The 55,758-nt window shown below is 59.8% G+C and carries 47 protein-coding genes, 2 tRNA genes and 2 pseudogenes; 33 read left to right on the forward strand and 18 right to left on the reverse strand.

Going from position 1 to position 55,758, the window contains the following annotated elements:
- Positions 1–117: 117 nt before the first annotated feature.
- Positions 118–1,448 (forward strand): annotated as a pseudogene (locus tag CP49_RS07950) (IS1182 family transposase).
- 386 nt (positions 1,449–1,834) lie between these two features.
- Here CP49_RS07950 and CP49_RS44400 read toward each other — a convergent pair.
- From CP49_RS44400 to nifT, 5 genes and pseudogenes are all read right to left on the reverse strand, one after another.
- Positions 1,835–2,098, reverse strand: a complete 264-nt coding sequence (locus CP49_RS44400) for a DDE-type integrase/transposase/recombinase (RefSeq protein WP_082645905.1) — start codon at positions 2,096–2,098, stop codon at positions 1,835–1,837.
- A gap of 285 nt (positions 2,099–2,383) precedes the next feature.
- On the reverse strand, positions 2,384–2,968 hold the full coding sequence (locus CP49_RS07955) for a hypothetical protein (protein ID WP_057849737.1): 585 nt from the start codon (positions 2,966–2,968) through the stop codon (positions 2,384–2,386).
- A gap of 773 nt (positions 2,969–3,741) precedes the next feature.
- Complete coding sequence (locus CP49_RS07960; RefSeq protein WP_057849738.1) at positions 3,742–3,969, reverse strand: hypothetical protein; 228 nt, start codon at positions 3,967–3,969, stop codon at positions 3,742–3,744.
- Complete coding sequence (locus tag CP49_RS48575) at positions 3,966–4,100, reverse strand: hypothetical protein (RefSeq protein ID WP_276326488.1); 135 nt, start codon at positions 4,098–4,100, stop codon at positions 3,966–3,968. Before CP49_RS48575 ends, CP49_RS07960 begins: the two co-directional genes overlap by 4 nt.
- Positions 4,097–4,318: pseudogene (nifT, locus tag CP49_RS42370) on the reverse strand (putative nitrogen fixation protein NifT). The gene CP49_RS48575 and the pseudogene nifT overlap by 4 nt, the downstream one beginning before the upstream one ends.
- A 386-nt stretch (positions 4,319–4,704) precedes the next feature.
- Between nifT and CP49_RS44405 the strand changes: the two are divergent.
- Positions 4,705–5,154 carry a hypothetical protein gene (locus tag CP49_RS44405; protein ID WP_156438155.1) on the forward strand — a complete coding sequence of 150 codons (450 nt, stop codon included), beginning with the start codon at positions 4,705–4,707 and terminating at the stop codon, positions 5,152–5,154.
- A 501-nt stretch (positions 5,155–5,655) separates the two neighbouring features.
- Here the strand turns inward: CP49_RS44405 and CP49_RS44410 are convergent.
- Positions 5,656–5,729, reverse strand: a tRNA-Pro gene (locus CP49_RS44410).
- A 435-nt stretch (positions 5,730–6,164) separates the two neighbouring features.
- The gene (locus tag CP49_RS07970; RefSeq protein WP_057849739.1) at positions 6,165–7,859 is read right to left on the reverse strand and encodes an outer membrane beta-barrel protein; all 1,695 of its coding nucleotides are present in this window, start codon (positions 7,857–7,859) and stop codon (positions 6,165–6,167) included.
- A gap of 1,202 nt (positions 7,860–9,061) precedes the next feature.
- Between CP49_RS07970 and CP49_RS07975 the strand changes: the two genes are divergently transcribed.
- Together CP49_RS07975 and CP49_RS07985 are read left to right on the forward strand one after the other, a co-directional pair.
- Positions 9,062–10,045: an alpha/beta fold hydrolase gene (locus CP49_RS07975; protein ID WP_057901101.1), complete on the forward strand. Its 984-nt coding sequence runs from the start codon at positions 9,062–9,064 to the stop codon at positions 10,043–10,045.
- Entirely contained in the window at positions 10,042–11,928 is a 1,887-nt protein-coding gene (locus CP49_RS07985) for an MFS transporter (protein ID WP_245310587.1), read from the forward strand. The genes CP49_RS07975 and CP49_RS07985 overlap by 4 nt, the downstream gene beginning before the upstream one ends.
- A 153-nt stretch (positions 11,929–12,081) precedes the next feature.
- On the opposite strand, the gene CP49_RS07990 is transcribed toward CP49_RS07985, so the two are convergent.
- On the reverse strand, positions 12,082–12,960 hold the full coding sequence (locus tag CP49_RS07990) for a LysR substrate-binding domain-containing protein (RefSeq protein ID WP_057849743.1): 879 nt from the start codon (positions 12,958–12,960) through the stop codon (positions 12,082–12,084).
- 446 nt (positions 12,961–13,406) lie between these two features.
- On the opposite strand from CP49_RS07990, the gene CP49_RS07995 reads away from it, so the two are divergent.
- From CP49_RS07995 to CP49_RS08005, 3 genes are all read left to right on the forward strand, one after another.
- Entirely contained in the window at positions 13,407–14,135 is a 729-nt protein-coding gene (locus tag CP49_RS07995) for an autoinducer binding domain-containing protein (protein WP_057849744.1), read from the forward strand.
- A gap of 191 nt (positions 14,136–14,326) precedes the next feature.
- Positions 14,327–14,965 carry an acyl-homoserine-lactone synthase gene (locus CP49_RS08000; protein WP_057849745.1) on the forward strand — a complete coding sequence of 213 codons (639 nt, stop codon included), beginning with the start codon at positions 14,327–14,329 and terminating at the stop codon, positions 14,963–14,965.
- A gap of 69 nt (positions 14,966–15,034) precedes the next feature.
- Positions 15,035–15,541, forward strand: coding sequence for a cysteine hydrolase family protein (locus CP49_RS08005; RefSeq protein ID WP_057901290.1), 507 nt, complete (start codon positions 15,035–15,037; stop codon positions 15,539–15,541).
- A gap of 574 nt (positions 15,542–16,115) precedes the next feature.
- On the opposite strand, the gene CP49_RS08010 is transcribed toward CP49_RS08005, so the two are convergent.
- Complete coding sequence (locus CP49_RS08010) at positions 16,116–16,580, reverse strand: hypothetical protein (RefSeq protein ID WP_245310589.1); 465 nt, start codon at positions 16,578–16,580, stop codon at positions 16,116–16,118.
- A 1,357-nt stretch (positions 16,581–17,937) separates the two neighbouring features.
- Here CP49_RS08010 and glmS point away from each other — a divergent pair.
- Entirely contained in the window at positions 17,938–19,764 is a 1,827-nt protein-coding gene (gene glmS, locus CP49_RS08015; RefSeq protein ID WP_057849774.1) for a glutamine--fructose-6-phosphate transaminase (isomerizing), read from the forward strand.
- Positions 19,765–20,549: 785 nt separating this feature from the next.
- On the forward strand, positions 20,550–20,747 hold the full coding sequence (locus CP49_RS08020; RefSeq protein WP_057849747.1) for a hypothetical protein: 198 nt from the start codon (positions 20,550–20,552) through the stop codon (positions 20,745–20,747).
- A gap of 1,540 nt (positions 20,748–22,287) precedes the next feature.
- Here CP49_RS08020 and CP49_RS47005 read toward each other — a convergent pair.
- The 4 genes from CP49_RS47005 to CP49_RS08040 form a co-directional block, all read right to left on the reverse strand.
- On the reverse strand, positions 22,288–23,007 hold the full coding sequence (locus CP49_RS47005) for an MFS transporter (RefSeq protein ID WP_245310590.1): 720 nt from the start codon (positions 23,005–23,007) through the stop codon (positions 22,288–22,290).
- 145 nt (positions 23,008–23,152) lie between these two features.
- Positions 23,153–23,500 carry a sulfotransferase gene (locus CP49_RS47010; protein WP_245310592.1) on the reverse strand — a complete coding sequence of 116 codons (348 nt, stop codon included), beginning with the start codon at positions 23,498–23,500 and terminating at the stop codon, positions 23,153–23,155.
- Entirely contained in the window at positions 23,431–24,795 is a 1,365-nt protein-coding gene (locus CP49_RS47015; RefSeq protein ID WP_057849749.1) for an aminotransferase class III-fold pyridoxal phosphate-dependent enzyme, read from the reverse strand. Before CP49_RS47015 ends, CP49_RS47010 begins: the two co-directional genes overlap by 70 nt.
- A gap of 34 nt (positions 24,796–24,829) precedes the next feature.
- Positions 24,830–26,326: a GMC oxidoreductase gene (locus CP49_RS08040; protein WP_063791647.1), complete on the reverse strand. Its 1,497-nt coding sequence runs from the start codon at positions 26,324–26,326 to the stop codon at positions 24,830–24,832.
- 919 nt (positions 26,327–27,245) lie between these two features.
- On the opposite strand from CP49_RS08040, the gene CP49_RS08045 reads away from it, so the two are divergent.
- From CP49_RS08045 to rlxS, 9 genes are all read left to right on the forward strand, one after another.
- Positions 27,246–28,202, forward strand: a complete 957-nt coding sequence (locus CP49_RS08045) for an ArdC family protein (protein ID WP_057849751.1) — start codon at positions 27,246–27,248, stop codon at positions 28,200–28,202.
- Positions 28,202–29,257: a DUF7146 domain-containing protein gene (locus tag CP49_RS08050; RefSeq protein ID WP_057849752.1), complete on the forward strand. Its 1,056-nt coding sequence runs from the start codon at positions 28,202–28,204 to the stop codon at positions 29,255–29,257. Before CP49_RS08045 ends, CP49_RS08050 begins: the two co-directional genes overlap by 1 nt.
- 348 nt (positions 29,258–29,605) lie before the next feature.
- Positions 29,606–30,544: a DUF2493 domain-containing protein gene (locus tag CP49_RS08055; RefSeq protein WP_057849753.1), complete on the forward strand. Its 939-nt coding sequence runs from the start codon at positions 29,606–29,608 to the stop codon at positions 30,542–30,544.
- A gap of 1,176 nt (positions 30,545–31,720) precedes the next feature.
- The gene (locus tag CP49_RS08060) at positions 31,721–32,038 is read left to right on the forward strand and encodes a DUF736 domain-containing protein (protein ID WP_057849754.1); all 318 of its coding nucleotides are present in this window, start codon (positions 31,721–31,723) and stop codon (positions 32,036–32,038) included.
- 258 nt (positions 32,039–32,296) lie between these two features.
- Positions 32,297–32,446, forward strand: a complete 150-nt coding sequence (locus CP49_RS44415) for a hypothetical protein (RefSeq protein WP_156438159.1) — start codon at positions 32,297–32,299, stop codon at positions 32,444–32,446.
- A gap of 824 nt (positions 32,447–33,270) precedes the next feature.
- On the forward strand, positions 33,271–33,900 hold the full coding sequence (locus CP49_RS08065; protein WP_057849755.1) for a DUF2285 domain-containing protein: 630 nt from the start codon (positions 33,271–33,273) through the stop codon (positions 33,898–33,900).
- A gap of 153 nt (positions 33,901–34,053) precedes the next feature.
- Complete coding sequence (locus CP49_RS08070; RefSeq protein ID WP_057849756.1) at positions 34,054–34,272, forward strand: helix-turn-helix domain-containing protein; 219 nt, start codon at positions 34,054–34,056, stop codon at positions 34,270–34,272.
- Positions 34,262–34,801: a S26 family signal peptidase gene (locus tag CP49_RS08075; RefSeq protein WP_057849757.1), complete on the forward strand. Its 540-nt coding sequence runs from the start codon at positions 34,262–34,264 to the stop codon at positions 34,799–34,801. Before CP49_RS08070 ends, CP49_RS08075 begins: the two co-directional genes overlap by 11 nt.
- A gap of 335 nt (positions 34,802–35,136) precedes the next feature.
- The gene (gene rlxS, locus CP49_RS08080; RefSeq protein ID WP_057849758.1) at positions 35,137–37,104 is read left to right on the forward strand and encodes a relaxase/mobilization nuclease RlxS; all 1,968 of its coding nucleotides are present in this window, start codon (positions 35,137–35,139) and stop codon (positions 37,102–37,104) included.
- A gap of 59 nt (positions 37,105–37,163) precedes the next feature.
- Here the strand turns inward: rlxS and CP49_RS08085 are convergent, their stop codons facing one another.
- Complete coding sequence (locus tag CP49_RS08085; protein WP_057849759.1) at positions 37,164–38,570, reverse strand: GSU2403 family nucleotidyltransferase fold protein; 1,407 nt, start codon at positions 38,568–38,570, stop codon at positions 37,164–37,166.
- Between the two features lie 444 nt (positions 38,571–39,014).
- Between CP49_RS08085 and CP49_RS08090 the strand changes: the two genes are divergently transcribed.
- From CP49_RS08090 to CP49_RS44420, 12 genes are read left to right on the forward strand one after another with little or no spacing between them, the layout of a single operon-like run.
- Positions 39,015–41,042, forward strand: coding sequence for a conjugal transfer protein TraG (locus tag CP49_RS08090; protein ID WP_057849760.1), 2,028 nt, complete (start codon positions 39,015–39,017; stop codon positions 41,040–41,042).
- Between the two features lie 11 nt (positions 41,043–41,053).
- Positions 41,054–41,608, forward strand: coding sequence for a hypothetical protein (locus CP49_RS08095; RefSeq protein ID WP_057849761.1), 555 nt, complete (start codon positions 41,054–41,056; stop codon positions 41,606–41,608).
- On the forward strand, positions 41,601–42,584 hold the full coding sequence (trbB, locus tag CP49_RS08100; RefSeq protein ID WP_057849762.1) for a P-type conjugative transfer ATPase TrbB: 984 nt from the start codon (positions 41,601–41,603) through the stop codon (positions 42,582–42,584). Before CP49_RS08095 ends, trbB begins: the two co-directional genes overlap by 8 nt.
- A 20-nt stretch (positions 42,585–42,604) precedes the next feature.
- The gene (locus CP49_RS08105; RefSeq protein ID WP_197423038.1) at positions 42,605–42,976 is read left to right on the forward strand and encodes a TrbC/VirB2 family type IV secretion system protein; all 372 of its coding nucleotides are present in this window, start codon (positions 42,605–42,607) and stop codon (positions 42,974–42,976) included.
- Positions 42,976–43,233, forward strand: coding sequence for a VirB3 family type IV secretion system protein (locus CP49_RS08110; protein WP_057849763.1), 258 nt, complete (start codon positions 42,976–42,978; stop codon positions 43,231–43,233). The genes CP49_RS08105 and CP49_RS08110 overlap by 1 nt, the downstream gene beginning before the upstream one ends.
- Entirely contained in the window at positions 43,227–45,815 is a 2,589-nt protein-coding gene (trbE, locus tag CP49_RS08115) for a conjugal transfer protein TrbE (protein WP_057849764.1), read from the forward strand. Before CP49_RS08110 ends, trbE begins: the two co-directional genes overlap by 7 nt.
- 49 nt (positions 45,816–45,864) lie before the next feature.
- Positions 45,865–46,620, forward strand: coding sequence for a P-type conjugative transfer protein TrbJ (trbJ, locus tag CP49_RS08120; RefSeq protein ID WP_057849765.1), 756 nt, complete (start codon positions 45,865–45,867; stop codon positions 46,618–46,620).
- Between the two features lie 11 nt (positions 46,621–46,631).
- Positions 46,632–47,813, forward strand: coding sequence for a P-type conjugative transfer protein TrbL (gene trbL / locus CP49_RS08125; RefSeq protein ID WP_057849766.1), 1,182 nt, complete (start codon positions 46,632–46,634; stop codon positions 47,811–47,813).
- A gap of 4 nt (positions 47,814–47,817) precedes the next feature.
- Positions 47,818–48,522, forward strand: coding sequence for a conjugal transfer protein TrbF (gene trbF / locus CP49_RS08130; RefSeq protein ID WP_057849767.1), 705 nt, complete (start codon positions 47,818–47,820; stop codon positions 48,520–48,522).
- Positions 48,519–49,544 carry a P-type conjugative transfer protein TrbG gene (gene trbG / locus CP49_RS08135; RefSeq protein WP_057849768.1) on the forward strand — a complete coding sequence of 342 codons (1,026 nt, stop codon included), beginning with the start codon at positions 48,519–48,521 and terminating at the stop codon, positions 49,542–49,544. The genes trbF and trbG overlap by 4 nt, the downstream gene beginning before the upstream one ends.
- Positions 49,541–50,818 (forward strand): TraB/TrbI/VirB10 family type IV secretion system protein, encoded by a 1,278-nt coding sequence (locus CP49_RS47020; protein ID WP_245310594.1) that lies wholly within the window; start codon positions 49,541–49,543, stop codon positions 50,816–50,818. Before trbG ends, CP49_RS47020 begins: the two co-directional genes overlap by 4 nt.
- A 5-nt stretch (positions 50,819–50,823) precedes the next feature.
- A complete protein-coding gene (locus CP49_RS44420; protein ID WP_156438163.1) occupies positions 50,824–51,135 on the forward strand; it encodes a DUF2274 domain-containing protein in 312 nt (103 codons plus the stop codon).
- Positions 51,136–51,215: 80 nt separating this feature from the next.
- Here CP49_RS44420 and CP49_RS08150 read toward each other — a convergent pair whose 3' ends face one another.
- On the reverse strand, positions 51,216–51,638 hold the full coding sequence (locus tag CP49_RS08150; RefSeq protein WP_057849770.1) for a hypothetical protein: 423 nt from the start codon (positions 51,636–51,638) through the stop codon (positions 51,216–51,218).
- Positions 51,639–51,725: 87 nt separating this feature from the next.
- On the opposite strand from CP49_RS08150, the gene CP49_RS08155 reads away from it, so the two are divergent.
- Together CP49_RS08155 and CP49_RS08160 are read left to right on the forward strand one after the other, a co-directional pair.
- Entirely contained in the window at positions 51,726–51,926 is a 201-nt protein-coding gene (locus CP49_RS08155) for a helix-turn-helix domain-containing protein (RefSeq protein WP_338060334.1), read from the forward strand.
- A gap of 175 nt (positions 51,927–52,101) precedes the next feature.
- A tRNA-Lys gene (locus CP49_RS08160) sits at positions 52,102–52,200 on the forward strand.
- Between the two features lie 141 nt (positions 52,201–52,341).
- Here the strand turns inward: CP49_RS08160 and CP49_RS08165 are convergent.
- Positions 52,342–52,812, reverse strand: a complete 471-nt coding sequence (locus CP49_RS08165; protein ID WP_156438165.1) for a hypothetical protein — start codon at positions 52,810–52,812, stop codon at positions 52,342–52,344.
- Positions 52,813–53,403: 591 nt separating this feature from the next.
- On the opposite strand from CP49_RS08165, the gene CP49_RS08170 reads away from it, so the two are divergent.
- Positions 53,404–54,018 (forward strand): hypothetical protein, encoded by a 615-nt coding sequence (locus CP49_RS08170; RefSeq protein WP_057849772.1) that lies wholly within the window; start codon positions 53,404–53,406, stop codon positions 54,016–54,018.
- On the opposite strand, the gene CP49_RS08175 is transcribed toward CP49_RS08170, so the two are convergent.
- The gene (locus CP49_RS08175; RefSeq protein WP_057849773.1) at positions 54,003–54,737 is read right to left on the reverse strand and encodes a hypothetical protein; all 735 of its coding nucleotides are present in this window, start codon (positions 54,735–54,737) and stop codon (positions 54,003–54,005) included. The genes CP49_RS08170 and CP49_RS08175 overlap by 16 nt on opposite strands.
- 194 nt (positions 54,738–54,931) lie before the next feature.
- A complete protein-coding gene (locus CP49_RS08180) occupies positions 54,932–55,582 on the reverse strand; it encodes a tyrosine-type recombinase/integrase (protein WP_082645909.1) in 651 nt (216 codons plus the stop codon).
- Between the last annotated feature and the right edge of the window lie 176 nt (positions 55,583–55,758).

Consider the following 55,758-nt stretch of genomic DNA (forward strand, 5'->3'; position numbering starts at 1 on the left):
GTCCTTGTTGCACCCGGCAGACGAAGCGCCTTCTTTTGTGACACAGTAAGACTAGGAGCCTGTCCGAGTAATCGGATTTTTCTCGACGAAGAACAAGCGTCGTGATTCAAACGGTGGATGAGCAAGACATTTCGTCCTTGGGACGTTGATCAGGTTTGGCTGCTGCCGCCATCGATCCAGGATTTGGTGCCTTCCGGGCACACGGCCCACTTTGTGCGCGACACGGTTCGCACCGGCTTGGACCTGTCGCGGATCATGGATGTCTACGACGAGGAGCGCGGCTTTCCGCCCTATCATCCTGGCATGATGGTAGCGCTGCTGCTTTATGCGTACAGCCAGGGGATCTACTCGTCGCGCAAGATCGCACGGGGCTGCGAGGAGCGGCTGGATTTTGCGGCTGTAACGGGGATGCAGCGTCCGGACTTCCGCACGATCAGCGAGTTCCGCAAGCGGCATTTGGCTGCGCTCTCTGGATTGTTTCGGCAGGTTCTTGCGCTGTGTCGCGCGGCGGGGCTCGTGAAGCTTGGCCACGTGGCGCTCGACGGCACCAAGATCAAGGCCAATGCCGGGATCAACAAGGCGATGAGCTATGGCCGGATGAAAGAGGCCGAGCCGAGGCTTGCGGCGGAGGTCGAGGGCTGGCTGGCCCAGGCCGCCCAAGCCGACAAGGCTGAGGATCGTCAGCTCGGAGCCTCGAAGCGTGGCGACGAAATGCCCGAGTGGATGGCCAACAAAGAGAAGCGGCTGGAGAAGATCCGGACCGCCAAGGCTGCGCTGGAAGCTGAAGCCAAAGCCAAAGCGGCCTCGAAGCCGGGCGACGACCGCTCCGGCGACGGCGGCAAGGGCCGGCCGGGACGCAAGTCCAAGCCCGTCACGGCAGAGCCGAGCGACAAGGCGCAGCGCAACTTCACCGATCCCGACAGCCGCGTGATGCCGACCAAAAACGGCTTCATCCAGGGCTACAACGCACAGGCCGCCGTCGATGGCGCCCATCAGATCATCGTGGCGCACACGCTGACCAACTCGCCAAGCGATCAGGCGCAGCTTGCGCCATTGCTCGATGCCATCAAAGCCAATCTCGGGAAGAACCCGGATGAAGCGTCGGCCGATGCAGGCTATTGCTCGCAAGCCAATCTTCGCACGCTCATTCGACGCCGGATCGAGGGCTACCTCGCCACCGGACGGCAAAAGCACGGCACCAAGGCGGCCACGACAAAAAGAAAGCTCAAATCCGGCACGCTCGTCGCCAGAATGAGCACAAAGCTCAAGCGCGCAGGCTATCGAAGCCGATATGATTGCGAAAACAGATCGTCGAGCCCGTCTTCGGTCAGATCAAGCAGGCAAGAGGCTTCCGCCAGTTCCTCCTGCGCAGCATCGACAAGGTCAAAGCCGAATGGGCCATGATCTGCATCGCCCACAACCTCGCAAAACTCGCCGCCGCACGCTGAGGAGAACCTGTCTCCCCAAAAAAAGCTTCAGAACCCGCTTCGCTTAATCCTAAGTCCATTATAGGGACAGGCTCCTAGCATAGGGATCCGGCGCCGATTGGGACGGCATGCCCGCAAGCGTTTCCGTAAAGCTGTCGCTATCCACCGACTGGTTCGGTTCGTCAGCTTGGCTAGCGCGTGTGGATGAGCCACTAATTCGATTATACATGGCGATTCGCGTTTTCCTTCGGCGAAGTCTCTTCGCAAGCGCGTCGGGCTGCATGATACTCAGACAAGCTGATGACAAGCTGACGGGCGCAGGTGTTACCCGGCTTAGAGAGCATGAGGAAGGGCATCGTCACGTTAACGGGCATCCGACGGATCTTGGGCGGGGAAGAGCATAGTTTTCAGGCAGCGAGCGCGACCGAGGTGATGTCCGCCCATGTCTCGAAGGCGACCCCATGGGCTTCGCGATAGGTGCTAGCAGTCAAGCGATGGGGCCTTAGGTGAAACAGGTTTGCGATGGGATCGTGGATAGAAAGAAAGCGCTGCGCCTGTCGTGCCGATTTGAAGCGCTTCATCTGCCGCTCTCTTCGGCGAGCGGGCTGGTGGGAATTCTCTGCTCGATTGTTTAATCCTCTATGCTGCCGATGCTTGATGCTTAGCCCCATCTCCCTGCGAGTAGCGCCATATGGCAGGAGCGCGATCGCGAGCGCTACCGCAGCATCGCTATTGGCCGGTACTGCATTCAGGAAATCCGCCGGACCGCCATCAGCTTGCGCAGCCACTCAACTGCCACAGCGTTCATGCTCGCCAGCTGCCAGCGGGTTCGACAAAATGCGCACCCGCTGGCGATGCGGACAGTCCAGTGGGAACGGTGAATTGTCTACGTAGTAGAAGCCGGCTGGGCCGGAGGGTTCCCGCCCAGCCAAGTTGGCTCAGCCACCGCATAGATTTCAGGTCTGGCGCGTAAGCCTAACGAACCCTCCTTCTTTTAGCTCGGCGTTATAAAGCTTGCTGTCGAGCGAAATGGTTGTTGGGTGGTCTGCGGTAGGCATGAGCCCATGTTCGCGCAGCTTTTCAATAAGCGCCAGCGGGGCCCATTGCTCCGGTGGGGGGGCACGACGACCACGCCGGGTCTCAACGAAGAACGCTCCGAAATCTGGCGCCCCGGTCGACCCGAGTCGCGGCATTTGAGCTTCCGGTGGGTTATGAATGAGGCGTACGCTCTGAGACGGATCCAATGCGGCCGTGTAGAGGTGACCCCGGATCTCGTAGCTCATCGTCGGCTGCTCCGAGTCGGGCAGGAGACCGTGGTGGGTCAGTTTCTCGATCATTCGGAGCGGGGCGACTTGGGAGCCGTGCGAAAACTTTTCGGGAACGGCCCATGAGACATCATATACCGTCTTGTCTGGCTCGGCAGACGAGGACGGCCCGGCTTCATTGATCACTCGACTAAATAGGTCATGATCTTCTTGAGTCCACTCGTAGGCACTTGGGGACCCTGGAGACCCAGCACCGTCGATTCGGTTGAAATCCATACAGCTCTCCTATTGGTTTGAGAACGTGGGCTCAAATCCGCCAGAGCTTTCCCTGGGCTTGTCACCAGTTGACCCATCGGCGGCATCCGTCGTCAAGAGACCACGTTCTCATGTTAGGGAGCTTAGCTGTCAGGAAGCTGACGAGTTTCGGGCCACAGCTGTACCCGCGCCCGCGTTCCCAACTCGAATGCGATGCCTCGAAGGCCTCCCTCGTTGAAGGGCTCTTTCCTTTATCGCTCCCTTGTAACTCGACACCGCGCCTGTTACGGTCGGGCTGCGTTGAATAAAGATTTCGTTTTGGCGGGCCATCCCGTTTCTGCATATTGACGCGGAGGAATTCTAAAGCTCCTCGGCGGATTTCCTGTCTATCTTCTGGACTCCGGGAATGAGATCCTGTGCCATTAGCCCAGCAATAGAGCAGCTCGATTGTTTTCGGCGATCTTGCCAAGACGGGTGTTTCTCGCCGACCTTCATTGGCGTTATTGTCTCACCACGTCTCTTCTTCCTTTGTGTGGCAGGTCGTGCGCCACATCTTCGCTTCGAACCCGGCTACCCCGATCATCTCGAGTGTTACCCCTCTGATGTTCGCGCCATTGTTCGTCTAGTTTCTTCCGAGCCTGCTGCTGCTTGAGCGCGTTCTCGGCAGCTTCGGGGAATTGCTCTGCTCGCCGGTTGGCAGAGATGGTTCGGGACAGGCCGAGCCCACGCCCGCTTCAGGCCAATGGCGCGGATGGTGGCCCGGACTGATGCATAGACGATTAGATGGAATTGCCCTAATCATCATTCCAGACGGTCGCATTTAACAGAAACAGCGCCGCGAGATAATGATAAAGTGCCGTCAGCTCGACCGGTGGGGCAAAAGCCTGCGCCATCAGTGCCGTCAAGGCTGAGCGATGTTTGTTGGTCTCGATGTACTGCGCCGATGCGCAGACATTGCCCTTGGTCCGGCGGGGCAGCGCGACGTTTCCGGCGAAGAAGGTAGCCAAGGCCTCCGGCGTCATCGGCACATCGCTTTGGACAACTCGGTGAGGCAAGGGCCGAGATAGGGAATAATGCTGCGGGCACGCTGCCTGAGGCCGAGGCCAATGAGGATCATCTCCGAGTCGCTCGCATTGAGCGGGGTCGTCTTCATCGGTCATCCCCGTCCTCACCACGTTCCTGGCATTTACGTGATCGGCAACGGCGGGTCACTCGCCATCTCAGGCAGATCGAGCACCCAACCATTGGCTATTCATATCCACCCGCCCCACAGAGTGTCGTGCTCCGATCCAACGACCGACTCTTCGAGGTCCTTCTTCGGCACGTAAATCGACAGGCCTGCCTCGGGCGAGCGGCAATCATGACTTTCATAAGATCAACTCTGGTTGGAAGGACATTGCCCGCAGGACTGCGAGCGTCCAGCGCGCAAGCGCGCCACGATGCCGGAGAGCGCGCGCAAGAGCTGATCGATCTCTCCGATCGTGGTTTCACGCGAAAGCGGAAGTCGGACTGCGCCCCGCAGGCTCGTCGCCGGCACATTCATCGCGCAGCACATGCGATGCTTCCATTGAGCCGGAGCTGCAAGCTGACCCTTCTCGTCGCGTAAACACTTCCTCTCAGAACAGATCGCCCGCGCGAAACGCCTCGGCCCAAGGGAGTTCGAACCCATGGTTGCACGGTTACCGGAATTAACAGTCTCTTAGCAAATCGTGCCGGACTGTCTCGAGGCTGGTGAAACGCCGAGGAGCGGGTTGCTCATGCTCAGGGATGGAACTTATGCCGCCTGGTTTAAGACCCCGCTAGGCCAGGGCACCGGCATCGCGCATGTCGCGGAGGATAGAATCAGGGGCCGCGACAGCATCATGATCTACAGTGGCACCTGCGAGGTTGACGGGGACCGGTTCACGGCGGTCGTAACGATCAAACGGCATACCGAAGGGCATGCAACCGTCTTTGGCACCGATGACCTCACGCTGAAGCTTGAGGGAGCCTGCCCCGGCAATGGCGAGAAATTCTACGCGACCGGTGCCCTGTTTGCCGATTACGTCCCAATTGCTGCGACTGACAGCTACGGAAAGGCGCATATCGCCATAGCACCTCGGGATGCGGATGGATTGACCATCATTGATAACTGGTCGAGCTTCGGCCAGAGAACGACGGCGAGCGGCAGCGTGCTGGTTCGGACCACCGCGCCACGCTTGGAATAGCGGACAAGCCATGAAGGTCGCAGAAATTAGAGGAACTGAAGAAGTTTCCCGGCATTTGCGGGTCGTGAAGGGCTGCGGGGCCGGGCGGGTATGTCCGACCAACTGGGCGTCGATCCCATAAGGCGGGGTCGATTGGAATCGAACCGACGAAGTAACCGCTTTCCGTCGGCGTCATCCTCACGATGCCGAAAAGGTCGCCCTATTGCAGGACCGGGCAACTATTGAACCGGAACGGTAGGCGCTCTAACGCTGAGCTATCGGGATTTCTGCCAAGTTTGGAATTGAACTAACGACCTCTCGCTCCCAAAGCGTGTAACAGGTTTCTTCAGCACCGATCCCGCAATTGGGCCGTAGTCGCCTGGCAAGTGTCCAGTTCGGACGACGCGGCGCCAGCCGCATCAATGGTATGGTGGCTGAAGTATCCAAACCAGTCAGTGCAGGCGATTGAATCACACCGCTGATCGCTTCGACAATGACGCTCGAACTTGTCAACGCACGTTTTGGTCAAGGCGGTCGGATTCGAACCCACGATATCCGGTACCTAACCGGCGGGATAGCCGCTACCCAGCGCCCTGAAAACTGGCCATCCCGGCAGGACCCGAGCCTGCATACCTTCGCGTTCGTAAAGCGCTACTGATCCGGTTGAGCTACGAGAACATGTTGGTACTGCCAGCCGGACTCGAACCGGCGTCGACCGGCTGATCCCCTATGCTAAGTGATACAGTCGCTGACCAATCCCCGGCGGACAGTCCCTTTTTAATGGTTAGGAGTTGCTGGCGGTGGCGGAGGGACCCCCCAGACGTCCATTTCCGCAGTTACAAACGCTTCAAGCCTGGCGGGCGCTGACATGGAAGATCGAACGGTTAGATCGATGCAAGCTTTCGGGCTTGAACGGCCCAAAAGTTTGCAGCTTTATTCCCCGTCCTTCGCCTGGCTCTAGCCACGGGATCCCGTGCTGTCGTCATTTTGTAGTCTCGGCTTCCGAAGCTTAGAGCGACAAGCGAGCAGTTTCAGTCAAACTTGTAGGAGGCCTGGAAGAACGTGCCCCATCGCTCCATGCGATAGTTCGCAGGAAAGCGCCCCTCGGTGACAGGAAAGCTGCCCGCCTCGTTGGCTTCGGTGGCGAGTAGCTTACGCTGGTTTGGAGTCCACATGGCCCAATAACGGCCACCGACGCCAACGCTGAAGTTCTTAGTGATGAAGTAGGATAGGACTGCTTCGACCTGCACACCACTGCCACCGCTCCCGCGTTGATCGTCGAAGGTCGTGAAATTACGCAGCAGATGGTTGTCCCGCCCTTGGAAATCCGTCCACGGCAGATAAGCAACATCGGCACTGACGCGCCAACGATCGAGCAACATGGTCTCAGCGCTGAGGCCGATGCGCAGCGCATTCCAATCAGTGTCTTGGCTGCCGACAACCCTTCTATCGCCTGGCACAAGGCATGGAGCAAAGTCGGGGGAGGCGGTCTGCACGCATCCTATTGTGTCAGACTTCTGGCCGTAGTAGCTCCAGCCCATAAACCCACCGACCTTGTAGGTGCTGCCGCGCAGGAAATCGTATCCGGCATCGGCGGTGTAGTACGTGAACCTTCCGTTGGCCTGACCCGATATTGTGTTGCGATAAGCGAGCGGGTCCACGCCCCAATCTTCATCATTCATATTTCCGTTGTTGAAGCGCCCGAACCCGATATTGCCCTTCAGGAAGATCCCCCAGGGGCTGTCCAGCCGTTCGAACAACTCACCGGAAATCCCATCCAGCCTATGATAGGTGAGCCTTGATACGAGATCACTACTCCCGAAGTCCCATTGAAACCTTCCTCGGCTTAACCAGAGCCGTGTGCCGCTTTCTAGCGACCACCCATCAGCGAGGGCAATCGGCGACGCGCTGACAGTCGGCTTTGTCGCGTATAGCGGCGCATCGGACCATCCCGGCGTCCGTGGGTCGGCGTCAAAATGGTAGTTCAGACCAAGCTTTCCGATGTGATAGCTGCTGGACAGGCTAGTGATGTTGGCTGGGACCGTCGCCAACGGAAGCTGCATGGTCGGAGGGGTTGCTACACTTGGTCCGCCGAACCTCAGATAGTCGTACTCAAGTTTGACGGACCATGCAGGCGTGAGCGCTTGCTCGACGCCCACGCCGATTGTGCCACCGACACCACCATAGTCGAAATGAGTGGCATTCTGTGGCGCCAAGCCAAAGAATTCGTTGTTATTGGCGACATCGCCGCGATTATGCTGCCAAGCCACGCCCCCCTTGAGATAAACTAGCGTATGGCCCTGCGGCCCAAACCCATACCCCAGGCGACCCGTCCCGGTGACAAAGACCCTTGGACTCGCGTTGCAGTTTGCGCTCACGACAAAGCCGGAGACGGCAAGACAGGTGTTTGTACCGTCCGCGACAACCCCACTGGCATCCAATTCGAGGCCGAAAACCCAACGCTCCCTCTGCCAGTTGTAGCCGATCTGACCTCCGGCCAGGAACACAGGGGTCTCGACAACGTCCCCATAGAGTGACGGACCATAGGGATCACTGAACGATGTCCGGCCATAGCCCCCGCCGACGTGCCCGCCGATATATCCTCCGGTCCAGCTCCAGAGGGCCGGTGGGGCCTTTACTGCCGGCTTAAGATCGGCCGAATTGACGGCACCGCTTGCAACGAGCGCAGCTGTTGTGACACCGCAAAAAAGAAGTTCAGATCGCATTTCACCTCACGAACACATGACGCGCGCCAACTTGCAACGAAGGCCGAATGCCCGACGTTGTTGGCGCCGCTTCCACGACGCTTGTGGTGTGCAGGATCTAGGCCAGCGGACGCGATGTGCATTCCCTGCGGTTTTTCGATCGCGATGTTGTCTTCTCAACAAGACCGGTGGATTTTGAAACAAGCCGCGCGTCTGAGGTCGGACACAAGGGGCATGCTGCACGCCTGGCATTTCTGGCGGATTGAATAGTTGAACGCTCCTGCGAAGAGTTCGTCTCTTGCTCCAGCCTCCTCGCAACTGTGCAATAAACAACTGTGTTGAGCTGTTAGCTGTAGCACCTGTGACTTCGGGAGAGTGGTTCAATGGGCCGAAATCTGCTAGCCTGCTGATGGGCTGATGGCCCAGCAGATGACGATGGTCCAGCTTCTTGTACGGCCGGCAATGTCGCGCACCTCGGGAGGCAAGAAGCTCGGAAGCCCGCGGCGTTCATTCGGATATACAAGCAGCGGATGTACTTTTTTTAATCGTGCTAGAATGTGTAGTCCGAGTCGGCCCGGACAGCTCATGTAAGGCGATGTGGGACTCCCATATTTGACTGACATCGATCACGGTCGCCCACACTGACACAGGTCGATGTCGTTCTCGGCGCTATGGTCGAAGGCGATCAGTCTGGTCGTGAGTGAAGTGATGTCTTCAGGCCGCGCGCTAATATGGTCCGGAATGGGGCGCACCGAGCCAGCCCTCGCTCCGCGAGCCGACGCGAGCGATTCCGCGCTGTTCATCAGCGAGAGCAAAACATGTCGGGTCGGGGATCTCAGGGCGAAAGGCCAACCCCACCCTGGAGACAGCCCCTAAGAATCTCGCCCATTCCTCCCCGCATAACAGGACGCGATCGCAAGAATCAACTGCCCTCGTGATGCGGGAATCGTGCTTGGGTCGGCGGCACGGCTAAGGCGCCAAGCGCGACGCGTCTAAGCCCCCTTTCGGCGGGCTTATTCAACAGACACACGCACTCATTCTCGAGGAACAGCGTGAAGCTCGCCTATCGCTCAAATAGTTGAACGCCTTGGCCACATCGTGCTCTCAGGAAAGCTTAGGAGTTGCTCCCGCATATAAACTTGAAGGGCCTGGCCCAAGCGCGTCAGACAAGAGATGTGTGTCGAAATCCGATCCGCCGGTAATCGACACCTCCATTCTTATCCATGCTCATCCACAACGCGCCACTCGATGCGCGGCAACGTCTTGCCGGCGCTCCAAGAAAAGGGGTGGCGATGCCTTATATCGATTCAGGTGGAATAAGGCTGTATTTCGAGGAATATGGGCGGGGCTATCCAATCATTTTCGTTCATGAATTCGAATCCGACCTGCACAGCTGGGAAGCGCAGATCCGTTTTTTCTCGCGTGGCTATAGGTGCATCGCCTACAACGCGCGTGGATATCCACCGAGCGACGTTCCTGATGATCCCGCCATATACGGCTGGGAGGTCGCCGTGGAAGACATCGGCATCGTCATGCGCGACCTCTCGATCGGGCGCGCCCACATGGTTGGATCTAGCATGGGCGCCTATGCTGCTCTGCTGTTTGGGTTGCGGTACCGCGAAATGAGCAGCGCGATCGTCGCAGCCGGAGCAGGGGCGGGATCTCCGGCCTCGGATCGTGAAAGGTGGTTGAAGAACACGTCTGTTCTCGCGCGCGCATTGGCGGCGCGAGGTATGGATGCCATGGCAGAGAAAATGGCACGCCACTCCACGCGAATTCAACTGAAACACAAGGATCCGAAGGGCTGGCAGGAGTTCGTAGATCGGCTCAAGCAGCATTCGGCGCAGGGGATGGCCAATACTTTGCTTCAGTGCCAAGCTGTGCGACCGGCTTTGTACAACTTCCGCGACGAATTTTCACGGATGATGGTCCCGGTACTGCTCGCGGTGGGTGACGAGGACATGCCATGTTTAGAAACCGGCCTAATGCTCAAATCCACAATTCCCGCCGCCGGCATTTGGGTGTGCCCCAATACGGGCCATGCCATCAATCTCGAAGAACCTGCGGCCTTCAACGCGCAAATTGAAGCCTTCTTCAGCGCCGTCGAGCGAGGAAGCTGGGGTCATATCGACCGGCGGAAACAGTCCCTCTCGGGACATGAGAAGTCAGCGGCCGCTCGATTGCATTTCGACGGAGCGCTTCCATGAAGCCATGGATCGGTGTCTACCTTTCAGAGCCTGTCGCCGCGCGGCTCGAAGTCGCAGCGCAACGTCCCGGGGCCACCAAATCGGCGGTCATTGAGGCTGCCCTCGCTCATTTCTTCAAGCCAGATCATGACGCCATCGAAGAGACCTCGGTTGATCGCCGGCTGAACGCCATCAATCGGAACCTCGAACGGCTTCATCAAGAGTTGCGGATTGTGAGTGAGGCTGTTGCACTTCAGGCTCGATTTCTTCTCGCCGTCACGCCCCCGCTCGCAGCTGCCGACCAAGCTGCCGCCTGTACCCTGGGACTCGCGCGCTTCGACGAATTTGCTGCTCAGGTGACAAGGCGAGTCGATCTAGGAACGTCGCTCATAAAGGAAACAATCGAGCGGGTGAATTCGACTGATCCGGCGCATCTTGCAACACAACCGGTGAGGCAAGAAGGGTCGACCCGCTCCACACACCAGGAACCAAACGGCGTTGCGGCGACTGTCGCCGGCAACAAACCACAATCTCCGCCTGTTGCTCGAGGGGCAGCCTTCGAGCGCGAACCCGATACAACAGCAGAGCAAACAATGCCTGGCGCGATATTGCGGCCACTTCTGGCGCCACGGCATGCTAGGGGGCCGCAGCGGTCACGAGCCTTCTCCACAGATTGGCATTTAGTTTTGCGCGTCTTCTTACCCTTCGTCGCAGCTTACTACCTTTCTTTTCTCTTTCGCACCATCAACGCGACCATAGCTGCACCACTGACCAATGAGTTTGGTCTGGGTGCCGATGACCTCGGTCTCCTGACGTCCATCTACTTCCTGACCTTCGCGGCCGCCCAGATTCCTATCGGGGTGTTAGTGGACCGATACGGTCCAGGGAAAATCCAGAGTGTCGTGCTGATGGCCGCAGCCGCCGGGGCAGCGCTATTTGCCGTAGCCGACAACTTTTGGCTTCTTCTTCTCGGCCGGGCGTTAATCGGCCTTGGCGCTTCTGCAGCATTGACGGCCGGATTGAAAGCCGTCGTTCTCTGGTTTCCTGCCGAGCAGGTGCCACTGCTCAATGGCCTGATGATTATGCTAGGGTCCTTTGGCGCTGTGACGGCAACATTGCCGGCCGAATACCTGCTCGCGTCGATCGGCTGGCGGGGATTGTTTGAGCTCCTGGCCATTGCATCGGTTGGATGCGCCCTTGCAATTTTCGTTCTCGTGCCAAAGGGCAGGTGGTCATTGGCAAAGGGCACTAGCCTTGGACTACGAATAATTTATACAGATCCTCGCTTCTGGCGTTTGGCTCCGCTCTCTGCGACCTGCATTGGTACGGCCTGGGCGTTACAGGGGTTGTGGGCTGCCCAGTGGTTCTCCGATGTCGAGGGCCTGGACCGATCCGAATTGCTTCGCAATCTCTTTGTCATGGCAATCGCCTCGAGTGCGGGCGCCCTGGTTCTAGGCGTTGCGGCTCAAAAGCTTCGTCGATACGGGATAGGTCCACGACCGCTCTTGGGCTTGGTCGCAGTTCCGTTCTTCGTAGCCCAATTGGCAGTGATCCTGCGAGTACCTTTGCCATCATCTGTTCCGTGGATGATCGTCGCTGCCGGCGGAGCGGCGACCGTCCTTAGCTACGCGATTCTGGCCGACTTTTTCCCAAAAGAGCTTGCTGGACGTGCCACCGCGGCGCTCAACGTCTTTCACATCGGTTGCGCGTTTCTTGTCCAGTATCTGGTGGGCTTCGTGATTCAGTACTGGACGCCTCAGCAGGGCCACTACCCGGAAGTTGCTTACCAGACAGCCTTTGCAATCAACCTTGCAGTTCAGCTCGGAGCATGGTTCTGGTTTATTATCCGCGTGCCTCTATCGGCGGGACGAGGCAGTGGTGCGGGGAGCAAGGGATCGCTCTAGCTGCTCTAGAAGATGTGGACGAAAGCGGCACCACCGAGATCCAGGTCCATGTGGGAGCTCTTCAACCTGACGTGCCCGGCTTTGCCGCGAAGTGTTTAATTGCGGGGGGCGACAGGCAGAGCCACTCAACCCAGTCGACGTCTTCACGTGGAGTTAGTCTTCTTGAGTCAGCCATGTGATAAACTGTTCAACACTTCTTGCTTTGCGCGCTGAGGGGTTGAATAGGCCGTAGAACCCAGAGCCTATGATGCGTGATTGAGGAAAAAGAATTCCAAGGCGCCGTTCTGCAATGTCCAGCGAAACGAGAGCCTCCGGCACAAGAGCAATACCATAGCCGTTGATTGCTGCCTCTATGCAGAGAAAGAAATGGTCAAAGACTTGGCCACGTGGCGTCTGACTGATATCTATACCAGCCTTGCGGAACCAGTCTGGCCAAGCCGAGATACGGCTTTTCATGTGCAGTAGCGGGCACCGCGTCAAATCCTTAGCATGGCGTACTTTCAATTCCGACAGCAGCACTGGCGAGACGACCGCCACGGCTTCGTCATCGAGAAGATGACGGCAAGCTAGTCCGGCCTTTTTCATAGGATAGCGGCGGATGACAAGATCACTTTGCTCGACGCTCGACTCGAACTCATCGGTGTTAGAGGTTTCAAGTCGAATTTCGATACGCGGATTCAGTCGCTGAAAGGCCGCGATATGGGGGATGAGCCATCGCATCGCAAACGACGGCGTCGCGTTGATGCGGATGCAGTGTGCGGAGCCGGAGCTGGCAAAGTCCTCCGAAGCAACGGCCAACAGATCGAGGCTCTTGCGTACATCATGAGCGTAAGAACGTGCTGCAGGCGTCAATTCAATGCGGTTGCCAGCCTTCCGCACCAATTTGCGGGAGAAATATCCTTCCAGCAGGCGCAACTGTTGGCTGACAGCGCTGTGGCTGACATTCAGTTCAGCGGCAGCTTGCGTGACGCTTTCATGGCGTGACACCGCCTCAAAGGCACGAAGAGCGGTGAAAGGTGGAATTTTGCGCATGCCTAGATGTTAGATTCTCTAACATGGATCTCAAGAAATGATACTTTCAAGATGACGGAAACCCTGTTAATTCGGGCGATTGAAAGTCTTCAAGGGAAACGACAAACAAGGTTGATTGTAAGAGATTCTCTAGCTCTTGTAAGGCTGCGTTGCAGGTTTTCACTTTGAAAAAGGATAAGATGGCAATTTAGTCTCTTGGCGGGGCTCACCGTTCGCACGGCTTTTCCGAGTTTGCCGAAATCCTGTCCGAATGGGTTGCATAGAATGATGCCGCTACATCGACGGGCAGGGTGTTCATGTGCGCCTCCAGCTCGGCCATCAGGTCTCGAGCGCGTGGCTGTTCTGGCGGGAGCTCGCGCGACCTGGTAGGCCGAGCAGCTTCTTCGCCAAAGGCGAGGGTGAGTCATTAGGAAGCACGTCGATTATGTTCAAATGGTAGAGCCGGAATGAGCCCGGTCGAAAGCATCTTCCAGGAATTTATTGATGCCATCCAAACCGCAACCAACGCGGATGAATTCGAGCGCGTCGCAACGCGGCTAACACAGAGGCTTGGCTTCCAGCGATTTGCCTATCTGCGCCTGACTGGCGAGACGCCGATGTTGATCTCGTCCTATCCCAAATCCTGGACCAGCCGGTACTTCCAACTTGGATATCAGCAGCTCGATCCTGTGGTGCGCCGCGCGCGTGCCGAGCACGCGCTGTTCAGCTGGGGAGGCGAGGCATCAGCCCTGGCCGGAAATCGCGAGCAGCGCCGGTTCTTCGATGAAGCGACGACCTTCGGGATTAGATCAGGCATCACTGTGCCAATCAGGAGTGGATTTGGACGGATGGCTGCATTTACGCTGGCGACGGGCGACCGCGATCTTCACCCCGAGCTGCTCGTGGCCGACGGGAAGGATCTGGTACACCTCGTCGGGTTGCACTTTCATTGTTATGTCGCCGCCAGACTTGACGTACTCTCTGCCAGTAAACTCGCCGTAAGTGAACTCACTCAGCGCGAGCGCCAATGCCTTGCCTGGACCGCGCGCGGAAAAGCTGTCGTCGATATCGCGGTGCTGGTCCAGATTGCACCACGAACTGTCGTGTTTCATCTTGAGAACGCGCGCCGCAAACTAGGTGCAGCATCTATTGCCCAATGCGTCGCCGAGGCGCTGCGGCGCGGTTTGTTGTCCTAATCATCCACACCCTCCCATTTCGCGAGATGCACAAGAGACCTGGCGCTCGTCGCGCCGGGCATGTTGTATTGTGTTCTGTCCAAAAAGGTCTAGCGTAATCAAACTGAATAAGTGTTACCTGTAAAATTTGACAGGCGATTAGCAACTCTCTTTCTGGTTTTGAGGCCTCCCGATAATTTCAGGAGGTCGCTATGCATGCCATCGCACTTCACACCTCTCAATTTGGTCGTCATCTGGAGTTGCTCGCGGCGATGTATCGGCTGCGGCGCCGTGTCTTCAAGGACCGGCTCGACTGGTCAGTGTCGGTCTCGGGTGAATTCGAGCTCGATGTGTATGACACTCTCGGGCCGACTTATCTCATTCTCATGGCAGACGCCGGAGAGCCGGTTGGTTCGGTTCGTCTGCTTCCGACGACCGGACCAACCATGTTGGCCGACACCTTTCCTGTTCTGCTCGGCGGGTCGCCAGCGCCGCATGACGAAAGAATTCTCGAAAGCTCACGCTTTTGCGTTGACACCAGTCTTGTCGCGGAGCAGGCGCCCAATAGTCTCAACCGCGCAACGTTTATCCTCTTCGCCGCCATGATGGAGGCAGTACGCGGCGCGCGCGCAGACAGCATCGTGACAGTCACTGATACACGTATGGAGCGCATTCTTCGGCGAGCGGGCTGGCCATTGAGGCGGATCGCTGCACCGCGGCAGGTCGGATCGACCATGGCGGTCGCCGGCTTTCTCGACATGTCCGAACAAACGCTTCACAGGATGTACGAACAAGCCGACGTCAACGGCCCCGTGCTTGTGTCATCGGATCTTGTTAACGCGGCCGCCTGATGCCCCGTGAGCAGCATCCAGCCAAGGTCATTTGACACGTAGATGCTTGCAGACCCACGACATAGTCGGGTGGTTTTGATCAATATGACGCGCGGCGAGACGCCGGCTTCGGCCGGTCTTGCCCCGCGGCACGTCAGTTTCTCGTTGCTGCAGACGGGCTTGGAGATGTTCGCCGTCGCGTCAACCCTCATCGGCGAATGCCAGCCGTTCGGGATTAAGGGTCAGCAACTCGTGCACTCGATGACGCAGCTGGACGTTGACGCTCTTTCCATTTGGCACGATCGGCGGTTTACGGACAATCTGGCTTCACGCGAGACCGGTATCATTTTCTTTGGAGGAGGTTGGCTCGAAGAAGATATCTTCATTGCCGCTCTGCAGGCCGCCGAGCGTGGATATGACGTACGCCTCCTCTCGGACCTGATCGCGACGCGTGTCGATGCGGATCGTTCACTTGCTCTGGATCGGATGGCGCTTCATGGCATCTTGGCGACCACGGTGCGCCAGATGCTGCTGGAATGGGCGGTATGTCTGCATGATCCGCTTTTGACGCAAAAAGTTCAGCAGCTTCTATCGTGATCTGGGTTGTTGCCATCGGCAAGTCCGCCCACGAAAGATCGTCCGAACGACCCGGGTCTCTTTGATCGCCTGTTCGTCTACAGTCAGCAGATCCCGGCCGATCAGCCCCATATCGGTCCGCTATCAGCACGAGCCACGGGTGTAGGCATAGAGCATGGTCGACTGCGGCATGCGCTAGAGGCCAACGGTCGCTGATCCGAGGTCTGGCGGAATTTTAGGTCTAGAAAATTCAGCGACGTGGAAGGCTGAAACAGCACAACGATCAATCCATTGACGCCCGAAGCGACCGCGGTCATTTGCGTTCGTTGTTCCGCTGCGCGGCAGCCCCTCATGTACGAGCCGAAGGAGCAGGCTGGGCGCCTCGGCGCCGGAATCACTCCGCAGCCGGTGCGACGTCGTTGAGGTCAACTTGGCCGACCGTTCCGTCCATCTCGCTCTGCGGTCGTGAGCGGCTTGGCAACATTTCTCAGGATCGTGGCGCGGCAGTTGGCTAGCATCTCTTTCGTGTACTTCTCGCCGAAGTAATCCAGAACGAAGGTGCCGCCATAGTCCGACTCATCGGCGACACCACTGGTTAGGCCGTCGAGGATTGTGCCGACTTCGCGGATGCGATCGGAGTACCGGGCGCGGATAACGTAACCGCGTTCATCGAGTGAACTGCCTCGTCGGCAGTCACTTCTCTTAGCCAACGAACGAATCTATCGTTCCCAAGTCCGGCATAAAAACCCTTCGCAGCATAGGCGTGGCAGGTGCACATTTCATCCAAGGCGATCACAACCATCACAGAGAATTCGTCTTTCAGGTATTCATTGATTGCACTAAAATTGTGTGATCGAGCAGCGTCCAATCTCTCCCAAAGATCCTTTTCGGATCCATCAGCGACGAGCTCCATAATCTGGATAAAGCCCTCGGCGTGACGCTCCTCGTCCGCGGCCCAGGCATCAAAGAACGCCGCAGCCTCCTCGGTAGAGATCAAGTTGCGGACGGGCAACTCCTTTTTCAGATGCCTCGCGTCATATTCAGTATACAATTCTGGCACAACTTGTTCCAACGTGCGCGCAGAACTATGGCTCGGCGGTGAACATCACCGGCGTCAGAGCATTGAACAATTCTTTGGGACACCAATGCCGTCGAACCGGCGTGATCATCCGACTACTCCGAATCACGAACGGTACGAGCGGTCTGGCGGACGCATTTTCTTCCCGAACGCTCGCAAAACATATTTGCTACACACAGATGCTGTCGCCTCCTTGTTTTGGTGGGATCCAATTCCAGTCCGCACGCCTCATTGATCTCGGTGAACTCGATCACCAAGACGAATCCGAGTGTACTGACGAGGGCAGCGTCGCGTGGCGTTTTTTCGCAAACCGCTCACGTCAATTGCTCGGCGGGCGCTCCGGGCAGGTATTTTCGATTAAATCAATGCAACGGCACTTCGCGGTGGTGTTGACCGTGCGGGCCTCATTACGCCCGGCTCGCCGCGCAGCATCGAAGTGCCGGTCCCTCCTGAGCAGCTACCCGGCCTGGAAATGCCAAACCAATCATCAAAACCTCTGTGTCGAGGTACTAGGACAGCTCAGGAACAACCTGGCGTCCAACTCCGGAACAGATCCCGCGGCCTAGGCGGCACGGCAAAGTGCGCGAGGCTGTTCATGACAAACTTTTCAATGGGATCGCGCAAGCTGGCCGCGCAAGGTGGACCGCTGACATCAGTACTAACGGAGGAGCGGCGGATTACAAACCTTCGTATAGCCCTCCAAACCATTTCAATATTGAAGGCTTACCTACGTACAATTGAGCCATCAATCGCAATAGTTTTATTCTCGTCGAGAATCGGGCCGGAGCGTCCTGAATGGCTCTCGGCGCAACGAAGTAAGACGAGGTGACCGACGATTATGAAGTTCTATCGCAGGACGCCATACGGTCCGTCGATCTGCATCGAGTGTCGTCGATCCCTAGGGTCACGCTACCAGCGAGATATCTCCACCCAGCAGTCCTATTGCGACTACGATTGCTATCTTCGCTACCGGACGAAGAGTCTGTTTGCGCCATGGCTCGCTGTCGCACGGGACCATGGACGCGCGCCTGAGTATTTGGCTCACCTCGAAACCCTCAGCTCGTTTGCTGCGCTGGCTACCGCTTCCTACTGGTATTCGATCGTGGTCGCCAAAGCCGCGCTGGGGTTGGGCGAACCGATGATGGTTGAAATTCTAAGACCTAGCTCACGCGTGTGCACGCGGCGAGACTAATTGCTCTGACAGAGAATTCCAGACTTGAACCGCCAACGATGTCGCCATCCGCAATGAGTATTGAGTACGTTCAGACGAGTGAATTTGGTTAAGAAGTTTCTGCGGGTTTGAAGATGATTTCCTTGAAGCTGGAGGGCATTGATCGACATGTGCGGGATTATCGGCATCTTGGGGCGTGGTCCGGTCGCGGGGCAGCTGGTCGAGTCACTCAAGCGACTGGAATATCGCGGCTACGATTCCGCAGGCGTCGCGACGCTTGAAGGCGACCATCTCGAACGCCGGCGTGCCGAGGGCAAGCTGAAAAATCTCGAGGCGCGGCTACGCGGTGATCTGCTGTCGGGTCATACCGGTATAGGTCATACGCGCTGGGCCACCCATGGCAAGCCGACTGAGCGTAATGCCCATCCGCATGTGACGGACAATGTCGCCGTCGTCCATAACGGGATCATCGAGAATTTCCGCGAGCTGCGCGCTGAGCTAGAGCAGAATGGCGCTAACTTCGCCTCCGAGACCGATACCGAGGTGGTGGCGCATCTCGTCGAATCCTATCTAAAGCATGGCTACTCGCCGCAGGACGCAGTGAAAGCGTTGCTGCCGCGGCTGCGCGGCGCGTTCGCGCTGGCATTCCTGTTCAAAGGTCATAACGATCTCATGATCGGCGCGCGCAGGGGTTCGCCGCTCGCGATCGGGCATGGCGACGGCGAAATGTATTTAGGATCGGATGCTATCGCGCTCGCGCCCTTCACCGATACAATCACCTATCTTGAAGACGGCGACTGGGCCGTGCTTACTCGCACGATCTGCGTCATCTATGATTCGAAAGGCGCCGTCGCCCACCGGAAAACGCTGAAGTCCGGCGCGTCATCGCTCCTGGTAGACAAGGCGAATTATCGCCACTTCATGGCCAAGGAAATCCACGAACAGCCGGAAGTGGTCGGGCAGACGCTGGCGCGTTATGTCGATATGGCCGCCAAGCGCATCGCGCTGCCGTTCGAACTGCCATTCGACTTCAATGACATTAAGCGCATCTCGATCACGGCTTGCGGTACCGCAAGCTATGCCGGTCACGTCGCCAAGTATTGGTTCGAGCGGCTGGCCCGTATGCCGGTCGAGATCGATGTCGCCTCCGAACTCCGCTACCGCGAAGCGCCCTTGCGCAAGGGGGATCTCGCGATCGTCATCTCGCAGTCCGGCGAGACCGCCGACACGCTGGCCGCGTTGCGCTACGCTAAGGCGCAGGGGCTGCACACGGTTTCCGTGGTCAACGTACCGACGTCGACGATTGCGCGCGAGAGCGAAACCGTGCTGCCGACACTGGCGGGCCCGGAAATCGGCGTCGCCTCGACCAAAACTTTCACCTGTCAGCTGATGGTGATGGCCGCCCTTGCGGTCGCCGCAGGCAAAGGGCGCGGAGAATTGTCCGACCTCGATGAATTGAAGCTTGTGGGCGAGCTGATCGAAGTTCCGCGGCTGATCGCTGCGGCGTTCGCGATCGAACCGCAGATCGAGAAGCTCGCGCGCGACATCGCCAAATCGAGAGCTGTGCTCTATCTCGGCCGCGGCACGTCGTTCCCTTTGGCGCTGGAGGGCGCGCTGAAGCTGAAGGAAGTCTCCTATATCCACGCCGAAGGCTATGCCGCCGGCGAGCTCAAACACGGCCCGATTGCGCTGATCGACGAGAGCATGCCTGTGGTGGTGATCGCTCCTTACGACCGGGTTTTCGAAAAAACCGTCTCAAACATGCAGGAAGTCGCCGCTCGTGGTGGCAACATCATCCTGATGACCGATGCGACAGGGGCTTCGGAAGCGACGGTGGATTCGCTCGTGACCATTGTGCTGCCAGACATGGCTGCGACCTTTACACCCATGGTCTATGCCATTCCGGTGCAGCTTTTGGCCTACTATACCGCTGTCGTGATGGGAGCGGACGTCGATCAGCCACGCAATCTCGCGAAATCGGTGACCGTAGAATAGGCGGGCAGGGCCAAAGTCGCGGTGGTCGTGAGCATCCAGCCAATAGGCCTTCGTGTTCGGTTATGTCCGTTCTGTGGAAGCCAAAACCGAGCAGATCCTCAATTTCTCTCCTATCCATGTTGATGCCGATCGTCGTTGCTGCGTGCGTCCATATCGCCTTCCGGACATGAATGGTTAGCATCTCGAAATGCGAGAATGGCCTCAAAAGTACAACTGGGGTTCAGCTCCCGGACCGGGATTCACGGATGGCGCGATCTATAGGAACTTTGTCTGCCGTGCATCGGTAACTGAAAGTCCGGTTGAGTAGTCCGCTACCACCATGGCCGGGCGCTGCTGATCCGGCTGGTCAGCGCGGCGACTTCGGCCAGATCGCCGTCCAGGTCCCACCGCAAATTCGGCTTCGTGAGCTTTTACTCATGTTCGTCGCGGCAAGCTTCGTGACCTTGGCGCTTTCAGTGTGCGCCCGACCGTTCCATCGCTGGCTCCAAGCGCTTTCCCATCGTCCGCGGCCATGTTCGATATTCGCGGTGTGCATGATCGGTGTCCACCGTGTGCAATTCCCATTAAAAGTGCCGCGATCCCGCTGGAAGGTGTGGCATCCATTCGTTCTTATCTGTGCGAAGAGATCAGGGAATTCCCCGAAGTATCGAAAGTCGGAAGACCAATTTGCTCATAAACTACCGCTTCGCGACGATTCACACAGACTCATTCTGCCGCTGGCGCGATTTGAGCGACTCACGCTAGGCTATTATCCTCCAACAATCCCAATGCGAGGGAGAAACGAAATGGTTGCTGCCGCCCGCGAACTGCCCACGTCAGGCTACGCGCTTGAAGTGGATGGTCGATTGAAAGCCGAATTTATGACCAAAGTCGGAGCAAAGACAGGGGCAGAAGATCTGAAGAAGCGCTTTCCAATGCTTCAGGTCAGAATTTACGATGCGCAGACGATGACTCGAGAAGAGGTATCGCTTCCGCGAGCTTAGGTGCGCTCATCGAAAGGGTTTTTGATGCGCGTGCGGCAGGGACTGGCTCCGAGCCGCACAAGGTGTCGGCCCCTATCGCTTGGTCCCTGGCGGTCGTCCGCGAAGAGCTGTCCAAGCCATTGAGCGGGAGTCGATTTTTTGGAGCGGAGCTCACGGGTGGGTCTGCGCGTCATCATCGCGGCTTCTGCGAAATAGGGCACTGATCGCAGTCTCCGCGGCGGTCGGCCCGCTTGCACAGCTGGCGTCGGCCAGTTCGCCGATATAATCGCCGCCCGCGTGTACAACTTGACGCATCGCATTCGTGCCCTCTTCGGGATCGGCTTTCAGGAGCGGGTCTCAAACCAATCGGAGTTGCTGAGGTAAAGTCGAACGTTGGGCTAACTTCACTGATCAGTGCGAACTGCTAGAGTCCATTTGTCCGCACTGAGGATCTGCCGTCCTGCCCATCCTGGCGACGTGCAAATACGGCGAAGACGGGCGGGCTGCTTAAAGCGCAAGCGGCCGCACCGATCCCGCCTTATTGGGAACGAAAGCGCCGCCGAGACCGATCGTTACCGCTTCTAACTTGACGAAGTCGCCGAAGCTCTTCAGCTCTTTAGGGTCTTTGTTTTCCGCGGTGAGGGCGAGGCAAACATAGCCTGTTTCGTTGTCCCTCCTAATGATAGTTCTGTGTCCACAGGAATGGCGGCGGCATCGCACGCAATGGTGGCGCCTTTTCCTCAGACAAATCAGAGACTGTCGTGTTAAGCCGTAAGCGGTCCCAAATCACACGACCGTTAACGCGCTTGGGGCGTGGCATGCGGCCGTCGGAGACCATCTAGCCGAACTCGCTCGTGCCCACGTTGATGTAGCGGCCCGCTCTCGTCGCGGGACGTGCGGCCGCGGTGGGTAGATGATCGGGGCTTAGACTGATCGTCTATGAGATGATCCAGAAGTCGATGGGCAGCTAGATTACTCTCCGGCATCTTTGTTGCCCTGGGAGCATCTGAATGCAGGCGAGGGCCAGAAGGCTATCGCGAAGTGGAAGCAACGTGAGACCGTCGCCCGCGGGTCGGGGCGCCAGGGTCAGGACCCGGGCACGTTGATCCGCCACACAGTCAGCCGGCCCGAATGAAGGCCAAGCTCGTCCAGTGTTTTGATCTGCATAAGCGGTCCTGCCCGCTGGTCAAAGACGCAAACTGTGCGTGTGGCGCAGCGGCGACCGCCAGATCCACAGCACCGACGCCGCGCCCAACACGCTACTGGCCAGCAACGTGGCACGCAGGCCCAATGCGGCACCCGCCGCGCCGCCGACCAGCGCGCCCAGTGGCGCCAGCCCCCACACCACGCTCCGGATGCTCGCGTCACCCGGCCCTGCAGCCGGTGCGGGGCCAGCGCATATCGAATAGGGACCTGCTGCACGTTGTAAATCCCTTGGCCAACCGACAGCAGGAACTGAGACAGTGCCACGCACACCACCGCGGCCCACCATGGCTGGGTGAGAAGCGCCGCCAAGCTCATGCCTCCAGCGCTGAGCGCCAGCGCTACCATCAGCACCGGCTCAAGCCCGATCGCGCGTCCCGCCCAAGGTGCGGTGACCGCGCCGACGACGCCACAGAGTGCACCGATGCCGAGCACCATGCCGACAGTCCCGCCCTCCAAACCCAGATCTTTCGTCAGGTGCAGCAGGAAGACCGCCGAATATGCGTTGTACCAAGATGAAGGTGCCAGTGGCCAACGTGACTGCCCGCAGAATCGGGGTGCCGAACACGGTGGTCAGCCCTTCGGCCATTTGGCCGAGTAGCTGGGTCGGCCCGGCTGCTGAGCGCGCGGCCGCGCGCATCGGCACGAGCGACAGCAACGCGGCGGCAAGCAGGAACGAGGCCGAGTCGGCCAGGATCGCAGTCGGCGCGGAGAACGCGCTCACCAGCCAGCCGGCCAGGAACGGACCCGCTGCCAACGCGCTCGCCTGGCTGAGCTCCAACAAACTCTGCGCCTGGACCAGCTGAGTCCGGTCCACCACCGTGGGTACGCACGCCAGATAGGCCACCTCGGCGTTCACCGCCGCCACCCCGACCAGCGCCGTCGCCGTACACAGCTGGACCATTCCGAGATGTCCGAGGCCGGCCAGCAGCGGAATCGTGGCCAGCGTTGCCGCCATCACGAAGTTGGCGATCAACAGGATCCACCGGTGCAGGAGGCGGTCCACGATGACGCCGGCGAACGGGCCCGCCAACAGGTACGGCGCCCGACCCCAAGCCAGCAGCGGCCCGGTCTGCACGGGTCCCGCGCCAGCAGAGTGATCGCGGTAAGCGGCAGCGCCAGCATGGTCACCTGGGAGCCCAGCAACGACACGGTCTGGCCAACGAGCAGCGCCAGGTAGCCGCGCGGCAGTCGGAGCAGGGTGGCGGAACAGTGGGCGCGCCTCACGCTTCGACGGTCAAAGTCGGGGCCGATAGATAGCCCAGCCGGGCCAGTTCACTGCCTGCGATCCGCTCGAACTCCGCGATCTGAGCGCGCGTCAGATCCTCGGCGTGACGACCGAGCCGGCCCGAGTGCAGCGGTTTGCCAGCGGATTCGGCCGCCGGGTGGCCGTACGGATGGTCGAAGAGCGCGTGCTGATACTCGGCGTGCCGCAGCACGGCCTCGTCCCAAGGCAAGCCGAGGTGGTCCAGGATTTGGGTCAGGGTGGGTCGAGGACGACTTACCAGATCCTCGTAGCGCAGCTCGAGGTAGCGGTCCGGCGGCGCGACCCGATGCGGCCGGGAAACCACTTCAAGCCAGCCCCGCGCGGCTTCGGCGGCGGTCCGGTACCCCAATCCGGCACGGTTTTCAGGTGCGAGGCGGCCAGGTCCCGACCGTCGCGCACGATGTGCACGAAATGCGCCCTCGGCCACAGCCGGGCGTAAGAATCGACCTGAGCGATCTTGCGCTGTAGTTTTAGTCCCCACCGCCGGGCTCCGGTGTGAGCCCTGCGGAACTCACCGATCTCGTTGATCAGCCGGCACCGGTCGGCGAACGACACAATGTCATTGGCCACCTCGACCATTACCTTGGTGACCAGCTCGCGCACGTCGTCGAAGTCCAGGCCAAAGCGTCGGCACTGCACCGCGAAGTGCACGCCGTCGTACCAGAATGGATCGATCGTGCTTTTTGTGGTGCCGGTGACCTTGGGGTCGCGTTCATCCAGCAGGTCAATCGCGCGCAGGATGTGCGGACCGAGATTCGGCGGCTCTAGGTAGGTCTTTTCGGTGGCGTTGAGCACGTCCGCCCGACCGGCCACCGCAGATAGCGCCATGCCGTTCGCCAGTCCTTTGCTCAGTGTGATCAGGTCGGGCGTGAGGCCGACTGCGGTGTGGTATCCGCCGAGGGCGTAGCGGAAACCGGTCATAACCTCGTCCAGGATCAACAGGGCACCGTGCTGGTGCACCAGCGTCTGCAATCGCCGGTGGTATTCGGCAGGGAAGAAGTTGACCTCGGGGGTGATGATCACCGCGGCGACGCGCTGGACGCTGGCCAGTTTCTCAAGCAGGTCCAGGTCGTAGCGGAACTCCACGCTGTCCTGGTCCCGCCTGGGCAGCCCCATCGCTGGCCGGTCCTGTAAGTGCCAGTCATGCCAGCCGTGATATTCGCTAGTAAGCACCAGGTTGACGCCGGTGTGCGCGCGGGCGAGGCGGACTGCGGCGGTGGTGGCGCATGAGCCGGTGCGGAAGAACACCGAGCGTTGCGCGACCGGGAAGATTTCCGCAAGCCGTTCGGCTACCTCGACCCGGTGCACGGACAACGGCCCGGGTAGGATGCCGCCGGTGCGGCGCATTTCCGTGGCGACGTGCGCGAGCACAGGTTCGTATCCGGCTCCCAACGGCGCGGCCCCGCTACACGAGGTGAAATCCACGTATTGTTTTCCATTAACATCCCAGACATGCGCGCCGGAAGCGCGGCTCATCACCACTGGAAAACGCCGGTTAAGATCCCATTTCTCCGACGCGGTGATCCGCAGCGCGAGGCGGAGCGCGGTTTTTTGCGCGTCGCTCGCGGCCAAGGTGGCACTGGGCGTGTTCATGGACATGAACGATCTCCGGTTATTCTTCGCCCATGGTCGGTTAGGCGAGCTGCGTGGCTATTCTTCGAGCGATCCGCAGCGCGTTCGCCTGAATAGTGAAGGTCGGGTTGACGCCTCCGGAATACGGAAAGAACCCGCCGTCCGCGACATAGAGATTGTCGATGTCGTGCACCCGACCCCACCGGTCGACTACAGACTCTGTTGGATCAACCCCTGCTCGACAGCCGCCATGCAGATGCCCGCTACCGGACTGATAGTTGGAATCCTGGTAATCGACTTTTTTCACGCCGGCTTCGGTGAGCAATTCCGACGCGCGTCGGGACAAATAGCCTAATCGGCGTTTGTCCAGCGGATGGGTCCAGTATTCAAGAATGATTTTCTGCAGACCTAGCCGATCTCGACTGTTGGCCAGTCGGACCGTGTTTTTGCGCATGGGCTGATCGGCCGCCAGAAAATGAAGTCGTAGCGCTATATTGCCGTCACAAATCGCCTGCTCGGCCGGACTGGCTTCGTAGATCATTCCGCCCAGCCCGGAGGGCGCCTCGTCGTCGAGGTAGTGATCCGACGGGCCGCCCGGCGACCGCGCGGGCAGCCGGTCCAGCGTAGTGCTGCCGGACACGTAGCCACTGATTTTGAACGAGGTCCCGCTGCCGACCATGCCAGTGGCGTTGCCGATGCCGTTGGGCGCAGCTGACTGCGCCGACCGTAGCAGCAGGGCGGCAGACTGCACCGCGTTGCCGGTGAGCACCACGCAGCGGGCGCGGACCCGAGCGCGTTGACTGGTGACGGTGTCCAGCCATTCCACCGAGTCCGCGCGGCTCGCGTTGCCCAGGTCGATACGCACGGCCTTGCTGCCCAGGGCGACTGTCAGTGCGCCGGAAGGCAGGGGAACGTCAGTGAACGGGGACCGCGCGTCGGCCCTCGCACCGGTCGGACACAGGTGTTCGTTGCACGGGCCGCAGCAGTGACACGCCGGGCGACCGCCATACGGCAACGAGTTGATAGCCAGCGGGGTGGGGAACGGCAGCCGGCCTAGGCGTCCGCCCGCCTTGGCGATCAATAGGCCCTGTGGGCTGTACTCGTGCGGCGCCAGCACGGCGGGATCGCTGGGCGGTTCGAGCCGGTCCGCGCCGGGGAGCCGGGCCACCCCCATCCGCCGTTCGAGCTCCTCGTAATAGGGGCGTAGTTCGGCGTAGTCGATCGGCCAGACTGGGTCGAGCGCGTCCGCGGCCACATGCGCTCGCGCGTCAAAATCGACGGTCCGATAACGGAAGGCGATCCCGGCGTACAGCGTCATTCCACCGCCGAGCGCCGACACGGTCCAGGGGCGCCCGAACGGCGTCAACGTCCCGGCAGGAGAGGGCACCAAGGCGTCATCGAAACCACTTTGGACAGTCGCCAGTGACGCGCCGGGGGGAAGCGTCCGGCCTTCTTCGAGGACGAGCACCCGGAATCCGTTTCGAGCGATCTCGTGGGCGACTATCGAGCCACTGGCACCACTCCCGACGACGCATACGTCAACGGCGCTGGCCGTCATTGTCTTACCTGGCCGTTCTAGCCGCAACTATCGCGTCCTGTGATATGCTCCCAAAACCGCCGCGTATCGAAGTGCCGCGAACTTCTTTGGCGTTGGTCTGTTCTTTCCTCGGCATCAGCGCTTTTTCTCCGTAAATCCAAGATCCTGTCGTGCCGTTAATGTTCATTGGCCCTTATTGCCCTACGGTGAGATAGAGCAACGGCCGTGCCAGCGCTCCTCACGCGCATTAAGCGCCTGATTGTTCTTTGAAACAGTTCGCGATTCGCAAACGGGCGCACGGTGTTTTGAATCTCACAGGTTTGTGTGCCGCTGTCAGAAAGCGAAGGATCGAGGGGCTGACGCATCCGGACCTTGCCCCACGGACTTGATCCAGGTTGAAGGCACTTCCTTTTTTGGCAATGCGCGCGGCGTCCTGGGAGACTTGCGGTGGACTACCGCCAACTGCTGCAAGAGGATTTCACGGTCCATGCCGCGCTTACAGCAAACTAACTGAGGCCGCCCGTCCATGCCGCCGAGGTCTATGGTCTCGGGGGCTGAGAGCCACAAAAAGTTGACCCTGCGCCGGCAATTAGACAACGCCCGCGCGTGACCGGCGTGTGCCCATGCTACGCATTTCGATCGGATCGCAAATTCGCACTTAGAGTCAGAACGCCGCGATACTCGCGCGCGATTTCGATGTCAGCAACATAAGCTTCCCCACTTATCGAGTAACCCACTCTCGCCGGGCATTGACGGAGGCCACACCGGTTTCCATGACCTGGGCTTTGAAGGATGGGACTCTGGATCGCATTCACGGTCGAGACGCACCGAGATGGCCGAGACGAGGAGATATCCAGAGAGCCAAGAGTGGCGGCCTGGATTGCCGTGACGGGTTTATAGCCGCGAGAGAGGCTCGCGGTGCCCGTCGCGGAGAACCGCGATGTCCAGGCACAACCAAGTTTCGCAGAGCAGCCCCGGCCGGACCAATTTTTATGACGAGATCACGAATAGACTCATTGCCGAACTAGAGGCGGGGTGTGTGCCCTGGGTCCAGCCGTGGGGAACGGCCGCGGCGAAGGCGCCGCTTGCCATGCCTCACAATGCAGCAACACATCGGCGATATAGCGGCATTAACATCCTGATCCTCTGGAGCGCTGTGGTCGAGCGGGGCTTCTCCGGCCAGAGCTGGCTCACCTTCCGGCAGGCATTGTCGCTGGGTGGCCAGGTCCGCAAAGGAGAGCGAGGAACGACCGTCGTCTATGCTGACCGCTTCGTGCCCGAAGAGGAGAGGAAGCGGGCGATTGAGGCGGCCGACGAAGCCCAAGCGATTAACTTTCTGAAACGTTTTACGGTCTTCAATACCGACCAATGTGACGGGCTGCCAGCCGAGGTGTCGACTATGGCGCCTCTCCCGTTACCTCACATGATCGAGCCGCAAGTCGAAGCGCTGATTAGTACCAGCGGCATCGATCTTCGAATCGGCGGTAACCGAGCTTTCTATTGTCCTTCTGAGGACTACGTTCAGGTGCCATGTCCGGCTGCCTACTTTGAGCCGATCAATTGGCACCGCACGGCTCTGCACGAGTTGGCTCATGCCAGCGGCCACTCCTCACGGCTCAACCGGGATCTATCCGGAAGTTACGGCACCAAGAAATACGCCTTCGAGGAAATCATCGCGGAGATATCCGCTGCATTCTGCTGTGCTTCGCTCGGCCTCGTGCCGACCGTGCGGCATGCGGACTACATTGCTTCGTGGCTTGAGGTGCTCCGCGAAGACAATCGCGCGATCGTCCGCGCCGCTTCGCAGGCCAGCAAAGTCGCGGATTATCTGCTCGCGTTCTTGCCTGATCTCGCTTCGAGCCCGGCGGAACAACCCGCCCACTGCGAGGCCGCCTGATGATGTTCGACGCTTCCGAACTGGCACACCGCCTCGCGCGCGAGGCCGAGGCGGTGTGCCGCCACTATCTCTCCAATGGTCGGCGCGTGGGGCGCTACTGGCTGGTCGGCGACGTCCGCAACACGCCAGGCCGCTCGATGTTCGTGCGGTTACAGAAATCACAGAAGGGGCCTGCGGGCAAATGGACCGACGCCGCCACGGGCGAACACGGTGATCTCCTCGACATCATCCGCGAAACCTGCGGCCTCATAGAATTCCGCGATGTCGTGGACGAGGCAACGCGCTTCCTTAAGCTGCCTCGGCCGCACCCGGATCTCCCAACGAAGCCCGTCCGTGCAACAGTAAAGGCAGGATCGCCGGAAGCGGCGCGGCGACTGTTTGCGATATCTCGGCCGATCGACGGAACCCTCGTGGAGGCATATCTGCGCGGACGCGCCATTTTCGAGCTGCACCACGGAGCGAGCCTGCGCTTCCACCCACGCTGCTACTGTCGGCCGGATGAGGACGCGCAGACCGAGATTTGGCCTGCAATGATTGCCCGCGTCACCGATCTCGATGGCCGGATAACAGGCGCGCACCGGACCTGGCTCAATCCTGAGGGTTTTGACCCGATCCGGCTCGGCAAGGCGCCGATCGACACACCACGACGGGCAATGGGCGATCTGCTCGGCAACGCAGTTCGTTTCGGTACGGCGAATGATGTGCTTGTCGCTGGCGAAGGCATCGAAACCATCCTGTCGCTGCGCTACGTACTGCCTACCTTGCCAATGGCCGCCGCACTATCGGCCAATCACCTCGCTGCCATGCTGCTCCCGCCCACGCTGCGTCGCCTCTACATCGTCCGGGATGCGGATGCGGCGGGAGACGCGGCGACGGCCGCCCTCAGGCAGCGCTCGGAGGCTGCTGGTATCGTGGCGATCGCTTTGTCTCCTCGGTTGGGAGATTTCAATGACGATCTCCGCACGTTCGGCATCCACGAGCTTCGAGCGGCCATGCGCATTCAGCTCGCGCCGCAGGACGTTACCCGCTTCTTGGTTATGGCGGAGAAGGGATAAAGCCGGCGTTGCTCGCGCCGTCGTCACGGCAGGTCGATGGTAGGTCCATGGTGCCGAGGAGAGGCGGCGCCCTGGCCTTCTAGAGGGCGATCGGACAGCATTCGGACCGGACCGGCAATGGCTGCGCCCGGCTATTTTCCGCCGGCGGTGTTCACCCCACGAAGAAAGCTTCGCGGGGCCCCGGCCACGCGCCTTTGCATCGCGAAACAAAATAGCCGGACTTCGCCATCCTCCGCTATTGCTGCGGCCCTTCGCTTCGCTTCGGGTTCTGGTCCGTTCCGCCCGCCGTCAGATGATCGCCACGAAGGCCGCGATGGGCGCGGCCGATCCGGGCAAAGGACCTCGACCATGACATCCGATCGCAACGACCTCGATTTCGAACCAACGCACGGCTCATTCCCGAATGATCACGTCATTAGCGAACTTCAGCTCTTTGGCTACCGTCCTTTCAACGACGAGCCAGACCCGAGGCCGCTTCCCGAAGGCAAGATGATCGCGGGTGCTGTCGCCGATATCTTCGACGCCCTCGTCGCAACCCTAAGCGACACTCGCCTCGAGCCGGATCTCGATGACCTGCTCTGGTCGACGGTCAACCTGTTCCACCGTGCAACAGAGCGCATCGAGCGCGAGCTCGACAGCAACGAGCAAGCGCAGCGGAAGAGCCAGCGTGAGCAGGACGGCTCGGAAATCAGATCGGTGGAACTCGAGCGGATCACGGCCGAAGGCATCACGCTGGTCGAACGTCGTAACTGCATGGAGCTCTTCCGCGATCAATCCATCGAGAGCTTCCAGGTCCATACCGGCTCGCCCTGGCGTCCTCGCTCTGGATCGCTGGTCAATCATCGCAAGCTTACTGCGGCGATGATCGACTCCAGGGATTTCCTCGCCGCCAAACACCGGGCGGAGACCGAAGTGTTGCTGCCGGCCGGCCCCAAAATTGCCCTGACCGGTGGGCTCGACTTCAACGACCATCATCTGATCTGGGATCGACTCGACAAGGTCCACGCCAAGCATCCTGACATGGTGCTGCTGCATGGCGGCTCGCCGAAAGGCGCCGAACTGATCGCCGCCAAATGGGCGACCAATCGCAAGGTGCCTCAGATTGCTTTCAAGCCAGACTGGACCAAGCACGCCAAGGCCGCACCGTTCAAGCGCAATGACGCGATGCTGGAGATTCTGCCGATCGGCGTCATGGTCTTCCCCGGCACTGGCATCCAGAGCAATCTCGCCGACAAGGCGAAACGGCTCGGCATCCCGGTCTGGAAGTTTGGCGATGGCGGCGCGTGAGCGCCGTCCATGCCGATTTCGAAATCTCCCTGCATAGGGCTAGCGTCGTAACCGACGCAATCGCGCCACCCGAGCATATTCGCCACCTCGAACGTGGTTAGACAGTGAGCCGCACTTCTAACTAGTTCCGGCTTGGGTAAACTCGCGTCGAGGTGGTGGTGGAAGGCGCGAATTGCTCTCGGACTTCCTCAATACCTTCGCATCGGCCTATTCTGCTCCGATCTTTGCTCTCGCTGTAGACGCCCTTCCATTCCTGGTTAGGTTCACTGCCGGCGTGATGGTATTTCATAGTGCGCAGGCACCATCGGCGCGTTGCTCGTCGACATCGCTGCCGCCGCGCTGATGCTCCTCATCGGTCAGATCACCTTCGCCCTGGCGCCGTCATTCGTCTTGCGCGCCGTCATCGCGGCAGTCTTTGCCATTCCGGCGGCCGTTGCCGGTTATCATGTGATTCTCGGATATCGTACGTTGGGATGCCATCCCCGCTCTGGCGCGAGATCTTTGGCTGCATCGGTTCGATCTTCATCGGTGACACGGGAGCGGGCGCGCATGACCGTCTTGGCCGAGCTTGGCCCGCTTCAGTCAGTCAGGGCAGGGCGAACCGAACGTCAATCAGTTCTCGCGGCCAGGACGGTTAAAGCCCTTCGGCTCGACGCCCAGGGTGCTCCTCAATCGTTAGGCGCGTCGAGAATGCCAACGACGGATGTCGCAGCGAGAGGCGGTCTCCTCAGAATACTACACGGCCATTATGCCCATCATTCGCGACCCTGTGAGTGTCGAGGCGGGCGCTCTCTAACGGCTATTTCGGGGCGGCCGACGCCCGACTTTGCACGTTGTTTCCTTTCTTCGCCTGAACCTCTCGACCTCTTGTACAGGACGACCGACGTCCGCCGCCCGTCTCCTTAAGGCTGTTCCGCGCCCGGACGCACCTTGCCTCTTGATGGCTTGATCTGGCCGAAGACCGGCTCCGCCTCGATCGTCTGAGCCGCAACGCCGCCGTTAAGACTTTCTTCCCCTGGGCTCACGCCCATTCCTCGCGAGCCAAGAAAGTCTTCCGGCTAGCGTCCTCCGCTACGCTCCGGCCCGCGAGCGGGTGCGTCGCCGATCGTCATTCGGCCTCTCGATCACCATCGAGGCCGCGGTGGTCGCGGGCTCGAAAACTCAAGGAGAAGTGACATGGCTAACATCGGTTCCTTTAAGAAGGTCGGCAACGATTTTCAGGGCGAGATCGTCACCCTGAGCGTGCAGGCGAAGGGCGTCCGCATCGTCGCCGAGCCCAACCGCACAAACGAGAACGCGCCCAGCCACCGCGTCTACGTCGGCCGGGCCGAGATCGGGGCAGCCTGGTCGAAGCGCTCGGAGGAGGGCCGCGACTACCTCTCGCTCAAACTCGATGATCCTTCGTTCAACGCGCCGATCTATGCGAACCTGTTCGAGGATGAAAACGAAGGTCATGCCCTGCTCTGGTCGCGGCCGCGAAAGAACGGCGACTGAGGTTCTCTCCACCGAGCCCCGCCCGACCCACTCGGGCGGGGCCTTTTAGCCGTGCGACGGAAGCCGTTAATCTTTTGTTTACCTGAACTTAAGGCCAACCGATTCGGCGCAGCGCCTCAATTCGTGCCCCCGAGTTTGCCGCAGCCGAGTCGGTGAAGAGTCAACCTTACGGGCAACAAATATACTGCATCGCGATCGGCGCGACTCACCCTATTTCTCGGCCACTATAAACGCGTTCACCGCTTCACGGAGCTGGCGATGGCGAGTCCGTTCATGGTGCTTCCCGATCCACAAGCGGTGACGCTTAAGCGCACTTGCCTGGCGCAAATGATCATCAGCCTTGCCGCGCTGATGTCGACTGGCGTCCTGCTATCGAAGGTCGTGACGGTGATGAATGGGTTTCATTAAAGGCCTCGGCCAACTCAGGGCAGAGCTGCCGGAAAGGCTGTAAGAATTTGGGGCCGGACTGCACGGTGCCTAAGGCGCCATGCGGTCCGGCCCAACCATTGATCGGTCCATTCAGACCAAAGCGAGGTCGACGAGTGCAAACGTTGCCGCAGCATGCATCTTGCTCGGAACGAGCAGAAGGTCGTCGAAGACTTACTTCTTCATCTTCTTCTTTTTGGCCTTTTTCCCGGTGGTCTTCTTCGCCTTCTTCGCTTTCTTGGCCATATGCCCCTCCGTTAAATCTCAAATGAGATCGCTTACTGCGCAGACCGGAATTGGCCCGCACACGAGAAAGCGTACCATGGAATTTGCAAGATTGACATTGAGACGTCTTGTTCGTGGGCTACCGCGCTCGAGTGTCTGCCGTGGGGTCAGCACGGGGACGAGAGAAGGGTTCTCGCAACCACGGCCGATTTGCATTATGTGATCCGGCGTTGGGCGATCCGCTAAGACACCAGCAGAAACTTGCGCGGGTATGATCGGGACACTGGCGGACTGATGCAGTCGGCGCCCAAAAGTACCCGCTGGGCCGTTCTGTTGCCCCATTTGGCCGAAACGATCAGCACTCCGAAGTGCTTTCTAGCTTGGGGCAGGCCCTGAACCATCCCGACATGTCTTCGCACCGCCGTACGCGCGATGGCGTCGCTCGCCTTGATCCGGCGGGCTATGACCCATGCGACTGGGCGTGGGAGTTCTTGCGCCGAAACAAAGACTATATCGCCGAGTGGCGAGGCTCCGTTCCTCGCCGTCTGCCGTACATCAGACTTAGCGATGGGACGTGGCTGTTGCGTCTGCGGCGGCGATTTCCTCGCGCCGAAAGATGGGGACTTTATGCCTTTGCCGACCCCGCGCTACGCGCCCGGCAGGCACCGGTGTTCTGGCACGTCGATGCCCTGAAGCGGGTGATCCGCCTCAACGCCCAAATGCGAAATGGCAACGAAAACACGCCGCCGTCCACGCTTGCGGACTTCAAGGTCAATCGAATGGCGGTCATCGGTGTTGACGAGATCCCATTGGTGTTGGTGAAGGGAGCGGGCGTTCATGTCCCCCTCGAAATTCGCGGTCTTCCTGCCCTGACTGCGCCCTTTGCGCCGATCTTTGAGCTCCATGGCCTCGGCGACCTCTCCGCGCAAATCGAGCTTCTGAAGCGCCTGAAGCGTTTCACCGAGCCTGGCCAGAGGACGATACAAACGCCGCCGTTCGCAAGCGACGAACGTATGCACCACGCCCTGATCGCGCTCGATGAAAGCCTGGAGGGCAAGACCTACCGCCAGATCGCAATCACGATCTTCGGGGAGAAAAAAGTTGCGGAGGAATGGCACGGGCACAGTCAATTCCTGAAGGATCGCACGCGACGGCTTGTTGCCAAGGGAACCGAATTGATGAAGGGCGGCTATCGCGATCTCCTGAGCTAGCCGCTTCTTGTCGCGGCTGCTTGACGAGACTTGCTTTCGCGGGATGGCGAAACAGACCCTGCCGCATTCGCCACTCCCAATTAGGTTGCCAATGTGACGACGCTTCTTCTCACGCCTCGTGCTTGATGAGGTAGGTGACAAGGAGCCTCGGAAATGACGAAGAGTGACGACAAAGAGTCCGATAAGCCGTTTCTCAACACGGTAGAGGCTGCCGCCTGGCTGCGCCTCACCAAGAATACCCTTGAAAAAATGCGGGTGAACGGCAGAGGGCCCGCCTACCGCAAGCACGGACGCTATGTCCGCTACCACATCGAAGACCTCATCGAATATTCGCAAGCCAATAAGCGGAGGTCAACCTCCGATGCTGATTGATTGCGCAAGTCTCTGGCGCCAACTGGCCGTGCTCTCGGCCATGTGCGCCAGCATCATCGCAGTGCTGATTTCCTTCGCGAACGGGATGCCGCTTTTGATCTACAATGCCTCGGGCAGCGCGCCACTCGGCTTCTACTATCTGGAGCAACGGCTGCCCGCGCGCGGTGAACTGGCGCTGTTCAGACCGCCGCCGGCTATTGAGCTCCTGATCATCGCGCATGGCGTTTTGCCGGCGCCGGTACCCCTTCTGAAGCAGGTGGCTGCGGCAGGCGCCGATGAAGTGTGCCGCGCCAAAGCACCGATCGAATCGATCTTGGTTAATGGAAAGGTCATTGTAGAGGTGCTTCAGAACGATCGAGGGGGACGGCCCCTGCCAAACTGGGAAGGCTGCTTGCGGCTTGTTGAAGGCGAATTTTTCCTGCTGCAGCCGCACCCTCATTCGTTCGACTCGCGATACTTCGGCCCGGTGCTGCGCTGCGACGTCCTGGGCGTGGCGCATCCGCTCTGGACCTGGAATCCAAATATTTGAAGTTGCCCATGACAGCAATCGTGCGTGTCAGAAAAAGGCGCGCACCTTCCCCGGTATGCCGCTGAGCCTTCGTTCGGGCAGATCGCGAACCTGCGGTCAAGCAAGCTCTTCCATTGAGACCAACGGGTGAACGAGCGAAGCGGGAGGGCAAGATAAAAGCACTGGCGCCTGAATGCGCCCAAGTCGTTGTCTGCACATCCAAGATTTGTCGCCAGCCGTAACGGCGTGTCGCCAAAGAGGCAGCAGCGCCTTGGCGCGATTGACGAAACACGTCTGCGTCTTGCGGCAAGACCGGAGAGCACGCACATGCTCCGGCGCGAAAGCGGAGCGCGGGGATGTCAGACACCGACGATGAATTCAGGGTCAGGCTCGGGCGGATCGGCAACCGCCGCGGCCGCAAGGCCACAGGCTACGTCAAACGCGTGCGCAAGCTCGCGGCGAAAGCTGGCGCGGGACGACCGCACCGAAGTGCGGCTTTCATCGGTTCGCGGATTGGCCGTGGTCATGCCCAGGGAACAGTGTCCGCGAGCGGGCGGCTCGCGGGGGCGCGCCGCGTGGTTATCAAGGCGCGCATTGTCCGCATCAAGGTCGGCGATAACGGCGCCGTCAGAGCGCATCTGCGCTACATCCAGCGCGACGGCGCCACTCGTGAAGGCGATCCTGGCGAGTTGTATGATGCCGGCAGCAACCGTGCCGACGGAAAGACGTTTGCGGAACGAGGCGCGGAAGACCGCCACCAGTTCCGGTTCATCGTCGCCCCGGAAGACAGCAATGAACTTGCCGATCTAAAACCGTTCGTGCGCGACCTGATGCGGCAGATGGAGGCCGACCTCGGCACGCAGTTGGATTGGGTGGCGGCGGATCACTTCAACACCGGTCACCCGCACAGCCACATCGTGGTGCGCGGCAAGGACGACCAGGGCAAGGATCTTGTGATCGCGCGGGATTACATTGCCCATGGCATCCGCGCGCGGGCCAGCGAGCTCATCACCCGCGAGTTGGGACCTGAGAGCGAATTGGAGGCAATGCGCAAGCTAGAGAACGAAGTCGGCGCCGAGCGGTTCACCCGGCTCGATCGTGCCATCCTGCGGGACGCGGCTGAGGGAACCTTGAGGCTTGCCGCCAAAGCGGAGCGCGATCCGGCGCGGCACGCCATGCGTATGGGACGGCTGCGAACGCTGGAGCACATGGGCCTGGCTGAGGAGACCGCGCCCGGCGTGTGGCGGGTCATGCCGGAGATGGAGCCGGCGCTGCGGCGGATGGGCGAGCGCGGCGACATCATCAAGACGATGCACCGCGATCTGACCGCCGCCGGAATCCACCGTGCGGCCGGTGACCATGTGATGTTCGATGGGCAGGGCGGCGCCGCCCGGGTGATCGGGCGGCTGGTCGCGGAAGGGGTCTCCGATGAGTTGCACGACCGCCGATACGTGATCGTGGACGGCATCGATGGGCGAACGCATTACGCCGATCTCGGCGTCCGGCAAACTACGGACGAACCCTTGATCCGAAACACGATCGTCGAGATTCGCGCGCGCAGCGTCAGCCCGCGCGACGTCGACCGGACCGTCGCCGACGTCGCTGGCCGCAACCATGGCGTCTACAGCACTGAGCTGCATCGGGAGTTCGATCCGAAGGCTGCCGGGGAGTACATTCAGGCGCATGTCCGCCGGCTGGAAGCGATGCGACGGCAAGGCCTGGTCGAGCGCTCGGGTAACGGCGACTGGTCCGTTGGGGCGGATTATCTTGAACGCGCAGCTCAGTTCGAGGCAGCGCAGCGATCGCGCAACCCCGCGCGGATCACAGTTCTATCCTGGCAGAACCTCGACGAACTGCCCGGCGCGTCCGGCGCGACCTGGCTCGACAAGCAACTTGTTGCCAGATCGCCGGAGATGATCGCATCGACGGGACTGGGATCGGAACTCGAGGGTGCGCTTCGTTTGCGGCGCCAGTGGCTGCTGGAGCAAGGCCTTGCGCGCGAGCAGGGCGGACGGATCGCTTACGCACGCAATCTGCTTCAAACACTGGAGCGGCGGGAACTAGCCGAGGTCGGCGCGCGCATGATGCGCGATACCGGTCTTGATTACGCCGAGACCAAACCGGGCGACCGCATCACAGGCACCTATCGCCGCATGCTGACGCTTAGCAGCGGCCGCTTCGCGCTGATCGAGCGCGCGCGCGATTTCAGCCTCGTGCCGTGGCGGCCAGTGCTGGAGCGGGCCAAGGGGCAGGCGGTGACCGGCGTCGCCGGCGGCGAGGGGATTTCATGGGCGGTCGGGATCAAGCGTGGCTTGAGCCGATGAAGGGCTTGGATCCTAAAAACCTGTCGACGAAACTCAGGGACTGCTTTTCGTGACCGGCCTCAGCGCTTCGTGCGAGCCTTGCTGGTCGATCGGGAGGCGGGCGTTGACAGCTTTGCGGTAGATGTTTCCTTCAAAAGCTTCGGGATGTCCGCGGTTTTGATCAGTACCGCGCCAGGCTCTTCCACCGGCCAGGAGAGATATTTGGTGCGCGCCATGAGCTCGATCTTGGATCTATTTTTCAGAACGCTTTCGATGCGGCCCTTCTGGTCTTGCCCATCTGTCCCGAAATGATCATCGAGGGCCTCCCGACTGATCGCACAGTGGACAACGTTGCCCATCCCGTTGCCTTCGAACATCACGATATCACGACTGAAATCATAGCGTACGGGCGGATTGTTGAAGGATAGGTCGAGGCCAGGAATTGTGGCGCGCAGAACGCCAATCGTTCTGAGTGTCAGATCTCGACCGGAGGAGCCAAGTTGGCTGAGCCCTTCGATAAGGAGGGATCGCCATTTAGGCCCACGATCGAATGCGTCCTGCCAGGCCAGCTCCAGCTCATGTGGTCGCTTCTCGGCAAGCACCTCAAGCAGCGTTTCGGCCTGTTGGATATCCTTATCGCGTTTAGCAAAGCCTTCGGGGCGCCGCCGCGAAACAATGAGCTTGTGAACGGCATACCTTGCCGGTGCGGGAACCTGAACATAAATCCCCGCATTGTGCAGAATCACCGCCGGCTCGGGCTGATAGATGAGGTAATCGAGGAATGGCAAAGGTTGTGCGTTTGTCTTGAGAGACGGTAGGGCTTGCGGTTTATCGGAATTAACTCCGCGAGTGGGTGTCAGAAAATCGACGCGAATGCCCTCATTATCGATGTAGCTGGTTGGGCGCCGGCTATCGGACGCATTTGGAACATCTCGAAAGCTCTTGTCGACGTTACGCAGGATATCGATGATAGGCGGAATGCTATCCTCGACGGCGACAGATATGTCTTTAGCCTGCGCAATATCGACGTCGGCAGTTTGCAGTAGGGATGCGGTCAATCGGATTCCAAGCATCGCCGAGTAGGTCTGGTAGGCAACAGTGCCAACCAAGACGCCGCGAAGTCGGAATACTCCCGCGTTGGCCAATCCCGCGATGATGTCGCCTATGCGAGGTATGGGCCCAGGCAGGTTGTACGACCGCAAGAGTGTGGATACCAGCGTTCGACGTTGCCGCTCGTCACTGCGGATTGTTTGATGGTGCTCAATCTGCGCCAATAATTCGGGCGTTTCCGCTCCGACATATCGTTGCGTACGCGCCTCGCCGGTTCCGGTTTGAAAGTACCAGTAGCGGCGTCCTTTGATGGTTTTGGCCGTAAATGAGCCTTCCTCGGCAAAGGCGTCGTTGAACGCCGCGGCGGCGCAGCGTTCCACGAGCTCTGCATAGGTTGTCTGCGCGACCAGTGGGGGAGCCGCCATCACCATCTCCATCGGTTATACTCAATTCGCAAAATGAGTATAACCCGGCGAGTTTCGAGTGTCCAGAAGCGGTTATACTCAATCTGCGAATTGAGTATAACCGTGATTCAGGCCCAAAAAAGCGCCAAAATCGGCCCAGCGGCTAGAGCGGCAAGCGGAGATCGCCGTATCGGGGGCCGACTCACGGTGCGTCCGACCCGAACCTTACCGGCGATCCGACGCGCGCCGCAGAACCCGGAGCTCCTTCAGGTAATGAGATCCAGTGTCACCACACCGTTCACATTCTATTGAGGTGTTTCTCGAACTACGCCGAAGTTGGACGACGCCTGATCACTCCATAACGCATTTGATCACCGCGGATTTCGTTGCGGAGCACGATTTTTATTTCGATTGAATGTGCATCGTTCTCGTCCTCTTCATCGCGCCGTTCACGTCGCGCTGTGAATGGGGCAGAGAATGTTTCCGGCAAAAATCTACGTGGGACAGATCGCCGTCGTCTTCGGCATCGTCGTCACCTCGACGTGGGGCGCGACGCAGTGGACCGCCAGCGCGCTCGGCTATCAGGACGGCCTTGGCTCGCCCTGGTTCACGCTGTCGGGCTATCCGGTCTATCTGCCATGGCGGCTGTTCGAGTGGTGGTACGCCTACGAAGCGTACGCGCCCGAGATCTTCGAGCGCGCCGGCGCTATATCTGCCGGTGGGGGAATTGCGGGCGCGCTGTTTGCGGTCATCAACTCCGTCTGGCGTGCCCGGCAAAATCAACTGGTCACGACCTATGGCTCGGCGCGTTGGGCGACACATAAGGAAATCGCTGGCGCCGGACTGTTCCGGGCCAAGGGCGTTTTCCTTGGCCGCATCGACGGTGACTATCTCCGCCATGATGGTCCAGAACATGTGATGTGCTTTGCGCCGACCCGCTCGGGCAAGGGCGTGGGTTTGGTGCTGCCGACCTTGCTCTCCTGGACCTCGTCGGCCGTGGTTCACGACATCAAGGGCGAGAATTGGCACCTCACAGCCGGCTGGCGATCGCGCTTCTCGCATTGTTTGTTGTTCGATCCAACCGACACACGGAGCGCCCGGTACAATCCGCTTATCGAGGTGCGGAGGGGCGCCGCGGAAGTCCGGGACGTTCAGAACATCGCCGACATTCTGGTTGATCCGGAAGGCGCGCTTGAACGCCGCACCCATTGGGAGAAAACCAGCCACTCGCTGCTCGTCGGGGTGATCCTTCACGTTCTCTACGCCGAGGAGAACAAGACTCTCACCCGCGTCACCGAAATCCTTGCCGATCCCGCCCAATCGTTTGAGAAGACGCTGCGGATCATGATGGCGACCAACCATCTCGGCACGGCGGACGCGCCAAAGGTTCATCCGGTGGTCGCGGCGACCGCGCGCGAACTGCTCAACAAGTCCGAGAATGAACGCTCCGGCGTATTGTCAACCGCCGTGAGTTTCCTCGGGCTCTACCGGGATCCCACCATCGGCCGCAACACTGCGGCCTGCGACTGGCGGATCGCCGACCTCGTTGCGGCCGACAGGCCAGTCACGCTCTATCTCGTGGTGCCGCCCTCGGACATCAGCCGCACCAAGCCCTTGATCAGGCTGATCCTCAATCAGATCGGCCGCCGCCTTACTGAAACGTTGAACTCAAATGACGGAGCGCCGAGGCAGCGGCAACTCCTGATGATGTTAGATGAGTTCCCGGCGTTGGGGCGGCTTGATTTCTTCGAAAGCGCCCTGGCGTTCATGGCCGGCTACGGCATCCGCGCCTACCTGATCGCGCAGTCGCTCAATCAGATCGCCAAGGCCTATGGCGAGAACAGCGCCATCCTCGACAATTGCCACGTGCGCATCGCGTTCGCCGCCAATGATGAGCGTACAGCCAAGCGTATCTCGGATGCGCTCGGCACCGCCACGGAACTGCGGGCGCAACGCAACTATGCCGGCCATCGGCTCGCGCCCTGGCTCGGGCACGTCATGGTCAGTCGGCAGGAAACCGCGCGACCGCTCTTGACGCCCGGCGAGGTGATGCAACTCCCCCAGAACGAGGCCATCGTTCTGGTGTCGGGCCTCGCACCTGTCCGCGCCAAAAAGCTACGGCATTATGAGGACGCAAACTTCGCCGGGCGGCTGCTCCCGACGCCACGGCTTGATAGCGGCCTGTACGCTGATCGCCCACCCTCGAGAGTTCATGATTGGCAGGACCAGCTCAGGCAGGTCGATCTCCGGCTCGCGACGCTTCCGTTCCGCGATCTGATGCAGAACGCCGAGGAGGACGGCGGACTCAAGCAGCAACTCCCTCTGTTCGACGAACCTGCGCATGGCGCCGGCGAGATTTCTTCAGGCGAGGAACGTCTTTTTGACGACGATTCCGACGCGGCCTCCGATCGCAGCCAGATGCAGCGCGCAGCCAGTGGGCCGGCGACGGTTCGCCGAGCCCATGCAGTGACGCGCGACGACGACGATCTGCTTCCAGCTTTCTGAAGGACCAAGCCATGAAACCGAAACTGTCTGCCTATGTCTCTGATCATGTCGCGAAGCGTCTTGCGCAGGCAGCCAGCCGGCCAGGAACCAACAAGTCGGCAATTGTTGATGCAGCGCTCGACCGCTTTCTCAATCCGGAGCGCGATCAGAGCGGCGATGCAGCCCTGGTGCGGCGCCTCGATCGTTTGAGCCGGCAGCTCGACCAGATGGATCGCGATCTTTCGATCACGGCGGAAACTATTGCGCTCTTTGTCCGCTACTACCTCACCATCACGCCGCCATTGCCGTCGGGTGACCAGCACGCCGCGCGCGCCTTAGGGCGCGAACGCTTTGAGATGTTCGTGGCCCAGATCGGCAAACGCGTCGCCTCGGGCGGACGGCTCGTAGCCGACGTGATGGAGCGGGTCAGCACGTCGAATCCGGATCTGTTCTTGAGGAATCTGGAGGAGCGCGCGCCGTTGGGCCAGCCGACGGCAGGAGACAAAACCGACCCCCGTGCAACCAAAGCAACGGGTGAGCCGCCGGAGCATCCTCCGGAAGGACGAGAGGAGGTCGGCCATGTCTGATCTCCTCTCGCCCGAGACCCGTGAGCGCCGCCGCAACATGCTGCGTACCGCCATGGGCCCGGCCATCGCAGTAGCGCTTGATGAGCCGGACGTTGTTGAAGTTCTGGTCAATCCCGACGGCCGGCTCTGGCTCGACCGCCATGGTTCCGGACGTGCCGACACCGGCGTGGTCCTGACGCCGCACGAGGCGGAGCGGATCATCCGTCTCGTTGCAAGCCACGTCCGCGCCGAGGCCAGCGGATCGTCTCCGATCGTCTCTGCCGAACTGCCCGAAACTGGCGAGCGGTTCGAGGGGCTGTTGCCGCCGGTGGCGCTCGCGGCCTGCTTTGCTATCCGCAAGCCCGCAACAGCCACGTTCCATTTGTCAGACTATGTCAGGGCGCAGATTGCCTCGCCCGCGATGGCAAAAATCCTCAGCGAGGCTGTCGCAGAGGGGCGCAACATCCTGGTCGCTGGTGGGACCGGTTCGGGCAAGACCACACTTGCCAATGCGCTCCTGGCCGAGGTCGCAGGTCTCGACCAGCGGGTGGTCATCATCGAGGACACCCGCGAACTCAGGTGCGACGCCAAGGACGCGGTCGCGCTGAGGACCAAGCCCGGGGTTGCAACGCTTGCCGATCTGGTGCGCTCGACCCTTCGGTTGCGCCCCGACCGAATTGTGGTCGGCGAGGTCCGGGGAGGGGAAGCCCTAGACATGCTGAAAGCCTGGAACACCGGCCATCCCGGTGGAATCGCAACGGTGCACGCCAACTCCGCGCGCGCGGCGCTCTATCGGATCGAGCAACTGATCCAGGAAGCGGTAACGACCGTTCCCCGCCGCCTGATCGCAGAAGCGATCGATCTCGTCGTCTTCATCAAGGGACGCGGCCCCGGACGCCGCATCGAGACAACTCTTGAGGTCAAAGGCCTCGATCTTTCAGGCGACTACGTCCTGGAGATACCGCCCGGCCTGCCGAACCCCGTCGATCATCCCTGATCAAGACCTGGAAGGTTTTCATGACGTTCAGACTGCAAGTCTCAGCCGTGCGTGGTCGCCTTGGACGACTTTGTTATGTTGCCCACCCCGTCATCGTCGACTTCGGCGCCGGCGCCACTGTCACGTTGCTGACGGCGTCGGCTGCCTGCGCGGCGGGTTCTGGCATGCCGTGGGAGGCGCCACTCGAGCGCATTCTGGAATCCGTACAGGGGCCGGTCGCAAAGATCGTAGCTGTCATCATCATCACGGTGACCGGGATCTCGCTCGCCTTTGGTGATACCTCCGGCGGCTTCCGGAAGATGGTTCAGGTCGTGTTCGGCCTGTCCATCGCCTTTGCGGCCAGCTCGTTTTTTCTGTCGTTCTTCTCGTTCGGCGGCGGAGCGCTGATCTGATGCGAAGCTTTGGCTTTGAACTTGTTCTTCACCGCTCGCTGACCGAGCCGATTTTGATCGGAGGCGCCCCGCGCGCCGCCGCGATTCTGCTTGGCACGGTTTCGGCTGTGCTGGCGCTCGGCTTAAGGCTCTGGCTCGCGGGGCTCGTGCTCTGGATCGTCGGGCACGGTATCGCCGTCTGGCTTGCCAGGCGCGATCCGGCCTTTGTCGAAGTCGCTGTCCGCCACACCAAGCACAAGGGATGGCTCGCATGCTGAATTTGCGCGAATTTCGCTCCCATGCTCATCGGCTGGCCGACTGGCTGCCCTGGGCCTGTCTGATTGCGCCCGGAATTGTCCTGAACAAGGACGGCAGTTTCCAGCGCACGGTGCGTTACCGCGGCCCTGATCTCGACAGCGCCACCGAAGCAGAACTGATGAGCGCGGCATCCCGCGTCAACAATGTCCTGAAAAGATTTGGCTCCGGCTGGGCGCTGTTCTTCGATGCCACCCGCATACCGGCCTCGGATTACCCGCGGTCGCAATTTCCCGACGCGGTGTCGTGGCTGGTCGACGAGGAGCGGCGCGCGTCCTTTGAGGGAACGGTTGATACGGCATGGGGTGACCCCTCCCGTCACGGGAGCCAACATTTTGAGAGCATCTCGCATCTCACGTTCATGTATCTGCCGCCGGTCGAGCAGGTCTCAAGGCTGGAGACCCTGTTTCTGGAAAATCCGGGCATTCAAACGACCGGCTCGAACCCGCTGTCTCGCTTGTTTCGGAGACGGAACGCCGCTCACTCGCAGCATGTGGCCGACCACAATGCGCCAGGACGTGATGGCTCAAGCGGCGGTCAACCGCCGCAACGAACAGCGCGGCCGGGCGCTTACGAGGAGCATCTCCAGCGATTCGTTCAGGAGACCGATCGTGCCGTCGATTTGCTCTCGTCGGTTCTGCCGGAAATCGCCGCGCTCGACGACCAGGACACACTGACCTATCTGCACAGCTGTGTCTCGACGAAGCGACATCCCGTCAGCGTTCCCGGGATTCCGGCCTATCTGGACGCATTCCTGAGCGATGAGCCGCTGACCGGCGGTCTCTCGCCAGCGATTGGCCGCAGCCACCTTCGCACGGTGACCGTTCTGGGCTTTCCGGCCGTTACGTTTCCGGGGGTACTCGACGATCTGAACCGGCTCGGCGTCGCCTATCGATGGGCCACGCGCTTCCTGCCGCTCGACCGGACGCAAGCCCAAGCAGCACTTTCCCGCTATCGGAGGCAATGGTTCGCCAAGCGCAAATCCCTGGGCGCCATCCTGAAGGAGGTGATGTTCAACGAGCAGGCGGCCTTGCTCGACACGGATGCGGATAACAAGGCGGTGGACGCGGATGCGGCGCTCCAGGAGCTCGGCGATGACCTCGTGGCGTTCGGCTACATCACAACATCAGTCACCGTTCACGACGAGGATTCCTACGCCGCCGACGAGAAGATTCGCGCGGTAGAACGGGCCATCAACAGCCGCGGCTTCACCACAATCCGGGAGAACGTCAACGCGGTGGAAGCCTGGCTCGGCAGCCTGCCGGGGCAGGCTTACGCCAACCTGCGTCAGCCGATCGTCCATACCCTCAACCTTGCCCATATGTGTCCTTTGTCTGCCGTTTGGGCAGGTGAGGCGCGCTGCGAACATCTGGATGGACCGCCGCTTCTCCTGGCCAAGACCAACGGCGCGACGCCGTTTCGCCTGACGCTGCATGTCGGCGATGTCGGCCACAGCCTGATCGTTGGCCCAACCGGCGCCGGCAAATCTGTCCTTTTGTCGGTACTTGCTCTTCAATTCCGCCGCTATCAAGGATCGCAGCTTGTGATCTTCGACAAGGGCCGTTCGGCCCGCGCGGCAACGCTAGCGCTCGGCGGTGCCTGGTATGAGTTGGGGGTGAAGGGCGGACTTGCGTTCCAGCCACTTCGGGATGTCGATGACGAGGGAGCGCGGCTCTGGGCGCTCGACTGGTTATGCGGTGTTCTTGCCCACGAACGGGTCCTCATCACGCCCGAGGTCAAGGAGACGATCTGGTCGGCCCTGAAGAGCCTTGGCTCGGCACCGGTCGCGGAACGCACCATGACCGGTCTTGTGGCCTTGTTGGCGCGCGACGTGTTGCGCCAGGCGCTGACGCCCTACACCCTGGAAGGTCCTTACGGACGCTTTCTTGATGCCGACGCAGACAGGCTGTCCAGCGCCGATGTGCTGACGTTCGAGATGGAAGAATTGATGGCGCTGCCCGGACTGGTGGCGCCCGTGCTGACTTATCTATTCCATGCGCTTGAGGCGCGATTTGATGGCCGTCCGACGCTACTTGTCCTGGATGAGGCCTGGTTGTTCCTGGACGACCCGTTGTTCGCTGACCGTATCCGCGAATGGCTGAAGACGCTCCGCAAGAAGAACGTCGCCGTAGTATTCGCGACCCAGTCACTTAGTGACATTGCCGACAGCCAGATTGCGCCGGCGATCATTGAGTCCTGCCCAACCCGGATATTCCTGCCAAACCCCCGGGCGCTCGAGCCTACGCAGTCGGAGACCTACCGCCGTTTCGGTTTTAACGACACGCAAGTGCGCCTGATCGCGGAAGCCTTTCCGAAGCGGGATTATTACCTGCAATCGCGCGCGGGCAATCGCCTGTTCGAACTTGGGCTCGGTCCAATTGCGCTAGCCTTCGCGGCGGCTTCATCGCCCGAGGATCAGCGCCTGATTGAGGCGCTACTGGCCAAATTCGGCCCCGCCCAATTCGCCGAACGCTACCTCGCTGCCCGAGATCTTCAGTGGGCCGCCAATCTGATCAGCACCTTCGAGCATGTCAGGGACGCGTGATTCCTCGCGTTGCCTGCAAATCCTTATCCTCAAATCCGGAGTTCATTCGATGCTGGAAAAGCCATTCGGCAAAACTGTTCCACGAAAAATACCGACCAGTGTCGTCGCAATCGGACTAGCGCTCGTTGTTGCGGTGAATGGGTCGCGACGACTCGGAGCCCAGATCGTGGTGTTCGATCCATCGAACTACAGCCAGAATATTCTGACCGCCGCGCGGGCATTGGATCAGATCAACAATCAGATCAAGAGCCTCGAAAACGAGGCGCAGATGCTGATCAACGGGGCCAGGAACCTGACGAGCCTGCCAAGCAGCGTCGTTGGCCAACTCACCTCGAAGATCAACGAGATCAACAGCCTGATCGCCCAGGCCAAGGGCATCTCGTTCGACGTTCAGAAAACCCAAGGCGACTTTCAGCGGTTTTATCCTCGCCAATATACTGCTGCCGTGTCCTCAGACCGGATGGTGCAGGACGCGACAGCTCGCTGGGACAACACCTATCAGGCGCTGAAGCAAACGCTGGTGACCCAGGCGACGATTGCCTCAGCGCTCGACCAGGACGGGCAGACCCTCCGTATCCTGATGGCGAATTCTTCGGGCGCCGTCGGGTCCCTACAGGCCCAGCAGTCCGGTAACGAACTGCTGGCGCTTCAGGTTAAGCAGTCGCTGCAGGCCCAGGCGCTGGTCGCGACGCAGTCCCGGGCTGAGGCCTTGCGAGCGGTCGAGCAGCAGGCCTCCGCGGAGGCAGGGCGCGAGCGCTTTACCCGCTTCATCGGAGACGGCCGCGCTTACACCGGTCGACGCTAGAGGAGGGGACCATGGCTGATCTCGCGGTCATCGACCGTTTCACCGAAACATTCTCGCGCTACATCGATTCCGGCTTCGGAATTCTCGGCGGCGACGTTGCGTTTCTGAGCTCAACGCTGGTTGTCATTGATTTGACACTTGCGGGCTTAGCGTGGAGCCTGCGCGCCGACGATCACATCCTGGTTACGCTTGCCAAGAAGGTGCTTTATGTCGGGGCATTCGCCTTCATCATTGGCAACTTCAAGTCGCTTGCCGGCATCGTCTTCAGCTCGTTCTCAAGCATCGGGTTGAAGGCAGGCGGCGGGTCGCTGAGCGCGGCGGATCTGATGCGGCCGGGCTTCGTGGCCTCGACAGGATTCACCGCAGCGCATCCGCTGCTGGAGGAAACCAGCCAGTTCTCCGGCTTCGACATACTTACCAATCTGCCCACGATTCTGATCCTGCTGTTTTGCTGGATCGTGATCGTGCTCGCGTTCTTTATCCTCTTGGTCCAGCTGTTCGTCACCTTGATCGAGTTCAAATTGACGACGCTCGCGAGTTTCATCCTGGTGCCGTTTGCGCTCTGGGGCAAAACGTCTTTTCTTGCGGAAAAAACGCTCGGCAATGTCATCGCATCCGGGGTCAAGGTGATGGTGCTTGCAATCATCATCGGCATCGGATCGACCATCTTCGGCGAGCTTTCTACGACGCTGACCCGGCCGGTCGATATTGTTTCCGCCATGAGCCTGCTGCTTGCCGCGCTCTCCTTGTTCGGGCTCGGCATCTTTGGTCCAGGCATCGCGGCCGGTCTGGTGTCGGGCGCGCCCCAACTTGGTGCAGGTGCGGCCGCGGGCACGGTTGCGGGCGCTGCGGCGGTCGCGATTGGTGGCGGCGCGATGGCGCTTGGCGGATTGCGGATGGCGGCGGGTGGATCGGTCGGCGCGCTCCGTTCCGCTGCGTCGCTTGCTGGCACGTCGGCGAGTGGGGCTGGCTCGGCAGCAGACATGGCAGTCACTCGCCAGAGTTCTCAGCCTGCGAAATCGGGCGCGCTTGGCCGTCAGGACTCCGCTTCATCCAGCGGCAAACCATCAGGTCTGGCCGGCCAATTCCGTCGAGGGCAGCAAATCAAGGAGGCGGCGCAGATTGCCAGCCACTCCCTGAAGGAAGGCGACAAAGGTGGACACTCTTCCGGTCCCAAGCTGGGAGAGGACTGAAGGTATGGCGTCTCATCCCTTCCACCGCCCGTCGGTCCGCTATGGCAATTCGCCCGAGCCGGTCACGCCCTATCAGAAGGCGCAACAGGTCTGGGACGAACGGTTGGGCTCGGCCCGCGTTCAGGCCAGCAACTGGCGGCTAGCCGCTCTGGCCGCTACAGCACTTTCAACTGTGTTGGGTCTGACGCTCTCGACGGTGATCGGCCGGTCCAGCGTAGTGCCGTATGTGGTCGAAGTTGATCGCCTCGGCGAGGTGCGCGCGGTCGGTCCGGCATTTGAGACCTACCAGCCGTCCGACGCCCAGATCGCGCACTTCCTGGCGCGCTTCGTCGAAAACGTCCGCTCGCTATCGATTGACCCGATCATCGTGCGAACGAACTGGCTTCGGGCGTACGACTTTGTCACCGATCGCGGGGCGCAGGCTCTTAACGAGTATGCGCGCGAAGCCGACCCCTTCACCAAGATCGGCGCGAAAACCGCAACCGCCGACGTGATTTCGGTCGTCCGTGCATCCGGCGACAGTTTCGAGATTCGCTGGAAGGAGAATACCTACGAGAACGGCGCAGTCGCAAAGACCGAGCGCTTCACCGGCCTCGTGACAGTCATCCTGAAACCTCCAACGAGCGCCGAGACGTTGCGGAAAAATCCGCTCGGTCTCTACGTTCATTCCCTCAACTGGTCGCGCGACCTGATCGGAGACGCAAAATGATGTCCTTTGCCATGAAGAGCCGCGCGTCGGTGAGCATCCTTTCCCTGGCGCTCGCACTTGGGGGCTGTGCCACGAAATTGAATCTCGAGGCGCCGTACGACGAAATGACGTTTGAGAAGGCTCTTCCAGAGGCTGATCCGCCCAAGCCAGTCGAGGTTGTCGAGGTACCCAAGGTGTTGCCGCTGCCCGGTCAGCTCAAGCCATGGCCGACCAAAGGCGTCAAGGGAGAGAAGGTTCCGCCGGAGCAGGCGATAGCCACTGCCAACAAGGCCGCACGGATCGAACCGACCCGGGCCGGTTACATCAATGCCATTCAAGTTTATCCTTGGACCGAAGGCGCGCTTTATCGGCTCTACACCAGCCCGGAGAAGGTTTCCACCATCGTGCTGCAGCCAGCCGAGGAACTGATCGATGTCTCGACTGGCGACACAGTGCGGTGGGTCATCGCTGACACCATAAGCGGGCAGGCGGGCACACGGCGGGTTCATATCCTGGTCAAGCCGACGCTGCCGGATATTCAGACCAATCTCGTGGTCCTGACCGACCGGCGCACCTACCACCTCGAGCTCGTCTCCACCAAGCAAACCTACATGGCCTCGATTTCCTGGACCTATCCGACCGACAGTCTGGTCGCACTTCACAAGCAGAACCAGGCGGCGCAGGAGACCGAACAACGTGTCGCTGATCGCGGCGTGCGGCTGGACAGCTTGAACTTCCGCTATCGGATCGAGGGGGACGACCCGCCGTGGCGGCCGCTTCGCGCCTTCGACGATGGCCATAAGGTCTTTATTCAGATGCCGTCGGGTCTGTCCCAAGGCGAGGCGCCGCCGCTGTTCATCGCCGGCGCCGATGGCCGACCTAACCTCGTCAATTATCGCGTGCGAGGCTCTTACTACATCGTCGACCGGATGTTCGGCGCCGCCGAGCTTCGCCTTGGCGAGAATCCCCAGCGCACGGTTCGGATAATCCGCACCGATGCGCGCCCGGTTTCTCAGATCTTCAGCATCGGAGGCGCATCGTGATCGAGGATTCCGACAAGGTACCACCAGAACGGTTGGAATTGCGGGCACGGCCGCGGCCGATCCGCCGTCTCAACAAACGTACCCTCATGATCGGCTGCGCGGTCGCCACGTTGTTCATCGCGGGTGCGACGATCATTGCGCTCAGTCCGCCTCGGATGTTCAAACCCACCGAACGAACCGAATTGTACAATACCGACCGCAAGCAGACGGCTGACGGGCTCACCAAGCTGCCCAAATCTTACCAGGACTTGCCGCCAAAACTTGGCCCACCATCGCCCGGCGATATCGGTCGCGCCTTCGCCGAGAGTGAGAAGAAACTAGGGGCAAGCCCATCCGAAACGCCGTTCCAGGCTAACCCAGAGCAGGATGTTGAGCGGGCAGAGCGGATCCGTCAGGCTCGTATTGCGCAGCAGGCCAAAGAGTCGGGCCTGCTGTTTCGCCTGTCTGAAAAGCAGGACCGGCGCAAGCAGCTGGTGGCTGCGGTCACAGCCATTGAGCAGCCTTCGGCATTTCGTCCGGTACCCGCGGATAACACTCCGACGACGGCTGATCTCCTTGCAAGGGCGCATGGCTTGAACGACAGGTCCAGCGAAATCATTCCATCGTCCCCGGCGCGCAAGCTCGCCTTCGTTAGTGCCAAAGCTGACAAGGAAACGACCAACCCGCACCCCCTCGCAGCCGCACCGTCGCCCTACGCGCTTATGGCGGGATCGATCATTCCGGCGAGCCTGATCACTGGCTTAAATTCCGATCTGCCGGGATCGACGATCGCCCAGGTAACGGAAAACGTCTACGACACGGTGACCGGCGAGCATCTTCTCGTCCCGCAGGGAACAAGGCTTTTCGGTAAATACGACAGTGTCGTTGCATTTGGCCAGAAGCGTGCGCTGGTGGTCTGGACGCGCCTGATCCTGCCGAATGGCAGTTCGATCGTGATTGAGAACCTTCCGGCGACCGATTTCGCCGGATACTCCGGCCTCGAGGATGAGGTCGATTTCCATACGTGGCAATTGCTCAAGGGGATTGGCCTCGCGACGCTTCTCGGCGTTGGGACCCAGCTCTCGCTTGGCAATGATGAAGGCGATCTGATCAAGGCGCTTCGCGAAAGCGTTCAGCAGACGACCAATAGGGCAGGTCAGCGACTTGTCGAGCGTGAACTCGATGTCCAGCCGACCATCACGGTGCGGCCAGGCTGGCCGCTGCGTGTGATTGTTTCGAAGGATCTCGTGCTGAAGCCTTATCAAGACATGCAGACGGTGGCCAAGGCGAGATAATGCCAATGAAACTTTCGAAACTGCCCGACCGCACGCCGGTCAAGCTCAGCACAACGTTATCGCCGAATCTGGCAGCGCGGCTTCGCGACTACGCAGATTTCTACGCCGAGACCTATGGCACCCGGGAAGAAGTGGCCGATCTCGTGCCGTTTATACTCGAGGCGTTTCTTGATGGAGATGTGGATTTCCGGCGTGCGAGCAGGGCAGGTGGCGCGAAGGATTCGTCCAATCCCACTTCTCGGAATCCTGAGAATCGGCGCACCCGAAATGGATCGGGGCAAAGTGGGGGAAATCTCGGCCAAGGAACCAGCACGTAAGTCAACTCTGGCCAGGAACGCGCATGCCTTTGTACATGGCAAAACAGCCATTTGCGACCAAGCGAGGAGCTGGAAGCTTTTCAGTCAGTAGTTTTGAGTGCGGTTTTCGTTTCGCTCCCTGTCTGGCTGGTGGCGTATTTCACCAGCCTGACGGAATCCTCAAGCCGTTGCAGAAACGTACTCAGATCCGCCGCGGTCGCTTCTTCCATACGGAGATTTTCGGCATTTACCGCCCTTTGAACTAGGGCATCAATCGACGTGGCGGCAGTGAGGAGATCAGGTGTGCTGCCCGTAGACATGATCATAGAAGAAGTTACTGTGCCGTCTGGACTAACTCTCGCGGTCAATGTTGCTCTAGTTAGCACCGTTTGCTCGACGATCGGGATGGGGACTTCGACCACGAACGCGTAATTGCTGGTCCCGACAATACGATATCCAAATCGATAGGTATTGCTCGTAATCTCTGCGAATGGCTCTAGCGGGACCGTCTCAGGGCGATTCATAGGGGGCTGCCTCTGCCATTACGTTTGTTGAGTATACTCAATTGATGGGTATGCTCAACAAGAAGCATGCCGTCTCTCATGGACGGGATGAGAGATATTGTTGCCAAGAACCTTCGACGGCTCCGGCATGAAAAGGGCTGGAGTCAGGAGGAACTCTCGTTTCGAGCAAAAGTGGATCGAAGTTATATCAGCCAGTTAGAGACCAGCGCTTACAGTGCTTCGGTCACGATGCTCGGCAAGCTTGCAAGAGCGCTGGGTGTGGATGCTGGCGACCTACTGAAGCGATAAGTGAGCCCAGTGCGGTCGATCACCCGTTGCTGAACTCAGATATTGGGTGGTCATAAACAAAACGAACTCCGGCCATCGTTGTAAACTTCTGCACGTCAGGAGCGCTTTTTGCGGCAAGTAGCTGCGGAGAATTAGTTCGACCCAGATCCGAGCCAAAATCTACTCGAACGCCCCTGGGTAGCAATGCCGAATTTGCACTGCCGCGTGGGCGACGTCCACGAGTAGATGACTCTTAATCATCGGGTCCCAGGTTCGAGCCCTGGTGCTCCCACCAAACAAAAGTAACTGCGCCGTAGCGGTTTCCGTTGTTTTGGCCCTCGCAAGATCCATCGGCGCAATCCATTAGTTGAGTTTAGGAGACGTTCTGACGAACTCGAATCGCGAGGTCAGCGTTTCGCGGACATACTGCATCACATCAAAAAGCGCGTCCCACTGAGCTGCGGCGTTTCCTGGACGGCGGATCGGAAAGCCGCGCCTTTATCGTACTGCTTCGCGGGTTTTCTGCGACACCGCCGAACAAGAGGACCATAGCCTCAAGAAGGCTGCTTCGGGCAACGCCGATGTAGTGCCATAGCGACCAGGTATTTCTGTCGTCGGAGAACGCGATAGAATTGTCCGATATGATTTTCGAAACGAAGGTATCGACGTTGTCCAGGTATACCTGGTGCTTGCCGTCTTCTTGGTGGAATAGAAATGCTGCCCGCCAAAGTGAAAAACCGGCACTAGCTAACAGTCCAGAGACGCGAAGGAAGACCGACGGCCCCAGGTGTTCCCGGTACTCGCGAACGAATTCCAAAAGCTGGATCAGCTCTGGTTGGATGCGGGAGCGTGCCCGGACCATCTGCTTGAAATGCTCGACTTGCTTTTCTGGATCTTTTTCTGCCATGGCCATTTCCTTATCCCCAGCGAGCATATTGCACGAAACTCAAGCTGCGAGACAATAGGTAGGTTCGTGATGCAGATGTAGTGCATCGTGGCCAGGAAAAGCGCCGCGCTTCATCCGTGGCGCGTTTTCTGTTCATAAGCCACGGTCTGACAACGAGCGTAGCGGTGCTATCACTCACATTCACCAGAAAAACTATGGAGTTGTTCTCGTTTCGCCAGCAACGTCTAAGCCCTAACGACTGGCGACTTCATGGGGTTGCGAGACGATGCACCTTGAAGATTGTTGATGGGAATAGTCTAGCGCAAACAAGGTGTACATCTTGTTGAAAAGATACCTCGCTATATTGCTTGCCGTTGACGTTGAAACTCAATGACGGGACAGGACAAGAGGAATTCAATTGCCTCGGCGAGACCTTTCTGTCGCGCCTCCCCACCAGCAAATTTCAATTTTGGCCGCTTAAATTCACTTTCCAGCATTTGTCTCTTCAACCTCCTAGGGTAGGTTCTGAAGATACTGAAATGCGGATTGCCTACGTTCTACATAAACACTAAGCGACCAGTCAGACTGAACAACTGAAGGGTATAGAAAGCTATGGCTACGGTGTGGGTTGTTTGGGACGGCGTGCCGAGGGTGTTTTCTTCAGCGCAAGCCGCAACTAAATATCGGGATGAATGGCCGCGCCTCAATGAAGGCGAAATCTTCGAGGCTGAAATCGACGGCACCAGGCTAATGCTTTTTCAACCGTGGCAATTAGAGTCGGAGAAGACCTATCGCTCCATCGGCTTTTTCATGCACGAGTTCTCGCAGGTTGAGTATTCGCTACGCTATGCGGTTGGAGAAGAGCTTGCGCTCAAGCCGAAGCATTTAGATGTGGTTACGGCAGCTTTCGACGTTGCGGCGCTTTGCAATCTTGCCGTGGTGCTCTTCGGAGAGCGCGGCGAAATGAAGAAGCTCATAAACCGATTTAGGAAACTAAACGACCATAGGCAGCGAGTTGCCCATGGCCTTTGGATGCCAGAATCAGAGGGTGGGTACGTGCATCACATTGCGCGCACCAATCTCAAGGATATGGCGTACAAACAGCAAGCTCACGAATTGGAAAAATTGGCTGAAGAAGCTCTGAGTCTGCGCAATGAGTTCTCGGTAGAACTCACCGGCATGGGCATCTATTTCCAGACAGAGGATGACGATCATCCAGTGGAATAATCTTCGTCCCAGTTCGACAGTGTGGCGATGTTCGGCAGATCGCCGAAGCGTCGCCAGAACATCGGCGGCAGTTCGATCCGCATCCCGTGATTTTCATCAGCGCCGATGTAAAAGTTGCCGTCGTCGCCGGATATGTGCAGCCGTACTGGACAACCCGTGTTCTTCGTCCAGCCCTTCAGGTTAGCGATGCTCATGGGACCAAAGCCGGAGCGGATTTCTTCGGCATCCGCAAAGATTGTCCTGGCCGTCTCCAGGCCTTTCGAGAGCATCCGGGCTGCTTTTGCCTGATCCTCGTTCGTCATCTCGCGGACGCGGTCCTGCAACTCATCGCCGAAGTTGATGAAGCTCAGGCGCTTGGCGCATGTAGTGGCGCGGCCAGCCAGTCGGGAAGCTCGCGGGCTGAACATCCGGAAACCGGGGAATTCAGCGAACACATGCTCGTCCAGGAAATCCTCAACCTCTTCCTGACCCGCTCGCGTGCGCCGCATCCTTCGGCTCATAAAGCTGATGGTGAGAGAGCCGCGGCCAACGTGACGCCAGAGGTCGACATGCAGGATCTCGGTCATACGCTGCTGCAAGGTGGCATGGACTTGGTCCACGGCCTGCAAAGTGGGCGCGGCGTTCTGGATCACCTCGATAGCGGTGGCCGCGAGGTGCAGGTTCTTGATGAGGTAGTCGATCGTACGCCGCTCTGCTTCCTCGCGATTGAAGACTTCCACAGCCGCGAGCGCAGAAGATCGGCCTGTCCGCTGTCCCGTCGTTCCTTGGGTCGCATCGTCCCCTCCGATGCGACCACGGAATCATGACCCGTGATTCGAGGGAATCGCAAAAATGAAATTGCAAGCTTTGCGGCCTTCAAATCCAAAAAGCTCGCAATCTCAAATGTCGTCCTCTCCGGAAAACAGACTCCCGCTCAAGAGGTTGCGGCATGGCAGGCGCGATTGAGCTGGCGCGTCGTCATCGGCTGCACGCGGTCGCGGCCAGGAAACAACCAGCCCTGCGGTCGTGCTGTCTTCCACCAGGCACGCAGCAACTCGAGCAGATGCGGAGACAGCATCACATAGCGGTCTTTGCGGCCTTTGCCTTGTTCGACACGGATCACCATGCGCTTGCTGTCGATGTCGCCGATCTTGAGCGAGATCACCTCGGCGGCGCGCAAACCTGCGCCGTAAGCCACACTCAGCGCCGCCTTGTACTTGAGGCCCGGCGCAGCATCCAGGAGCCGCGTCACCTCCTCCGGGCTGAGCACGACCGGCAGCTTGCGGGGCTCGTGGAGGAATGTGGTGTGCTCGATGATATCGGAGCGCCTGAGCGTGATCCTGAAGAAGAACCGCAACGCAGCTACGGTATGATTGAGAATCGGGATGTGCGCGCCGTTCGCCGCCAGATGCAATTGAAAGCGTCGGACGTCCTCGAAGCTCGCCGTGTCGGGCGATCGGCCGAGGAAGATAGCAAAATCCTTGATAGTACGGATGTAGCCTTGCTGGGTTTTTGGCGCTAACTTGCGGATCGTCATGTCTTCGATCATGCGCCGCCGCAATGGGCTCATGGCCTGGTTGGTCATGGGATGCTCCTGTCTTGAGTGAAGGTCGCGAACCCCTCATCTCAGGACAGGACGTCCCGTTGCGCTATCGTGTTGGCTGTGTTGACCGCCGCAGCGAGCTACCGCGCGAGCGGTTTAGTCGTGTGCCGGGCATGCTCAATAGCTCGGAAGTGAAAGTCTTCCACCCAACCTGATGG

Source organism: Bradyrhizobium valentinum (assembly GCF_001440405.1).
GTDB lineage: Bacteria > Pseudomonadota > Alphaproteobacteria > Rhizobiales > Xanthobacteraceae > Bradyrhizobium > Bradyrhizobium valentinum.

What these genes read in the sequence shown, in the direction of transcription:
- CP49_RS07955 (WP_057849737.1), bottom strand. Translation starts at nt 2,968, where the DNA reads ATGGATTTCAACCGAATCGACGGTGCTGGGTCTCCAGGGTCCCCAAGT.
- CP49_RS48575 (WP_276326488.1), bottom strand. Translation starts at nt 4,100, where the DNA reads ATGAAGACGACCCCGCTCAATGCGAGCGACTCGGAGATGATCCTCATT.
- CP49_RS08155 (WP_338060334.1), top strand. Translation starts at nt 51,726, where the DNA reads ATGAGAGATATTGTTGCCAAGAACCTTCGACGGCTCCGGCATGAAAAG.
- CP49_RS08000 (WP_057849745.1), top strand. Translation starts at nt 14,327, where the DNA reads ATGCATGCCATCGCACTTCACACCTCTCAATTTGGTCGTCATCTGGAG.
- CP49_RS08040 (WP_063791647.1), bottom strand. Translation starts at nt 26,326, where the DNA reads ATGACGGCCAGCGCCGTTGACGTATGCGTCGTCGGGAGTGGTGCCAGT.
- CP49_RS08110 (WP_057849763.1), top strand. Translation starts at nt 42,976, where the DNA reads ATGCGAAGCTTTGGCTTTGAACTTGTTCTTCACCGCTCGCTGACCGAG.
- CP49_RS08095 (WP_057849761.1), top strand. Translation starts at nt 41,054, where the DNA reads ATGAAACCGAAACTGTCTGCCTATGTCTCTGATCATGTCGCGAAGCGT.
- CP49_RS08180 (WP_082645909.1), bottom strand. Translation starts at nt 55,582, where the DNA reads ATGACCAACCAGGCCATGAGCCCATTGCGGCGGCGCATGATCGAAGAC.
- CP49_RS07985 (WP_245310587.1), top strand. Translation starts at nt 10,042, where the DNA reads ATGAAGCCATGGATCGGTGTCTACCTTTCAGAGCCTGTCGCCGCGCGG.
- CP49_RS08070 (WP_057849756.1), top strand. Translation starts at nt 34,054, where the DNA reads ATGACGAAGAGTGACGACAAAGAGTCCGATAAGCCGTTTCTCAACACG.
- CP49_RS07975 (WP_057901101.1), top strand. Translation starts at nt 9,062, where the DNA reads ATGCTCATCCACAACGCGCCACTCGATGCGCGGCAACGTCTTGCCGGC.
- trbG (WP_057849768.1), top strand. Translation starts at nt 48,519, where the DNA reads ATGATGTCCTTTGCCATGAAGAGCCGCGCGTCGGTGAGCATCCTTTCC.
- CP49_RS07990 (WP_057849743.1), bottom strand. Translation starts at nt 12,960, where the DNA reads ATGCGCAAAATTCCACCTTTCACCGCTCTTCGTGCCTTTGAGGCGGTG.
- CP49_RS08150 (WP_057849770.1), bottom strand. Translation starts at nt 51,638, where the DNA reads ATGAATCGCCCTGAGACGGTCCCGCTAGAGCCATTCGCAGAGATTACG.
- CP49_RS08020 (WP_057849747.1), top strand. Translation starts at nt 20,550, where the DNA reads ATGGTTGCTGCCGCCCGCGAACTGCCCACGTCAGGCTACGCGCTTGAA.
- CP49_RS44420 (WP_156438163.1), top strand. Translation starts at nt 50,824, where the DNA reads ATGAAACTTTCGAAACTGCCCGACCGCACGCCGGTCAAGCTCAGCACA.
- rlxS (WP_057849758.1), top strand. Translation starts at nt 35,137, where the DNA reads ATGTCAGACACCGACGATGAATTCAGGGTCAGGCTCGGGCGGATCGGC.
- CP49_RS08050 (WP_057849752.1), top strand. Translation starts at nt 28,202, where the DNA reads ATGATGTTCGACGCTTCCGAACTGGCACACCGCCTCGCGCGCGAGGCC.
- CP49_RS44415 (WP_156438159.1), top strand. Translation starts at nt 32,297, where the DNA reads ATGGCGAGTCCGTTCATGGTGCTTCCCGATCCACAAGCGGTGACGCTT.
- trbF (WP_057849767.1), top strand. Translation starts at nt 47,818, where the DNA reads ATGGCGTCTCATCCCTTCCACCGCCCGTCGGTCCGCTATGGCAATTCG.
- CP49_RS44400 (WP_082645905.1), bottom strand. Translation starts at nt 2,098, where the DNA reads ATGGGGCTAAGCATCAAGCATCGGCAGCATAGAGGATTAAACAATCGA.
- CP49_RS07960 (WP_057849738.1), bottom strand. Translation starts at nt 3,969, where the DNA reads ATGACGCCGGAGGCCTTGGCTACCTTCTTCGCCGGAAACGTCGCGCTG.
- CP49_RS08090 (WP_057849760.1), top strand. Translation starts at nt 39,015, where the DNA reads ATGTTTCCGGCAAAAATCTACGTGGGACAGATCGCCGTCGTCTTCGGC.
- CP49_RS08085 (WP_057849759.1), bottom strand. Translation starts at nt 38,570, where the DNA reads ATGGAGATGGTGATGGCGGCTCCCCCACTGGTCGCGCAGACAACCTAT.
- trbL (WP_057849766.1), top strand. Translation starts at nt 46,632, where the DNA reads ATGGCTGATCTCGCGGTCATCGACCGTTTCACCGAAACATTCTCGCGC.
- CP49_RS08055 (WP_057849753.1), top strand. Translation starts at nt 29,606, where the DNA reads ATGACATCCGATCGCAACGACCTCGATTTCGAACCAACGCACGGCTCA.
- CP49_RS08165 (WP_156438165.1), bottom strand. Translation starts at nt 52,812, where the DNA reads ATGGCAGAAAAAGATCCAGAAAAGCAAGTCGAGCATTTCAAGCAGATG.
- trbB (WP_057849762.1), top strand. Translation starts at nt 41,601, where the DNA reads ATGTCTGATCTCCTCTCGCCCGAGACCCGTGAGCGCCGCCGCAACATG.
- CP49_RS08075 (WP_057849757.1), top strand. Translation starts at nt 34,262, where the DNA reads ATGCTGATTGATTGCGCAAGTCTCTGGCGCCAACTGGCCGTGCTCTCG.
- CP49_RS44405 (WP_156438155.1), top strand. Translation starts at nt 4,705, where the DNA reads ATGCTCAGGGATGGAACTTATGCCGCCTGGTTTAAGACCCCGCTAGGC.
- CP49_RS07970 (WP_057849739.1), bottom strand. Translation starts at nt 7,859, where the DNA reads ATGCGATCTGAACTTCTTTTTTGCGGTGTCACAACAGCTGCGCTCGTT.
- CP49_RS08045 (WP_057849751.1), top strand. Translation starts at nt 27,246, where the DNA reads ATGTCCAGGCACAACCAAGTTTCGCAGAGCAGCCCCGGCCGGACCAAT.
- CP49_RS07995 (WP_057849744.1), top strand. Translation starts at nt 13,407, where the DNA reads ATGAGCCCGGTCGAAAGCATCTTCCAGGAATTTATTGATGCCATCCAA.
- CP49_RS08060 (WP_057849754.1), top strand. Translation starts at nt 31,721, where the DNA reads ATGGCTAACATCGGTTCCTTTAAGAAGGTCGGCAACGATTTTCAGGGC.
- glmS (WP_057849774.1), top strand. Translation starts at nt 17,938, where the DNA reads ATGTGCGGGATTATCGGCATCTTGGGGCGTGGTCCGGTCGCGGGGCAG.
- trbJ (WP_057849765.1), top strand. Translation starts at nt 45,865, where the DNA reads ATGCTGGAAAAGCCATTCGGCAAAACTGTTCCACGAAAAATACCGACC.
- CP49_RS47015 (WP_057849749.1), bottom strand. Translation starts at nt 24,795, where the DNA reads ATGTCCATGAACACGCCCAGTGCCACCTTGGCCGCGAGCGACGCGCAA.
- trbE (WP_057849764.1), top strand. Translation starts at nt 43,227, where the DNA reads ATGCTGAATTTGCGCGAATTTCGCTCCCATGCTCATCGGCTGGCCGAC.
- CP49_RS08105 (WP_197423038.1), top strand. Translation starts at nt 42,605, where the DNA reads ATGACGTTCAGACTGCAAGTCTCAGCCGTGCGTGGTCGCCTTGGACGA.
- CP49_RS08170 (WP_057849772.1), top strand. Translation starts at nt 53,404, where the DNA reads ATGGCTACGGTGTGGGTTGTTTGGGACGGCGTGCCGAGGGTGTTTTCT.